The 54,396-nt window shown below is 60.7% G+C and carries 57 protein-coding genes, 1 tRNA gene and 2 pseudogenes; 26 read left to right on the top strand and 34 right to left on the bottom strand.

From position 1 onward, the window contains the following. Window positions 1-239 precede the first annotated feature (239 nt). Entirely contained in the window at window positions 240-881 is a 642-nt protein-coding gene (locus tag ACYASU_RS14985; RefSeq protein WP_463583248.1) for an HD domain-containing protein, read from the bottom strand. A 305-nt stretch (window positions 882-1,186) separates the two neighbouring features. On the opposite strand from ACYASU_RS14985, the gene rarD reads away from it, so the two are divergent. After that, complete coding sequence (rarD, locus tag ACYASU_RS14980) at window positions 1,187-2,071, top strand: EamA family transporter RarD (RefSeq protein WP_463583244.1); 885 nt, start codon at window positions 1,187-1,189, stop codon at window positions 2,069-2,071. A gap of 24 nt (window positions 2,072-2,095) precedes the next feature. Here the strand turns inward: rarD and zapE are convergent, their stop codons facing one another. Together zapE and ACYASU_RS14970 are read right to left on the bottom strand one after the other, a co-directional pair. Beyond that, entirely contained in the window at window positions 2,096-3,217 is a 1,122-nt protein-coding gene (gene zapE / locus ACYASU_RS14975; protein ID WP_463583243.1) for a cell division protein ZapE, read from the bottom strand. Between the two features lie 9 nt (window positions 3,218-3,226). Continuing rightward, on the bottom strand, window positions 3,227-4,435 hold the full coding sequence (locus ACYASU_RS14970) for an MFS transporter (RefSeq protein ID WP_463583242.1): 1,209 nt from the start codon (window positions 4,433-4,435) through the stop codon (window positions 3,227-3,229). Window positions 4,436-4,638: 203 nt separating this feature from the next. On the opposite strand from ACYASU_RS14970, the gene ACYASU_RS14965 reads away from it, so the two are divergent. From ACYASU_RS14965 to ACYASU_RS14955, 3 genes and pseudogenes are all read left to right on the top strand, one after another. Further along, window positions 4,639-6,084, top strand: coding sequence for a SulP family inorganic anion transporter (locus tag ACYASU_RS14965; protein WP_282373063.1), 1,446 nt, complete (start codon window positions 4,639-4,641; stop codon window positions 6,082-6,084). Between the two features lie 339 nt (window positions 6,085-6,423). Then, window positions 6,424-7,503: pseudogene (locus ACYASU_RS14960) on the top strand (HAMP domain-containing protein); the annotation flags it as partial. Between the two features lie 105 nt (window positions 7,504-7,608). Further along, the gene (locus ACYASU_RS14955) at window positions 7,609-8,361 is read left to right on the top strand and encodes a methyl-accepting chemotaxis protein (RefSeq protein ID WP_442969493.1); all 753 of its coding nucleotides are present in this window, start codon (window positions 7,609-7,611) and stop codon (window positions 8,359-8,361) included. A gap of 6 nt (window positions 8,362-8,367) precedes the next feature. Here ACYASU_RS14955 and ACYASU_RS14950 read toward each other — a convergent pair. Continuing rightward, window positions 8,368-8,879 (bottom strand): annotated as a pseudogene (locus tag ACYASU_RS14950) (cysteine hydrolase family protein). Here ACYASU_RS14950 and ACYASU_RS14945 point away from each other — a divergent pair. Next, a complete protein-coding gene (locus ACYASU_RS14945) occupies window positions 8,778-8,999 on the top strand; it encodes a hypothetical protein (RefSeq protein WP_463583249.1) in 222 nt (73 codons plus the stop codon). The pseudogene ACYASU_RS14950 and the gene ACYASU_RS14945 overlap by 102 nt on opposite strands. Before the next feature lie 178 nt (window positions 9,000-9,177). On the opposite strand, the gene ACYASU_RS14940 is transcribed toward ACYASU_RS14945, so the two are convergent. After that, on the bottom strand, window positions 9,178-10,101 hold the full coding sequence (locus ACYASU_RS14940; protein WP_463583247.1) for a LysR family transcriptional regulator: 924 nt from the start codon (window positions 10,099-10,101) through the stop codon (window positions 9,178-9,180). Window positions 10,102-10,220: 119 nt separating this feature from the next. On the opposite strand from ACYASU_RS14940, the gene ACYASU_RS14935 reads away from it, so the two are divergent. Further along, window positions 10,221-10,970 (top strand): 3-oxoacyl-ACP reductase family protein, encoded by a 750-nt coding sequence (locus tag ACYASU_RS14935; RefSeq protein WP_463583241.1) that lies wholly within the window; start codon window positions 10,221-10,223, stop codon window positions 10,968-10,970. 164 nt (window positions 10,971-11,134) lie between these two features. Further along, a tRNA-Ser gene (locus ACYASU_RS14930) sits at window positions 11,135-11,224 on the top strand. 142 nt (window positions 11,225-11,366) lie between these two features. Here the strand turns inward: ACYASU_RS14930 and ACYASU_RS14925 are convergent. Genes ACYASU_RS14925 through ACYASU_RS14915 form a run of 3 tightly spaced genes read right to left on the bottom strand, consistent with a single transcriptional unit; the run spans window position 11,367 to window position 12,722 of the window. Beyond that, window positions 11,367-11,819, bottom strand: coding sequence for a hypothetical protein (locus ACYASU_RS14925; protein ID WP_463583240.1), 453 nt, complete (start codon window positions 11,817-11,819; stop codon window positions 11,367-11,369). Continuing rightward, complete coding sequence (locus ACYASU_RS14920; protein WP_463583239.1) at window positions 11,797-12,192, bottom strand: polymorphic toxin type 44 domain-containing protein; 396 nt, start codon at window positions 12,190-12,192, stop codon at window positions 11,797-11,799. The genes ACYASU_RS14925 and ACYASU_RS14920 overlap by 23 nt, the downstream gene beginning before the upstream one ends. 29 nt (window positions 12,193-12,221) lie before the next feature. Beyond that, the gene (locus ACYASU_RS14915) at window positions 12,222-12,722 is read right to left on the bottom strand and encodes an Hcp family type VI secretion system effector (protein WP_463583238.1); all 501 of its coding nucleotides are present in this window, start codon (window positions 12,720-12,722) and stop codon (window positions 12,222-12,224) included. Window positions 12,723-13,465: 743 nt separating this feature from the next. Here ACYASU_RS14915 and ACYASU_RS14910 point away from each other — a divergent pair. From ACYASU_RS14910 to ACYASU_RS14875, 8 genes are all read left to right on the top strand, one after another. Then, window positions 13,466-13,960, top strand: coding sequence for a helix-turn-helix domain-containing protein (locus tag ACYASU_RS14910; protein WP_192175023.1), 495 nt, complete (start codon window positions 13,466-13,468; stop codon window positions 13,958-13,960). Window positions 13,961-14,027: 67 nt separating this feature from the next. Next, window positions 14,028-14,462, top strand: a complete 435-nt coding sequence (locus ACYASU_RS14905; protein WP_463583237.1) for a DUF4124 domain-containing protein — start codon at window positions 14,028-14,030, stop codon at window positions 14,460-14,462. A 163-nt stretch (window positions 14,463-14,625) separates the two neighbouring features. Continuing rightward, window positions 14,626-15,024, top strand: coding sequence for a YybH family protein (locus ACYASU_RS14900; RefSeq protein WP_463583236.1), 399 nt, complete (start codon window positions 14,626-14,628; stop codon window positions 15,022-15,024). Window positions 15,025-15,210: 186 nt separating this feature from the next. Continuing rightward, complete coding sequence (locus ACYASU_RS14895) at window positions 15,211-16,713, top strand: purine-cytosine permease family protein (protein ID WP_463583235.1); 1,503 nt, start codon at window positions 15,211-15,213, stop codon at window positions 16,711-16,713. 192 nt (window positions 16,714-16,905) lie between these two features. Continuing rightward, window positions 16,906-17,199, top strand: a complete 294-nt coding sequence (locus ACYASU_RS14890) for a DUF6388 family protein (protein ID WP_122537871.1) — start codon at window positions 16,906-16,908, stop codon at window positions 17,197-17,199. A 139-nt stretch (window positions 17,200-17,338) separates the two neighbouring features. Next, on the top strand, window positions 17,339-18,028 hold the full coding sequence (locus ACYASU_RS14885) for a crotonase/enoyl-CoA hydratase family protein (RefSeq protein WP_463583234.1): 690 nt from the start codon (window positions 17,339-17,341) through the stop codon (window positions 18,026-18,028). Window positions 18,029-18,180: 152 nt separating this feature from the next. Beyond that, complete coding sequence (locus ACYASU_RS14880; protein WP_346628297.1) at window positions 18,181-18,936, top strand: lysophospholipid acyltransferase family protein; 756 nt, start codon at window positions 18,181-18,183, stop codon at window positions 18,934-18,936. A gap of 92 nt (window positions 18,937-19,028) precedes the next feature. Beyond that, window positions 19,029-20,000, top strand: coding sequence for a magnesium and cobalt transport protein CorA (locus ACYASU_RS14875; protein ID WP_463583233.1), 972 nt, complete (start codon window positions 19,029-19,031; stop codon window positions 19,998-20,000). Window positions 20,001-20,234: 234 nt separating this feature from the next. Here the strand turns inward: ACYASU_RS14875 and ACYASU_RS14870 are convergent, their stop codons facing one another. The 15 genes from ACYASU_RS14870 to ACYASU_RS14800 all read right to left on the bottom strand — a co-directional run bounded on the left by ACYASU_RS14870 (window position 20,235) and on the right by ACYASU_RS14800 (window position 36,406). Further along, window positions 20,235-20,957: an amidotransferase gene (locus tag ACYASU_RS14870; RefSeq protein ID WP_463583232.1), complete on the bottom strand. Its 723-nt coding sequence runs from the start codon at window positions 20,955-20,957 to the stop codon at window positions 20,235-20,237. A gap of 149 nt (window positions 20,958-21,106) precedes the next feature. Continuing rightward, window positions 21,107-23,248: a 3-hydroxyacyl-CoA dehydrogenase NAD-binding domain-containing protein gene (locus tag ACYASU_RS14865; RefSeq protein WP_463583231.1), complete on the bottom strand. Its 2,142-nt coding sequence runs from the start codon at window positions 23,246-23,248 to the stop codon at window positions 21,107-21,109. 67 nt (window positions 23,249-23,315) lie between these two features. After that, on the bottom strand, window positions 23,316-24,521 hold the full coding sequence (locus ACYASU_RS14860) for an acetyl-CoA C-acetyltransferase (RefSeq protein ID WP_463583230.1): 1,206 nt from the start codon (window positions 24,519-24,521) through the stop codon (window positions 23,316-23,318). A gap of 805 nt (window positions 24,522-25,326) precedes the next feature. Further along, a complete protein-coding gene (locus ACYASU_RS14855; protein WP_463583229.1) occupies window positions 25,327-26,181 on the bottom strand; it encodes a transglutaminase family protein in 855 nt (284 codons plus the stop codon). Continuing rightward, window positions 26,178-27,137 (bottom strand): alpha-E domain-containing protein, encoded by a 960-nt coding sequence (locus ACYASU_RS14850; protein WP_065989404.1) that lies wholly within the window; start codon window positions 27,135-27,137, stop codon window positions 26,178-26,180. Before ACYASU_RS14850 ends, ACYASU_RS14855 begins: the two co-directional genes overlap by 4 nt. Window positions 27,138-27,149: 12 nt before the next feature. Then, window positions 27,150-28,559, bottom strand: coding sequence for a circularly permuted type 2 ATP-grasp protein (locus ACYASU_RS14845; RefSeq protein ID WP_074891898.1), 1,410 nt, complete (start codon window positions 28,557-28,559; stop codon window positions 27,150-27,152). Window positions 28,560-29,013: 454 nt separating this feature from the next. Continuing rightward, the gene (locus ACYASU_RS14840) at window positions 29,014-29,352 is read right to left on the bottom strand and encodes a ribonuclease E inhibitor RraB (protein WP_192175034.1); all 339 of its coding nucleotides are present in this window, start codon (window positions 29,350-29,352) and stop codon (window positions 29,014-29,016) included. A gap of 249 nt (window positions 29,353-29,601) precedes the next feature. Then, on the bottom strand, window positions 29,602-29,838 hold the full coding sequence (locus tag ACYASU_RS14835) for a hypothetical protein (protein ID WP_192175035.1): 237 nt from the start codon (window positions 29,836-29,838) through the stop codon (window positions 29,602-29,604). A 168-nt stretch (window positions 29,839-30,006) separates the two neighbouring features. Beyond that, window positions 30,007-32,079 (bottom strand): LTA synthase family protein, encoded by a 2,073-nt coding sequence (locus ACYASU_RS14830; RefSeq protein ID WP_463583228.1) that lies wholly within the window; start codon window positions 32,077-32,079, stop codon window positions 30,007-30,009. 270 nt (window positions 32,080-32,349) lie between these two features. Beyond that, window positions 32,350-33,552 carry a type II toxin-antitoxin system HipA family toxin gene (locus tag ACYASU_RS14825; protein WP_463583246.1) on the bottom strand — a complete coding sequence of 401 codons (1,203 nt, stop codon included), beginning with the start codon at window positions 33,550-33,552 and terminating at the stop codon, window positions 32,350-32,352. Between the two features lie 5 nt (window positions 33,553-33,557). Further along, a complete protein-coding gene (locus ACYASU_RS14820; protein ID WP_192175037.1) occupies window positions 33,558-33,809 on the bottom strand; it encodes a helix-turn-helix domain-containing protein in 252 nt (83 codons plus the stop codon). 125 nt (window positions 33,810-33,934) lie between these two features. Beyond that, entirely contained in the window at window positions 33,935-34,795 is an 861-nt protein-coding gene (speE, locus tag ACYASU_RS14815) for a polyamine aminopropyltransferase (RefSeq protein WP_282372663.1), read from the bottom strand. A 181-nt stretch (window positions 34,796-34,976) separates the two neighbouring features. Continuing rightward, window positions 34,977-35,168 (bottom strand): PLDc N-terminal domain-containing protein, encoded by a 192-nt coding sequence (locus ACYASU_RS14810; RefSeq protein WP_037009073.1) that lies wholly within the window; start codon window positions 35,166-35,168, stop codon window positions 34,977-34,979. Between the two features lie 109 nt (window positions 35,169-35,277). Further along, window positions 35,278-35,802 carry a hypothetical protein gene (locus tag ACYASU_RS14805; protein WP_346629595.1) on the bottom strand — a complete coding sequence of 175 codons (525 nt, stop codon included), beginning with the start codon at window positions 35,800-35,802 and terminating at the stop codon, window positions 35,278-35,280. A gap of 67 nt (window positions 35,803-35,869) precedes the next feature. Continuing rightward, window positions 35,870-36,406, bottom strand: a complete 537-nt coding sequence (locus ACYASU_RS14800; RefSeq protein ID WP_122624151.1) for an ankyrin repeat domain-containing protein — start codon at window positions 36,404-36,406, stop codon at window positions 35,870-35,872. 513 nt (window positions 36,407-36,919) lie between these two features. Here ACYASU_RS14800 and ACYASU_RS14795 point away from each other — a divergent pair. Further along, window positions 36,920-37,198, top strand: a complete 279-nt coding sequence (locus ACYASU_RS14795) for a DUF3509 domain-containing protein (RefSeq protein WP_074891912.1) — start codon at window positions 36,920-36,922, stop codon at window positions 37,196-37,198. A gap of 157 nt (window positions 37,199-37,355) precedes the next feature. Here ACYASU_RS14795 and ACYASU_RS14790 read toward each other — a convergent pair whose 3' ends face one another. The 6 genes from ACYASU_RS14790 to aroC all read right to left on the bottom strand — a co-directional run bounded on the left by ACYASU_RS14790 (window position 37,356) and on the right by aroC (window position 42,624). Then, complete coding sequence (locus ACYASU_RS14790; protein WP_282373315.1) at window positions 37,356-38,072, bottom strand: helix-turn-helix transcriptional regulator; 717 nt, start codon at window positions 38,070-38,072, stop codon at window positions 37,356-37,358. Window positions 38,073-38,394: 322 nt separating this feature from the next. After that, entirely contained in the window at window positions 38,395-39,078 is a 684-nt protein-coding gene (gene mtnC, locus ACYASU_RS14785) for an acireductone synthase (protein WP_463583227.1), read from the bottom strand. A 5-nt stretch (window positions 39,079-39,083) separates the two neighbouring features. Beyond that, window positions 39,084-39,629: a 1,2-dihydroxy-3-keto-5-methylthiopentene dioxygenase gene (locus ACYASU_RS14780; RefSeq protein ID WP_074891918.1), complete on the bottom strand. Its 546-nt coding sequence runs from the start codon at window positions 39,627-39,629 to the stop codon at window positions 39,084-39,086. 91 nt (window positions 39,630-39,720) lie between these two features. Continuing rightward, window positions 39,721-40,350, bottom strand: a complete 630-nt coding sequence (locus tag ACYASU_RS14775) for a methylthioribulose 1-phosphate dehydratase (protein WP_463583226.1) — start codon at window positions 40,348-40,350, stop codon at window positions 39,721-39,723. Then, a complete protein-coding gene (locus ACYASU_RS14770) occupies window positions 40,347-41,501 on the bottom strand; it encodes an MFS transporter (RefSeq protein ID WP_463583245.1) in 1,155 nt (384 codons plus the stop codon). Before ACYASU_RS14770 ends, ACYASU_RS14775 begins: the two co-directional genes overlap by 4 nt. 31 nt (window positions 41,502-41,532) lie before the next feature. After that, complete coding sequence (gene aroC, locus ACYASU_RS14765; protein ID WP_463583225.1) at window positions 41,533-42,624, bottom strand: chorismate synthase; 1,092 nt, start codon at window positions 42,622-42,624, stop codon at window positions 41,533-41,535. Between the two features lie 127 nt (window positions 42,625-42,751). Here aroC and ACYASU_RS14760 point away from each other — a divergent pair, with 127 nt between their 5' ends. Both ACYASU_RS14760 and ACYASU_RS14755 read left to right on the top strand, forming a co-directional pair. Beyond that, window positions 42,752-43,747, top strand: a complete 996-nt coding sequence (locus tag ACYASU_RS14760) for an alpha/beta hydrolase (protein WP_133776631.1) — start codon at window positions 42,752-42,754, stop codon at window positions 43,745-43,747. A gap of 134 nt (window positions 43,748-43,881) precedes the next feature. Next, entirely contained in the window at window positions 43,882-44,682 is an 801-nt protein-coding gene (locus ACYASU_RS14755; protein WP_463583224.1) for a hypothetical protein, read from the top strand. A gap of 29 nt (window positions 44,683-44,711) precedes the next feature. Here ACYASU_RS14755 and prmB read toward each other — a convergent pair whose 3' ends face one another. Continuing rightward, on the bottom strand, window positions 44,712-45,620 hold the full coding sequence (gene prmB, locus ACYASU_RS14750; RefSeq protein WP_463583223.1) for a 50S ribosomal protein L3 N(5)-glutamine methyltransferase: 909 nt from the start codon (window positions 45,618-45,620) through the stop codon (window positions 44,712-44,714). Window positions 45,621-45,874: 254 nt separating this feature from the next. Here prmB and ACYASU_RS14745 point away from each other — a divergent pair, with 254 nt between their 5' ends. The 3 genes from ACYASU_RS14745 to ACYASU_RS14735 all read left to right on the top strand — a co-directional run bounded on the left by ACYASU_RS14745 (window position 45,875) and on the right by ACYASU_RS14735 (window position 47,720). Beyond that, window positions 45,875-46,498: a cysteine hydrolase family protein gene (locus ACYASU_RS14745; RefSeq protein ID WP_192175047.1), complete on the top strand. Its 624-nt coding sequence runs from the start codon at window positions 45,875-45,877 to the stop codon at window positions 46,496-46,498. 234 nt (window positions 46,499-46,732) lie between these two features. After that, a complete protein-coding gene (locus ACYASU_RS14740) occupies window positions 46,733-47,053 on the top strand; it encodes a hypothetical protein (protein WP_192175048.1) in 321 nt (106 codons plus the stop codon). A gap of 106 nt (window positions 47,054-47,159) precedes the next feature. Beyond that, the gene (locus ACYASU_RS14735) at window positions 47,160-47,720 is read left to right on the top strand and encodes a Smr/MutS family protein (RefSeq protein WP_065989376.1); all 561 of its coding nucleotides are present in this window, start codon (window positions 47,160-47,162) and stop codon (window positions 47,718-47,720) included. Window positions 47,721-47,796: 76 nt separating this feature from the next. On the opposite strand, the gene ACYASU_RS14730 is transcribed toward ACYASU_RS14735, so the two are convergent. After that, complete coding sequence (locus tag ACYASU_RS14730) at window positions 47,797-47,985, bottom strand: hypothetical protein (RefSeq protein WP_205484118.1); 189 nt, start codon at window positions 47,983-47,985, stop codon at window positions 47,797-47,799. 624 nt (window positions 47,986-48,609) lie between these two features. Between ACYASU_RS14730 and folE the strand changes: the two genes are divergently transcribed. Together folE and ACYASU_RS14720 are read left to right on the top strand one after the other, a co-directional pair. Then, the gene (folE, locus tag ACYASU_RS14725) at window positions 48,610-49,155 is read left to right on the top strand and encodes a GTP cyclohydrolase I FolE (protein ID WP_065989346.1); all 546 of its coding nucleotides are present in this window, start codon (window positions 48,610-48,612) and stop codon (window positions 49,153-49,155) included. Between the two features lie 79 nt (window positions 49,156-49,234). Then, entirely contained in the window at window positions 49,235-49,600 is a 366-nt protein-coding gene (locus tag ACYASU_RS14720) for a glutathione S-transferase N-terminal domain-containing protein (protein ID WP_463583222.1), read from the top strand. 440 nt (window positions 49,601-50,040) lie between these two features. Here the strand turns inward: ACYASU_RS14720 and ACYASU_RS14715 are convergent, their stop codons facing one another. The 3 genes from ACYASU_RS14715 to ACYASU_RS14705 are packed head-to-tail and all read right to left on the bottom strand — an operon-like array spanning window position 50,041 to window position 52,290. Next, on the bottom strand, window positions 50,041-50,427 hold the full coding sequence (locus tag ACYASU_RS14715) for a lysozyme inhibitor LprI family protein (protein ID WP_463583221.1): 387 nt from the start codon (window positions 50,425-50,427) through the stop codon (window positions 50,041-50,043). 33 nt (window positions 50,428-50,460) lie between these two features. Next, complete coding sequence (locus ACYASU_RS14710; RefSeq protein ID WP_463583220.1) at window positions 50,461-51,063, bottom strand: glutathione S-transferase family protein; 603 nt, start codon at window positions 51,061-51,063, stop codon at window positions 50,461-50,463. A gap of 60 nt (window positions 51,064-51,123) precedes the next feature. Beyond that, window positions 51,124-52,290, bottom strand: coding sequence for an aminotransferase-like domain-containing protein (locus ACYASU_RS14705; protein WP_463583219.1), 1,167 nt, complete (start codon window positions 52,288-52,290; stop codon window positions 51,124-51,126). An 81-nt stretch (window positions 52,291-52,371) separates the two neighbouring features. On the opposite strand from ACYASU_RS14705, the gene ACYASU_RS14700 reads away from it, so the two are divergent. The 3 genes from ACYASU_RS14700 to ACYASU_RS14690 all read left to right on the top strand — a co-directional run. Beyond that, entirely contained in the window at window positions 52,372-52,815 is a 444-nt protein-coding gene (locus ACYASU_RS14700) for a MarR family transcriptional regulator (protein ID WP_192175054.1), read from the top strand. Between the two features lie 127 nt (window positions 52,816-52,942). After that, the gene (locus tag ACYASU_RS14695; RefSeq protein WP_463583218.1) at window positions 52,943-54,130 is read left to right on the top strand and encodes a benzoate/H(+) symporter BenE family transporter; all 1,188 of its coding nucleotides are present in this window, start codon (window positions 52,943-52,945) and stop codon (window positions 54,128-54,130) included. 36 nt (window positions 54,131-54,166) lie between these two features. Then, on the top strand, window positions 54,167-54,396 hold a 230-nt coding region (locus ACYASU_RS14690), incomplete at its 3' end, for a hypothetical protein (protein WP_463583217.1).

Below are 54,396 nucleotides of genomic sequence, written 5' to 3'. Positions count from 1 at the left end.
CCGTGGGCCGAGCGGCATGGATGCCGCGAGAGCCGCCCCCCGCCATGGATGGCGGATGGCGGCGGGCCCACGGAGCGAGACCGGAGTGGAGGAACCCTGACGAAGGAAGGGCCAAACCGAGAGCAAGCACCCTTGGTTACTTGGGGATGGTGCGACTTTCGACTTTTCCAAGTAACTCGCCGAAGGCGAAACGTCTGCCCCCAGGCAGACGCCCTCGATCTTAAAGACGTTGATCCAGATCACGCCTTCCAAGGCGAACGCCGAATAATCTCCACAAAATTCAGCGGCTTGAACGTCGGATCCTCATCCACCAACACATCCGCATTTACCGTCCCGAACGTCGTATCAGGCTTATGCCGAAACCCATCAGCAAACGCACACAAAATGCACCCCTTGAAATCCTCCCCGCGCGGGTGAGCATGGGTCACCACCTCCCGCTGCTCATCGCTGAACTCCCTGTAATTGATGCCCAACACATCCATCTCCACGCCCGCCGTCACCAGCGCCACGTTCGGCCGCAAATGCTCCGGCACGCCCGGCGTCGTGTGTAGCGCAATCGACAACCACACCTGCTCCACATCCCCCTCGGACAACCCAAACGGCTGCATGAACGCCCGCGCCGCATTGGCCGAATCCACCTCGAAACGCAGGTCCGCACTGCGATGCCGCTCCACCAGACCCACGTCATGAAACATCGCCCCGACGTAAAGCTGCTCGGCGTCATATTTCAGCCCCTTACGCTCCCCCGTCAGCGCCCCCCACAAAAACACCCGGCCCGAGTGATGGAACAGCAAATCGTCCTCCTGCTCGCGGATGTACTCGGTCGTAGCGCGGGCCAGCGCGCTGTCGGGGATCTTGATGCCAGCAATTGATTGAGTCATGGGAAGTCTCTCCAGCGGCCGCGCCGGTGTGGCGCGTTGAAGAGAAGTCTGGGCGACGGCGCATACCGGCTCAATCGGCACGCGGTCTCGATCTCTGCCAAACGTGCATCGTTTACTGCCAGCCCACCTGCGGTTTACCAGATTGCTGCGGACCGCCCGCCTGACCTCGGATAAACTCTGCGCCGTTGCAGTGCGCTGCGCCTCAAAAAGCGCTTTAAAAAGTGCCCTCAAAGCGCGCCATCAGAGCGCGCCGATCAAAGCATTCCTGCACCCCACACCTGATGTATCGACAACAAGGAGCCCCCGTGTACAAGGGCGTTGCGTTATCGGTCATGGCCTCCTGCCTGTTCGCGGTCATGTACTACTACACCTCACTCCTCACGCCATTGAGCGGTGAAGAAATCTTCGGTTGGCGCATGCTGCTGACCCTGCCCTGCGTGACCCTGTTCATGCTCTCCAGCGGCGACTGGAAACTCGCGCGCGCCCTCGGCGTCCGGGTGCGCCAGACGCCTGCATTGCTGGCGGGCATGGCGCTGTCGGCGACGTTGATGGGCGCGCAGCTGTTGCTGTTCATGTGGGCGCCGCTGCACGGCCGCAGTCTGGAGGTGTCGTTGGGGTATTTTCTGCTGCCGCTGACCATGATCCTCACCGGACGTGTGGTGTACGGCGAGCACCTGTCGCACCTGCAGAAAATCGCCGCCTGCTGCGCGCTGGTTGGTGTGGGCAACGAGCTGCTGCGCCTGGTCAGTTTTTCCTGGGAAACCCTGGTCGTCTGCCTGGGTTATCCGCTGTACTTCGTGCTGCGGCGCAAGCTCAAGACCGACAACCTCGGCGGTCTGTGGTGGGACATGCTGCTGATCCTGCCCGTCGCCTTGCTGTTCATCTGCCAGGGCAACCCGTCTGTGGTGGAACAATTCCCACGCTTCTATGTGCTGATTCCGGTGTTGGGGGCGATCAGTGCGTCGGCACTGGTCAGCTACATTCTCGCCAGCCGCCTGCTGGCGTTCAGCGTGTTCGGCCTGCTGAGCTACGTCGAGCCGGTGCTGCTGGTCGGTGTTGCCCTGCTGCTGGGCGAATCCATCGGCCGCGACGAATGGATGACCTACCTGCCCATCTGGCTGGCGGTCATGGTCCTGGTGGGGGAAGGCGCCAAGCATGTGTTGGCCCAGCGCCGACGCAACAGCGTGTGAATTGAAGTTTGCGCCTTAGCAGCGTTAACGACCGAACCGCGCCAGCTGCATCTCCTGCAAGCGGCTCAGCGTGCGTCGAAACGCGAACGCCAGATAGCCTTCGGTGTACAGCTCGGCCATCGGCATCGCGGCTTCGATGTACAGCGGCACCTTGCGGTCATAACACTCGTCCACCAGCGCAATGAAACGCCGCACGCCATCGTCATAGGGCGACAGCTGCGGCAGTTCGCGGTCCCCCGCGGTGACCTGTTCAACGCCATCCTCGGTACCACGGGCAATGCGCCCCTCGCGCTGGGGTGCGCTCAACGCCGGCACTTCACTCAACAATACCGCTTTGTAGCGATCGCACAGCTCGATGAAATCCATCGCCGCCAGCGGTTGCTCGCACAGGTCGGCATAGCGGCACCAGATCACCGTTCGACTGCTGCGCACCACCGGCACATGGCGACGACCCAGCGGCACCGGCTGAATCGACACCGACTCACCGCTGCTCAGCGCTTCGAATACCTCCACCAACGTGCTCGGCCCCTGCTCGGCCTTCACCCAGTAGCGCTGCTGCGCCTGACCGGGATGCAGCCGGTGGTCCTCGCCGCCGTCGACCGAGACCACCTCCATGAACTGGTTGATCGCCGTGATCGCGGGCACGAAACGCTCGCGGTTATGACCCGTGGCGTACAGCTGTTCGGGCAATTGATTGGAGGTGCACACCAGCACCACGCCCTCGTCGAACATTGCGCGCAGCAGGCCGCCGAGAATCACCGCGTCGCCGATGTCGTTGACGAACAACTCGTCGAAGCACAACACGCGCACGTCCTGGGCCAGCTCCCGGGCCAGCACCTGCAGCGGTTTGGCCACGCCGGTGAGCTGGAACAGGCGCTGATGCACCCAGCGCATGAAATGATGAAAATGCTGGCGGCGGGCCGGGACCTGCAGGCTGTCGTAAAAACGGTCCATGAGCCAGGTCTTGCCGCGCCCCACCGGACCCCACAGGTAAACGCCTTTGACCGCGGCGCCGCGCTTGCCGTCATTCAGCGCCTGCCAGCACGCCTGTAAGTGCAGCGCGGCATTGCGCTGCGCCTCGTCCGGCTGAAAACCCTGGGCATCAACGGCCTGCTGCCAGGCTTCAAGTGGAGACAGAACGGTCATCGAAACGCTTCATTCTGCAGTGGAAGATTGATCGTGGCGTCTGGAATACGAGGCGCCCAACAGATAGAAACAGCCGCCGGCAATGATGAAGGCCGCCAGCATGTAAAACATGAAATGCGCCGACTGGGTCGCCAGGGCAAAACCGCACAGTACCGGCCCCAGTGCGCCGCCGAGGTTGGAGAGGTTCTGCGCGCCGTAATACATGCCGCGCAAATGGGTCGGCGCGATGCGGTCGATGAACATGTACTCGGCCGGGAACACGATGATCTCGCCGAGGGTGAACACCGCCACCGCCAGCGACCAGTGCAGCACCGTTGTCGACAAGGCAAACCCGACCACGCCCATCAGGAACAGGCTGAAACCTGCGGTCAGCCACTGATTCAGGTACTGATGGCTGATGCGTTTGCCGACCAGGTACTGCAAGCAGATCACCACCGCCGCGTTCACCGCGACCACCGAGCTGATCACCTGATAGGTGAATTCCGGCGTGCTGGTGGTGACCAGGTATTGCGACAGGTACGCGGTGAATTGCCCGAACACCACCGCGCTGAGCACGCCGCCGACGGTGAAGCACACCAGCCGGTAGTCCTTGAGCAGGATGCGTCCGACGGCGATGAAGGAAACTGGCGCATTGGCCGGGTCCGCTGAACTCAGCTTGCGGTCCCCGTACATTGCGTAGACCAGCAAGAAGCCCAGGCCCAGCGCCGCCGACATCACAAATGGCAGCTTCATGTCCCAGTGGGCCAACCCGGCGCCAATGAACGGCCCGACCGCATAGCCGATGTTGATCAGCGTGTAGCGCACCGAGAACACTTTGCTCTGATCGCCCACCGGCAACAGCTTGCCGAACGCCGCCTTGACCACGATATCGATGACCGAATACGCGAAATTGAACGACACCAGAAACAGGAAAAACAGCCACAGCTTGCTGGTCACGCACATGCCGATGAAGCCGGCGACGAAGAACCCGGTGAAGCACAGAATCAACCGGTAGCTGGACAGTTTGTCGGTGAGGTAGCCGCCATAGAGGCTCAGCAACGAGCCGACAATCAGCGCCCCGCCGACGACCATGCCGATGTCGCTCATGCTCAAGACGAAATTCGAAGACAGGTAAATCACCAAGTACGGCAGGGTGATCGCCCTGCCCAGCGTCAGAAAAAGCGAGGACGAAAGCAGGAGATTGACTGAAGCCGGGTAGTGTCTGAGCGCAGCGAGCATCCGTGTTCTGTCCTTGATGACGTGCCGAGCCTTGATCACAGGACTCGGCGAGCTGTTTGAGTCAAACATCGTTACACAATCGGCCGCGACAGGACACCTGAAGAATGAGTGGACCTGGCAGGGTGCGGCATTTCCCCAACTGGCCGTCTGCGTTCACATTCCGTAACATCCCCTCCTTTTGCACGCCGCCCGCTAGGTACTCAATGAAACCCGCCCGTCTTCGCGCCGATGTCCTCGCCGGACTCACCACCTCTTTCGCCCTGGTGCCCGAGTGCATCGCCTTCGCGCTGGTCGCGCACCTCAATCCACTGATGGGCCTGTATGGGGCCTTTATCATCTGCACGCTGACCGCGCTGTTCGGCGGGCGTCCCGGCATGGTCTCGGGTGCGGCGGGTTCGATGGCCGTGGTCATCGTGGCGCTGGTGGTGCAGCACGGCGTGCAGTACCTGCTGGCGACGGTGTTGCTGGGCGGGTTGGTGATGATCGCGTTCGGGCTGCTGCGCCTGGGCAAACTGGTGCGGATGGTGCCGTATCCGGTCATGCTCGGGTTCGTCAACGGCCTCGCGATCGTCATCGCCATGGCGCAGCTGGAGCATTTCAAAAGCGGCGAAACCTGGCTCAGCGGCACGCCGCTCTACCTGATGATCGGCCTGGTGGCGATGACCATGGCGGTGGTGTATCTGCTGCCGCGCCTGACCCGATCGGTGCCGCCGGCGCTGGTCGCCATCCTCGGCGTCGGTCTGCTGGTGTATCTGTTCGACCTGCCGACGCGCACCCTCGGCGACATGGCGCACATCGCCGGCGGTCTGCCGGCCCTGTCGCTGCCGGACGTGCCGTGGAATCTGGACACCCTGCGCATCATCGCGCCCTACGCGATCCTGATGGCGCTGGTCGGCCTGCTGGAAACCCTGCTGACCCTGAACCTCACCGATGAAATCACCGAAAGCCGCGGCTACCCCGACCGCGAGTGCGTCGCCCTCGGCGTCGCCAACCTGGCGTCCGGCCTGTGCGGCGGCATGGGCGGCTGCGCAATGATCGGCCAGACGGTCATCAACCTCAGCTCCGGCGGCCGCGGTCGCCTGTCGGGCATCGTCGCCGGCGTGATGATCCTGATGTTCGTGCTGTTCCTGTCGCCCCTCATCGAGCGCATTCCGCTGGCGGCGCTGGTCGGCGTGATGTTCGTGGTGGCCCAGCAGACTTTCGCATGGGCCTCCCTGCGCGTGCTGCGCAAAGTGCCGCTGAACGATGTCTTCGCAATCATCGCCGTGACCATCGTGACTGTCCTCACCGACTTGGCCACGGCAGTGCTGTTCGGCATCCTCATCGCGGCGCTGAACTTCGCCTGGCAACAGGCCCGCGAGCTGTACGCCGACAGCCACATCGAGCCCAACGGCAGCAAGATGTATCACCTCCACGGCACGCTGTTCTTCGCCTCCACCACGCCATTCCTCGATCAGTTCGATCACCTCAACGATCCGCAGCAGGTCACGCTGGATTGCCGTCATCTGATCTTCGTGGACTATTCGGCGATCGCCGCGCTGAAAACCCTGCGCGAGCGGTATCAAAAGGCGGGCAAGCACCTGCGCGTGGTGCATCTGTCGGAGCGTTGCAAAAAACTGCTCAAGCGCGCGGGCGTGCAGCACGCTTGAGGCGAGTCACCCGCCGAAGGATGCGCGGCGCAGGGCGTGACGGCTCGGCACTGCGCGTCAGGTAACTGGCGCAGGGCTCATGCAGCGACGAGGGCTCGCCACTTTTCTGCGCACCGGCCAAGCATTTGTTCCAAAAAGACTCACTTTTTGTACACAACCCGCCCTGCGGTCTCTTCAGGATCATCCGCAACACCCCCACATTCAGTCCCCAAGTGGCGCAAGGCCAGCCGCCCGGGGCAACTTGACCACTTGATCAGCTCCGTGGCCCGGTAATTGCTCCGGGCAAGCCATCAGCACTGTTCCGTCCTGGTTGTGCGCTTTGGTTTTGCGGAGTTTTCTATGCCTGTCTGGCGAAAGAGTATTCAGTGGCAGCTGACACTGAGCATGGGGGCCGCGCTGGTGATCAGCAGCCTGATCGTGATCGCCATCTACGCCTTCGCGTTGAACAAACTGACCGACCGCTACCTGTTGCAGCAGGCGATGCCAGCCAGCGTCGACGCGATCCGCAACGATCTCGAACGGTTACTGGCCGCGCCCCTCACGGCGGCCAGCGACATCGGTGACAACACACTGGTTTCCGAATGGCTCGGCAACGGCGAGGACGCCGCCCAACAGCCTGCATTCATTCGTTATCTGGCGAAGGTGCAGCAACAGCACAACGCGCTGACGACTTTCATCGTCGCCAAGGAGACCGGCCACTACATCACCAACAAAGGCGCCGATCGCACCCTGCAGCGCGGCCCGGCGGAGAACGGCTGGTTCTACGGGTTTCTCGACAGCAACAAGCAGCGCTCGCTGGACATCGATATCGATGCCACGACCAAGGTGCCGACGCTGTTCATTAACCAGCGCATCGAGCACAACGGCACCGTGGTCGGCGTGGCCGGACTGGGTTTCAGCATGAGCGCGCTGTCGCAGATGGTCCGAGACTTCCACTTCGGCGAGCATGGCCAGGTCTATCTGGTCAGCCAGGATGGCCAGGTCAAGGTCCACCCGAACGCCGAGCTGAACGATCGCCAATCCCTCACCCAATTGGTGGGCGACGCTGCAGCGCGCAACCTGCTGGCAGGTAACGGAAACGGTCAGGCGCTGGAGTTCGAACGCAATGGCGAGGCCTACGTGGCGGTCGCCAAACCCGTCGCCTCGCTGGGGTGGACGCTGGTGAGCGAGGTGCCACTGGCCGAAGTCTATGGCCCGGCCAAGGATGCGTTGAGGACCATTTCGGCGATCAGTCTGGCGGTGGTGTTGTGCTTCCTCGGTTTCGTTGCCTGGATTGCCCGCGGCATTGTCCGTCCGATCCAGCAGGTGACGACGGCGCTGGTGGACATCGGCGGCGGTCAGGGCGACTTGACCCGACGTCTGGATGAGAGCCGTGCGAACGAGCTGGGCGATCTGGCCCGTGGCTTCAATCGATTCATCGAAAGCCTGCGTTTGCTGATCGGCGATGCGCTCAGGACCAGCGAGCAATTGCGCCACAGCGTGGTGGACGTCACCCGCGTGGTCGACAGCACGTCCACCCGTGCGATGCAGCAACAGCAGATGACTGACATGGTCGCCACCGCTGTTCATGAAATGGGCCTGACCGTGCAGGAAATCGCGCGAAATGCGGGCGCCGCTGCCGACGTCTCGCGTAGTACCCATCAGGAAGCGATGTCCGCGAAAAAGGTGGTGGGTGAATCCCTCGGGCATATTCAGAGCATGTCCGACGGCGTCGGCACGGCGGCTGGCGCGGTGGAAACCCTGGCGACGCAGATTTCCACCATCGATCAGGTGCTCAGTGTCATTCGCAGCATCTCCGAGCAGACCAACCTGCTGGCGCTGAACGCGGCCATCGAAGCGGCCCGTGCCGGCGAGATGGGCCGGGGCTTCGCCGTGGTCGCCGACGAAGTTCGCACCCTCGCCGGCCGTACCCAGAGCGCCACCTCGGAGATCCAGCAAATGATGGGCGAGCTCAAGAGCGGTGCCGATCAGGCCGTCACCTCGATGCGCGCCGGACAAGCCGCGACCGGTACCGGCGTCGAAGCCAGCCGTCGCACCGGTAATTCGCTGGATGCGATTGCCGGCCATGTCGAAGAACTCACCGATCGCAACCAGCAGGTCGCCGCCGCCACCGAGGAACAGAGCACCGTGACGGAAGAGATCAACCGCAACGTGCAAGGCATTGCCGACCTGGCCCAGTCAACGGTCAGCGATGTCAAAGCCTGTCGGGAAGATTGCCTGAAGCTGTCGGAACAGGCCGAACACCTTGGGGCGCAGATGGCGCGCTTCCGTCTCTGAACACGGTCACGGTGCGCAGGCGCGCAAAATAGCCTCGGTCGCCACCACCTGCGCGTACTCACCGTGCAGGTTGGCCAGCGACATGGCGTGGATGTCCTCGGCAGTGCGTGGCTGACCGAAGAAGTCCGCGCCGTCGAAGGTGAAGCAGGCGTCATGGGGCACGATGACCTCGAAACCGAGATTGCCGCCGGTGCGCGCGTCGACTCCACGGAGTTGTTGGTCACCACGCCGACAATCACCACCTGATTGATCCCGTCCGCACGCAACCAACCTTCCAGCGCCGAATGGCAGAACGCATCGGCCACCTGTTTGTGCAGCTCGCCTTCGTCGTCCCACGGCATAAACGCCGGTTGAAACTCGACACCTGATTGCTGCGGCCAGAACACCGACTCCGGTGAGCGGGAGAAATGCCGCACATGAATCACCGTTCGCCCGCTGTCGCGCCAGGCGCTCAGCAGTTCCAGCATCCGCTGCTCGGCGTCAGGGTTGTTGCGCCGCCCCAGCTTGGGATGGTTGATGCCCTGCTGCATGTCGATGAGGACCAGCGCGGCTTTCGGTTGGATGTCCACTGCTCTTCCTTTCATGACTGGAGGGGCGTACCCCGCCTTGCTGATTGTTTGACGCTGAATTCACTGTGACCGCGCTCTCTGTAGGAGTGAGCTTGCTCGCGATGCCATTTTTTCAGCGACATCAATGTCTGCTGAAAGAACCTCTTCGCGGGCAAGCGCGCACCTACAGATATTTTGTCGCTCACTGACCGCAATCGCGAGCAAGCTCACTCCTACGGGGCTGCGTCAGCAGCTATTGTTTGCCTAATTAAACGGCACTGAAATGCTGCGCCCATTGCTGTTCGGCGAACTGCTCGATGATGAAGTCGACGAACGCGCGGGTCTTGCCCGGCAGTAATTTGTGCCCACTGTAATAGATGGAAATGTTGCCGTCCTCGACATACCACTCCGGGAGCACCCGTTGCAGCGCACCGTTGCGCAGGTACGGCAGGGCAAACGGCATGCTCACCAGCGCGACGCCCAGACTTTGAGTCGCCGCGCGGCAGGCAGCCTCGGAATCGCTCAGGGTCATGCGCACCTTCATGCGCAATGGGCTTTGCTCATGACTGCGATGGCTCAACGGCCAGGACCGAATCCGCCCGGTTTGCGGCGAACGGATCAGAATGCCGTCACAGTCGTGCAAATCGTCCGGGTGCGTGATGCCTTCGTGGGCGTCCACCCATTCCGGCGACGCCACCAGCACGCGGTGAGCGGGCGCCAGTTTGCGCGCGACAACGCCCTGGGGCAGATCGAATCCACCGCCGATGGCGGCGTCGAAGCCCTGCCCGATCAGGTCAACCTGCCGGTTATCGAAATGCCAGTCGGGGGTGATGGCCGGATAGCGCTGCAGAAAATCGGCCAGCAGCGGCACCACATACAGGCAGCCGAACATGGTGCCGACGCTGACTTTCAACGTGCCGGCGGGACTGCCCTCGGCGCTGGCCAGGTTGGCGACAGCGTTCTGGATGGTGTTGAGGCTGGCGCTGACTTCGCCGAGAAACCGATGGCCCGCTTCGGTCAGCGTCAACTTGCGCGTGCTGCGCTGGAACAGTCTCACGCCCAGCTTCGCCTCAAGTTTGGCGACGCTCTTGCCGACGGCAGCGGGGGTCAGGCTCAGGCGCCGCGCCGCCTCGGCAAAGCTGCCGACCTCGGCACTGCGAACGAAACATTCGATGCTGTTGAAGTTCTCCATGGCACTCACTCACAACTTCCGGTTTACACAGACTATCTCGATTCCCGGCTACCGCGCGGGTAATCGTCGGCAGATACTCGTGCCCATCCACCCACTCCTCACATTCATCGGAGATCGACATGACGCATCCCACCAATTTGATCGGCAAAACAGCACTGGTCCAAGGCGGCTCACGCGGCATCGGCGCTGCGATCGTCAAACGGCTGGTCGAACAAGGCGCAGCAGTGGCCTTCACCTTCGTCAGCTCGGAAGCCAAGGCGCAAGAGTTGCAGGACAGCATCACCTCAGCCGGCGGCAAAGCCCTGGCCATCAAGGCCGACAGCGCCAACGCCGAAGACATCCGCAGCGCCGTCGCCAAGACCGTTGGAACGTTCGGCGGCCTCGACATCCTCGTCAACAACGCCGGTGTGCTGGCCATTGCGCCGCTCGACGAATTCACCCTCGAAGATTTCGACCGAACCCTGGCCATCAACGTACGCAGCGTGTTCATCGCCAGCCAGGAAGCGGCGCGGCACATGAAAGAAGGCGGTCGCATCATCAACATCGGCAGCACCAACGCCGACCGCATGCCCTTTGCCGGTGGCGGCGTCTACGCCATGAGCAAGTCGGCGCTGGTCGGCCTGACCAAAGGCCTGGCCCGCGACCTCGGCCCGCGCGGCATCACCATCAACAACGTCCAGCCCGGCCCGGTCGACACCGACATGAACCCGGCCGACAGCGACTTTGCCGAAACACTGATGGGCCTGATGGCCGTCCCGCGCTACGGTAAATCCGAAGAAATCGCCGCCATGGTCGCCTACCTCGCCGGCCCCGAAGCGGGCTACGTCACCGGCGCCAGCCTGACCATCGACGGCGGCTTCGGCGCCTGATCCCGGCGCTCTCGCCTTCAACGCAAAGCCCCGGACCTTTATGAGCACAAGGGGCTTCGCGCTTTTTGCTTAACCGCATGAAAATTCTGAAAAAAAGTTTTGCCTTCGCCAAAGCTTTCGACTACATTAGCGCGCCTCGACAGACTGAACGTCTGAAGAGATACGGTGAAGTGTCCGAGTGGCTTAAGGAGCACGCCTGGAAAGTGTGTATACAAGAAATTGTATCGAGAGTTCGAATCTCTCCTTCACCGCCACATTAAAAAGATCCCCGCAGCGCTTATGGCGTGCGGGGATTTTTGTTTGTGTCGCATTCCTGATTAGCCGGATTGTCGAGGCGGCGCGAGCCAGCGAGCTTGGCTGCGTTTCTCAACCATTGACCTGTCCGCCCCCCATCTCTCAGCCGCGCTCATCCTGCTGGCTCAAGCTCACCCGATAAGACTGAAGCCCGTCAGTCTGCGTGTATTGCTTGCTGAAGTAGCGATAGACCGCGCCCTTCACAGTGATTCCGACGCCGTTAGCCGTATCACGGAGCACCACGTCCTCAAGGGAACTGTCGGTGATCATGAATGACTTCCGCTTGTTCAGTTCCTTGAGTATCTCCTTGTCAGAGCCGGGAATCGGGCTGCTGAGATAAAACCGCAAGGTGTCCAGATCGGTAGCGGGTGCGCCGTAGTAAGTGACGTACACCCATGCTCCGCGCTTGAGCTGATGTTTGAGCACCAGGTCATCTGCATCAGCAACCCCGCCCGACAGGTGTTCGAGCAGATAGTAGATAAGCAGCACGCTCAGCAACGCCCAGAAAAGGAGCTTATAGGGGATGCTGGATTTAGTATCCTTTAGATTTTGCATACTCAATACCTTGCATTATCCAATATTGATCCTTGGGATCATCCCCGTAGGGAGCTCGCCAATACCATACGCCCCAATCCTCCTCAGCGCTTTGGGTGCCCGCATTTTGCTGAGCGAACCCTGCTGCCCGTAACAGAATTTGATCAGACAACTGCCCACCTCTGCCGACGGCGCCATAATGGAAATTACCAAAATCCTCCCACTCTGGGTGTTTCTGTTTGAAATCCCATGGCCCGCGATTACGGACTTGATGGTAAAACCAACTCATGAATGCGCCGACAGCCGGGTCCTTTCTCCACTGTTCATTTGCCAGCTTTATATTTAGGTCGATATTGACTTGAGATGGCATTGCTTTTGGCAGCTCAAAATTCATACTTTTGCCCTGATCAGCCGCGAATTCAGTCAGCAATAAATTTTGTTGCCAATCGCATCCCAACCCCCTGCGATCTGGCCCGCACTCTGTCCACTGGCCCGACTCTGCTTAGAATAAATAAGCTTGATACGTCCGTAATTCAAAGCTATCAACTCACCTGGAAATGCATCACGTCTCCCCCCATTGCCGGTAAGGGTGAATGCGCTAATAATGACTTCCTCGAGCACCACCTCCAGATATTTCACTTTCGGATCACCGGCACGAAATACATGCACTGATACCTGTTTGAAATGCTTACCACTGCAGCAGGCTTCATGAAGTTTTGCGGTGGCATTGTCTACAGCCTTACGCACCATAAAATCTCCCATATAAGCGCGACCCGAAGTGGCGCCTCCCGCTGAAGTGGCTGTTGCAGAAGCTGTCTGATTGGCAGATACGTCGAAGTCCTGCAACTCAATCCAATTTTCGTACCCTTCGGAAAGCGTTTCACCACTAATACCTTCGATTTGCAGATAGGCCTCAAATGACACTTCCAACTCCTTATTCACACCTTATTAATAGGCCGAGGAAAACACAAATATCGGGACCCGTGAAGTGAGCCAGTGCATTTTCAGAAAAAGTACGGATGCATGCCAGTCGTTGCTTATGAGCGCCCAGAATAATTAAACAGCTCATAAACAGTACGTTTATGAAAATGCCTTCAATATGAACATCTCGTTCAACAACTCTACTTAGCGTGGTTAAGGTTGGCTTATATTTTTTGTGCTCTGCACCAGCTTATGATGTTCTGCTCAATGATGTGATCTAGCTCGCCGCTGCCCCGTCAGAGAACTCGACGTAAAACCCCGTACTGTTTTTCGGATCAGGTTGATTCAGCACAAAGCTCTATCCACTGTCGTAGCCCAAGCTATCGGCGTCTGGTTTAGCAAAAGCGGAGGTGCTGATAACCTCGGAATCTTCCCTGAGACAGACGGAGGCCCGCCATGGGTTGCCCCCGCTTGCGCCCTATTCCATCCGCCCTCCCACCCTGCAAACGACCACGTGACCCCACCCACCGGACTAACTAGAATCGTCCCGCGTTGATTTTTCCACGCAAAGCGTCGGAAAAATCGCCATTTGGGTGTCTTAGCAGCTAAGGTCTACCCGTCGTACTGTGAATGACTTCAATTCCCGTACACGACTAGCGCTACACACAAAAAAACAGTCCGTATTCCGGCCCCCATTGCGCACCCGCGAGAGACACACGCAGGGTGCGAATTCGCAGGAGAAGGTGATGAATGGCATCGGCAAACGTTTGCGCCAAGAAAGAAAACGTCTGAAATTGACACAAAGCGCACTGGGCGCCATTGGTGGCGTGGAAGCCAACGCTCAGGGGCATTACGAAAGCGGGCAGCGACTGCCCAGGGCGGATTATCTGTTCAAGATCGCCGCCGCCGGCGTGGACATTACCCGCGTCGTCACGGGAGTAGAGGCCTCGGCGCGCGTTGAATTGCCCTCGTTTTCGACGATGCAGACCCATGAGGAGTCGGAGAGTGAAGCCGATCTCGACAGCTCGGAAAGCATGGTGAAAATCATCAGCCAATTGCGCCAGAGCCTGTGGATCACGGCGAATGCGTTGTGCGAAGTGACCCGACTGGTTGACTCCGAAGCGCCGCGCTCGAGCGCCGATCATGTCGAAGATCACCTGAAGGTGTTGCAGGGTGACGCTGATATGTTCGCGGCCCTGGCGTTGGCGAAAGTCCAGAAAGCCGCCCACGAAACCCACTGATCCCGATCAGGGTCACTGACAATTGCACCTCCCGGATGGTAGCCTTGCGCCATCCAGGGAGGTTTCGATGATCCGATTTCCAGCATTGTCCGCAGCGATCATGACGTTGCTCTTGTGCGGCGTGGCAAATGCCGACGTATTCAAGTGCGTCGCCGCCAATGGCGCGATCAGTTTCGCCCAAAGCCCTTGCCCGACCTACGTGGGCGAATCCACAGCTCTGCGCCCGCCTCCGTCTCGACTTTCCAGCGAATGGGAAGAGACCGACTTCCCCTATCGCCTGAACAAGAACGCTACCGAGATTTTGCAAGTCAGCCGGCGCAGAAAGCTGATCATCACCAACGAGCGTGAAATCGCCGATCGCCTGCAGAGCATTCGCCCGCCGCCCCCTGGCCTGCCCTCGACGTGCGTCGCCCCTCGCTATGAAAGCGCCTGCTTCGATCCTTCCGGCGGCCGTATTCGTCAGCCCGTCAAAAGCGGCCTGATGAAATCCTCGGGAAACTGACTGCGCACCGCTGCTCACCACTTGCAGCTTGTCGCTTAAGGCTTGCCGCTCACCATTACTTCTCAATTTTCTGAACTAAGTTTTTACCGGCGCCGATGTGACGCCCCGTGAGAGCTGCTTACAGTCGGGTCCCATCGCCAGAATCACAAAAAACGAGCCGGCCATGACCTCCACCGACACCCGCCACGACGCCGTTCAACACGCCGCACAAGCGCTGATCGACGCGTTCGCCCGCAACGACACCGAGACCTACTTCGCCGCACTCGCCGAAGACGCCACCTTCCTCTTTCACTCCCTCCCTGCACCCCTGCTGTCACGCGCCGCTTACCGCGATGTGTGGGCGGGCTGGCAGGCAGACGGCTTTGCGGTGCTCGGTTGCCAATCGCGCAACGTGCACATCAGCGTCCAGGGTGATGTGGCGATTTTCATGCACGACGTCGACACCCACGTCCGCTTCGGCGATGAAGAAAGCCATTTCAGCGAGCGCGAAACCATTGTTTTTCGGCACTATGGCGCGCGCTGGCTGGCCTGCCACGAACACCTGTCGGTGGAAACGGGCTAGCCCGGACGTGCCATCAAATGTCGAGTGGCCCTGAGAGGCTGCCGCCCGCACAACCCACTGCTTGACCTGATTCATGGTCGCAATGCCGACCACTGCCAATGCCACGATCGGGTTCACCGGTCGAGATAACGGGCCAGCGCTTGTGCGCCGGCCTTATAACAACACGACAGTGCGCAGGAACATCCCATGGCTCACCCCACCACCACGATCGAAACCTTCGGGGTCGAACAGATCCCTGACCATCAGCGCGACGCTGCGCCCCTCGACCTGTTTCGTCTGACCTTCGGCGGCGCCAACACTTTCGCCACGGCAGTGTTGGGCAGCTTTCCGGTGCTGTTCGGCCTGTCGTTCCAGGCCGGCGTCTGGTCAATCCTGCTGGGGGTCGTGCTCGGGTCGATCATCCTTGCACCGATGGGTCTGTTCGGCGCCCTCAACGGCACCAACAATGCGGTTTCTTCCGGCGCGCACTTTGGCGTTCACGGGCGCATTGTCGGCTCGTTTCTGTCACTGCTAACGGCGGTGGCGTTCTTCTCGCTGTCGGTCTGGAGCTCGGGCGATGCGTTGATCGGCGGCGCCAAACGCATGGTCGGCCTGCCGGAAAACGACATCACCCTGGCGCTGGCCTACGGCGTTTTCGCCGTGCTGGTGCTGGTGGTGTGCATCTACGGTTTCCGCTTCATGCTGTGGGTCAACAAGATCGCGGTGTTCGCTTCAAGCCTGTTGTTCCTGCTCGGCCTCTTTGCGTTTGGTGGCAGCTTCGATGCGGGCTTCGCCGGCACGGTCAATCGGGGCAGCGAGGGCTTCTGGGCGGCGTTCATCGGGGCGGCGCTTCTGGCGATGAGCAATCCGGTGTCGTTCGGCGCATTTCTCGGTGACTGGTCGCGCTACATCCCACACCAGACATCGAAAAAACGCATCATGGCGTCAGTGTTTCTGGCACAGATCTGCACGCTGATTCCGTTTCTGTTCGGCCTGTGCACCGCGACCATCGTGGCCACCCAGGCGCCGCAGTACATCACCGACAACAACTACGTCGGCGGCCTGCTGGCAGTCTCGCCCAGCTGGTTCTTTCTGCCGGTGTGTCTGATCGCGATCATCGGCGGGATGTCGACCGGCACGACGTCGCTCTATGGCACCGGGCTGGACATGTCGAGCATGTTTCCGCGCCTGCTCAATCGTGCTCAGGCAACGATTCTGATCGGCATCGCGGCCATCGCTTTCATCTTCATCGGCCGTTTCGCGTTCAATCTAGTGCAAAGCGTCTCGACCTTCGCGGTACTGATCGTCACCTGCACCTCGCCGTGGATCGTCATCATGGTGCTCGGCCTGATCGTTCGCCGTGGCTTCTATCACCCGGCGGACCTGCAAGTGTTTACGCGGGGTCAGAGCGGTGGCCATTACTGGTTCGAACACGGCTGGAACTGGCGCGGCCTGGGCGCGTGGCTTCCGAGTGCGGCGGTGGGCCTGTGCTTCGTCAACTTGCCGGGGCAGTTTGTCGGTCCGCTGGGCAATCTGGCGGGCGGCATCGACATCAGCCTGCCGATCACCCTTGGCCTGGCGGCGCTGCTGTACATCACTTTGCTGCGCACCTTTCCGGAACCGATTGGCGTGTATGGCCCCCACGGCCCTCACCCGCTGCTGGGTGATAACGCACACCGCAATGTGAAGAAGCCGATGGCGATCGGTTGATATTCCGACGCCGTTGACCGAGGGCTCGCTGCAAAGCGGGCCCTTTTTGTTCGGCGGCCTGCGCACGGGGCTACCCCGACCGACGGGGCGTGTACCGCTGGCGCCAGTGATTTACATCACGCACAATCGCCCCTCACCTCAGCATCCACCCACAGCAACACGTCAGCTCGACCCATAGGAGATCACCCCCGCATGAACGCAAACGACTGGACCGAAGCTGCCTTGGCGAAGTACATCGTGACCAATCCGATGTTGCAGGCTGAGATCCAGGATTTGAGCCCGAAAGAGCAGCAACAGCAGACCCTCTGGGCCTTCGAAGACGAAGCCGAAAATCTGGGCATCCCGACCTGGGAGCTGGCGCTGACTTTCATTGCCGAAACCCCCGAGCAGTTGAAGGAGTTGCGCCTTGCTGCACACAAGGAAGCGGCCGAGGCACTGGACATGGACTGGGAAGAGTACTGCGAACTGAACGAAGTCGAGGTTTAACCGCGCCCTCTCCGCCCGATCTCAGGGTCGCCAGGCCTGGCGACCCGCCCCCTGACTTGCCAGTCATCCTTTGCGCTTTACCTTGCCCTGCCGGGTGGGTAACGTCTGCGCCACTTCAAAACAAAAAAGGACTCGCTACATGAGTGATTTGGTCGCCTATCAACTGGATGACGGCGTTGCGACGCTGACCCTGGCCAACGGCAAGGTCAACGCTATCAGCAACGAGGTGGTCGCCGCGTTCAATGCCGCACTCGACCGCGCCGAGCAGGACCGCGCCGTGGTGATCATCACCGGCCAGCCGGGGATTCTCTCGGGCGGGTACGATCTAAAAATCATGACCTCGTCGCCGGAAGCCGCCATGGCCCTGGTCGCCGAAGGCTCCACGCTGGCGCGGCGCATGCTGTCGTTTCCGTTCCCCGTGGTGGTCGCGTGCGGCGGCCATGCTGTCGCGAAAGGCGCCTTCCTGCTGCTGTCGGCGGATTACCGCATCGGCGTCGAGGGTCCGTTCAGCATTGGTCTGAACGAGGTGCAAATCGGCATGACCATGCACCACGCCGGCATCGAACTGGCCCGTGACCGCCTGCGCAAAAGTGCCTTCGGCCGCTCGGTGATCTGCGGCGAGATGTTCGACCCCAAGGGCGCGCTGCAAGCCGGCTTCTTCGACAAAGTGGTCGCCCCGGAAGAACTCACCGAAGCCGCGCGCACCGTCGCGCTGCAGCTGAAGAAGATCAACATGCGCGCCCACAAGCAGACCAAGTTGAAAGTGCGCAAGGAATTCCTCGAGACCCTCGACCGGGCCATCGAGCTGGATCGTCAGATCCCGCTCTGAGGCATCACCGACAACGCGCTGCATTCCCCTGCAGCGCATTCCCCCGAAACATCCCGTTAAATTCCTGACCCTCCGCCCGGCCCGTGGCCGATTGCCGATTCCAGTGCACATCCGTACACTGCGCGGCTTTTCGCCTACCGGGTGGTTTTTGCATGCTGTTCGTATTGCGTATGTTGTTGATGGGCCTGCACTTTCTTGTCGCTGGCGCGCTGGGTCTTTTGCTTGGCTTGTGCCGCCCCTTCAACCCTGACAACAGCCGCCTGTGTGCTCGCCTCTACGCCCTCCCCGCCATGGGGATTCTCGGGCTGCGCCTGAATGCGCAGCTCAGCCCGCAGTTCGAGCACGCCAGGCCTTGCGTGATCATCTGTAATCACCAGTCCAATTACGATCTGTTTGTCCTCGGCAACATCGTGCCGCCGCGCACGGTCTGCATCGGCAAGAAGAGCCTCAAGTGGGTGCCGTTCTTTGGCCAGCTGTTCTGGCTGGCGGGCAACGTGCTGATCGATCGCGGCAACCCGCAGCGGGCACGCCGCGCCATTCTCCAGACCACCGAAACCCTGCAGCACAAAGACACTTCAATCTGGGTGTTCCCCGAAGGCACACGCAACGAAGGCGCGGAGTTATTGCCGTTCAAACGCGGCGCATTTCAAATGGCGATCGAGGCCGGCGTGCCCATCGTGCCCGTGTGCGTAAGCACGTACGTGCGCAGCATGGATTTGAATCGATGGAACAGTGGCGAGGTGATCATCCGCACGCTGCCCGCGATCCCGACAGCGGGCCTGACCAGCGAAGACATTCCGCAGCTCATCGGGCTCTGTCACGGTCAGATGCAGACCTGCATCGCCAGCATGGACGCGCAGGTCCGCGGGTCCGCTGCTGCCATCCGAACAGACGCTGAACAGCACTGAAAAAACCTGCGAACTCGTTTAAATCCGCCGACTCTGATCAGGGAGCGCGCTAAGCTGCGCGTCAGTTTTTCCTAAAAGAAGAAGCAGACATTATGGGTCGAGTGGTTGCCGCTGCCGTTTACAGTGCCGGAAAGAAAGTCACCAACATCTCCCTCGACGAAGGCGCGGCCTGGGCGGCGAAACCCGGGCATTTCGTCTGGATCGGCCTTGAGCAGCCAGACCTCGAACAACTGACCACGCTGCAGCGGCAGTTCAATCTGCACGAACTGGCCATCGAAGACGCGCTGGAAGTCCACAGCCGGCCGAAACTGGAGACCTTCGGCGACGCGCTGTTCATCGTGACCTACGCGCCGATCCGCGAGAACGGCAAGCTGATCTTCATCGAAACCCACATCTTCGCGGGCAAGGGCTACGTCATCACCTCGCGCAACGGCGATTCGAAGTCCTACGGGGTGGTGCGTCAGCGCTGCGAGGCTCGGCCATTGCTGCTGGAGCACGGGGAAGACTTCGTCCTGTATGCGCTGCTGGATTTCGTCACCGAGAACTATCAGCCGGTCACCGAATCGATTCACTGCGAGCTGGAAGAGCTTGAGCACAACGTGCTGCGCAAGGACCTCAACGAAGCCGACATCCACCGCATCCACGCCCTGCGTCGTGACCTGCTGCGCCTGCGCCGTTACGTGGCGCCGATGGTGGAGATTGGCGAGGAGTTGCAGAAGCTGAGCTTTCCCTTCATCGACAAGAACATGCGGCCGTACTTCCGCGACGTGGAGATCCACGTCAAACGGCAGATGGAAGACCTCTCCAACCTGCGCGACATCGCCAGCCAGACCATCGAAATCAGCCTGCTGCTGGAGTCTTCGCGGCAGAGCCTGACCCAGCGCAAATTTGCCGCCTGGGCCGCGATTCTGGCTTTCCCTACCGCCATCGCCGGGATCTACGGGATGAATTTCCAGAACATGCCGGAGCTGAGCTGGCATTACGGGTATTACATGGTGTTGGGCGTGATCGTCGGCGGGTGCGGGATTTTGTTCGCGAGCTTCAAGCGGTCGGGTTGGCTTTGACGGGTTGGCGCGCCATGGTATTGAATCTTCAATGACTCACCGGGTGCTCCCACGGGGCTCGGCGTAGGGACTGACGAACTCTTAATCTGTGGGAGCGAGCTTGCTCGCGAAGACGGCGTTTCAGCCGCCGGAGATGTAGCGGATGCTCCAGCCTCTTCGCGAGCAAGCTCGCTCCCACAATTGATCGTTCGGCAGATGCACCTGCGTGGCTGCAAAATGAGCGCAACCACGCTGTCAGATTACCGGACGCTTGTTTGCCACAAACCGCATCATCCATTCCGCCACCGCCGTGCCGTGGTGGTCTTCTTCCAGGCTGGCGATGCCCTTCCCGTAGACCTGCTCACCCAGCGCGTCCTGACGGATGTCGAGCAAGGTGCGCGAGTAGTCGTGGATGAACTCCGGATGACCCTGGAAGCACAGCACCTGATCGTTGATGTGATACGCGGCGAATGGGCAGAACTCACTGGTGGCAATGACCGTGGCGCCTTCGGGCAACGCCGTGACCTGATCCTGGTGGCTGATTAGCAGCGTGAGTTTGTCCAGCGCCGGCGTCATCCACGGTTGGGTGGGTGCAAGGTTGTAATGATGAATGCCGACGCCCCAGCCTTGGGATGCGCGCTCGGTCTTGCCGCCCAGCAGCAGCGCCAGCAATTGATGGCCGAAACATACGCCCAGCAATTTGTCGCCGCGCTTGTAGCGTTCGAGCAGATACGTCTTGAGGGTTTCGATCCATGGATCGGTGCCGAAGGAATCGGCCTTGGAGCCCGTGATCAGATAGGCGTCGAATTGCTCGTCATCCGGCGGGTAATCGCCGTGCATGACGTTGTAGACGACGAACTCCGCAGGCACCGGCTGTTGAGCAAAGAGTTTTTCGAACATCCGCCCGTAACCCTGGTATTGATCGACCAGCTCCGGGCGAAGTACGTCGGTTTCCAGAATGCAGATGCGTAACGACATAAAAATTCCTGAAGCGACAAAGCGAAAATGCGTGGGCTCAAGCCTGCCTTGAAGGCCGGGGCAAGGCAAGGCCCAGTTGTGGCCGCCCGCTGTCGTCAACTGGACCCTCGCTGTCCCAACCCTTGATATGGCACAGCGAAGAGTCTTCGCTAGAACAGCGTCCCCTCTTCGGCTTTCTCCAATAGCAACGCAGGCGGCTGAAAACGTTCGCCATAGCGCTCGGCCAAGGCCCGGGCACGGGTGATAAACGGCTTCAGCCCGTATTGATTGACGAATTGCAACGCCCCGCCAGTCCAGGCCGGAAAGCCGATGCCAAGCATCGAACCCACGTTGGCGTCCGCCGTCGATCGCAGCACACCCTCCTCCATGCAACGAACGGTTTCAAGGGCCTGAATGAACAGCAGGCGGTCGCGAATATCCTGGCCGCTGATCTGTGCGTCGGGCTTCTCAAACCGGGTTTTCAACTCCGGCCACAAGTGCTTGGGTCCGCCGTCGGGGTAGTCGTAAAAACCGCCGCCGGAGGTTTTCCCTGCGCGATCGAATTCATGCAACAGCTGCTCGATGACCGCGTCGGCCGGATGCCCGGCCAGCTCAACGCCCTGCTCGGCCAGGTCCTTGCGCGTCTGCTGGCGAATCTGGCTCATCAGCCGCAACGATACTTCATCGGACACCGCGAGCGGCCCCACCGGCATCCCGGCCTTGCGCGCCTCGGTCTCGATCATCGGCGCACTGACGCCCTCGCCGAGCATGGCAATGCCTTCGTCGGCGTAGGTGGCGAACACCCGCGAGGTGAAGAAGCCGCGCGTGTCATTGACCAGAATCGCGGTCTTGCCGATCTGGCGAACGAAGTCGAAGGCCCGCGCCAGGGTCATGTCGTTGGTGCGCGCGCCCTTGATGATTTCCACCAGGCGCATCTTCTCCACCGGGCTGAAGAAATGCAGACCAATGAAGCGCTCCTGCCGGCTGATGGCGCTGGCAAGGCCTGTGATTGGCAGCGTCGAGGTATTGGACGCAATCACCGCATTGGGCACGACCACTTGCTCGGCGGCGGCGCTGACCTGAGCTTTCAACTCGCGGTTCTCGAACACCGCCTCGATGATCAGGTCGCAGCCTTCAAGGTCGCTGTCGCGGCCTGTCGGCTTGATACGGCCCAGCACGGCATCGCGCTGAGCCTCGGTGATGCGGCCTCTGGCAAGCTGCTTGTTCAGCAGTCGCGCCGAGTAATCCTTGCCCTTCTGTGCCGCGGCCAGATTGATGTCCTTGAGGACCACGCTGACGCCCGCCACCGCCGTGACATAGGCAATGCCGCTGCCCATCAGCCCGGCCCCGAGGATGCCGACCTTGCGCATGTTGAACACCGGCGGCGCCTTGGGCCGCGCCTCTGCGGCCTTGACCCGGTTGAGCTGAAACCAGCTGCCGATCATGTTCTTGGCGACAGGTCCCGTGGCGAGCTCGGTGAAGTAACGCGCCTCGATTTTCTCCGCTGTATGGAAATCCACCTGGGCGCCTTCCACGGCTGCGGCCAGGATCTTCTCCGGCGCCGGATAGCAGCCCCAGGTTTTGCTGCGCAACATCGACGGCGCGATGGCCAGCATCTGCGCCACTTTCGGGTGCGCCGGCGTGCCGCCGGGCAATTCAAACCCTGGTTGATCCCACGCTTTGATCGGCGCCGGATTGGCCAGAATCCATTCACGCGCCTTGGCCATCAGGTCATCGGCATCGCTGGCCAGTTGATCGATCACACCTGTTTTCAAGGCGTGCTCGACGCCCATTGTCCGGCCTTCCATCAGCAACGGCAGCGCTTTCTCCAGCCCCAACATGCGTACCAGCCGCACGGTGCCGCCCCCGCCCGGAAGCAAACCGAGGGTGACTTCCGGCAAGCCCAATCTGACCTGGCCGCCATTGATTGCGATGCGATGGTGACAGGCCAGGCACAGCTCCAGCCCGCCGCCCAATGCAGAACCCTCGATGGCGGCCACCACCGGTTTGCCGAATGTTTCCAGCGCGCGAAGCTGGGCCTTGAGGTCCATGGTCATCTGGTAGAAGGCGGCGGCGCGGGTGGCGTCGACCTGACTCAGCTCGTTGAGGTCGCCGCCGGCAAAGAAGGTCTTCTTCGCCGAGCGGATGATCACACCGGCGATGGCCTCTCTGTCCGCCTGCAGGCGCTCGAGGGTTTCGGCCATGGCCTGGCGATACGCCGCGTTCATGGTATTGGCTTGCTGGCCGGGCATGTCGAGGGTCAGCGTAACGATCTGATCCGTGCCGGTTTCGTAGCGGATGGCATCGCTCATGCGGTCGTTCTTCCTGAAACGGTTATCGGGTAAAGGCGGTCGGCGTAGCGGTTATCGTGCTCCACGTTCATAACCGCTCGATGATCGTCGCGATGCCCATCCCGCCGCCGACGCACAGCGTCGCCAGGCCGTAACGCAACTGCCGGGCTTCCAGCTCGTCGAGCAGCGTGCCGAGAATGATGCAGCCCGTGGCGCCCAGCGGGTGGCCGAGGGCAATCGAGCCGCCGTTGACGTTGACCTTGTCGGGGTCGACACCCATGTCCTTGATGAACTTGAGCACCACCGAGGCGAAGGCTTCGTTGACCTCGAACAGGTCGATGTCATCAATGGTCAGCCCCGCCCGCGCCAGGGCTTTGCGCGTGGCGGGGGCAGGTCCTGTGAGCATGATGGTCGGATCGGTGCTGGTCACCGCCGTGACCACGATGCGCGCCCGCGGTCGCAGTCCCAGGGCCTGACCTTTTTGCGCGGTGCCGAGCAGCATCAACGCGGCGCCATCAACGATGCCGGAGCTGTTACCCGGCGTGTGCACATGCTCGATGCGTTCGACATGGCTGTAGACGCGCAGCGCCGTGGCGTCATAGCCCATTTTGCCGATGGCCTCGAAACTCGGGCGCAGGTTGCCCAGCGCCTCCAGTGTGGTGTCGGGGCGGATGAACTCGTCATGGTCGAGCAAAAGCAGGCCGTTCCGGTCCCTGACCGGCACCAGCGAACGGCGAAACGCACCCCGCTCCCGGGCCAGCGCCGCCTTGTGCTGGGATTGCACGGCGAACAGATCCACGTCATCGCGGCTGAAGCCTTCGAGGGTGGCGATCAGATCGGCGCCGATCCCCTGAGGCGTGAAGTGGGTGTGCAGGTTGGTGTGCGGATCAAGTACCCAGGCGCCGCCGTCGCTGCCCATCGGCACGCGCGACATCGACTCGACGCCGCCGACCACCACCAGATCCTCGAACCCGGAACGGAGCTTCATCGCTCCCAGATTCACCGCTTCAAGCCCCGACGCGCAGAACCGGTTGATCTGAACCCCGGCCACGCTGACGGCCCAATCGGCGACCAGCGCTGCGGTTTTGGCGATGTCGGCCCCCTGATCGCCGATGGGCGTAACGCAGCCCAGCACAATGTCATCGACGTGGTGGGTGTCGAGGTGATTGCGCACTTGCAGTTCTTTCAACAGCCCTGCCACCAGATCCACCGGTTTGACGCTGTACAACGCGCCATCCGGCTTGCCCCTGCCCCGCGGCGTGCGCAAGGCATCGTAAATAAACGCTTCGGTCATGCTGTCCTCGCTAAACCGATGATCTGTCTTCTTATATGTCCGGCCGATAGTCGAACTGTCATAAGAGCACTATCTATCACAAGCGATATCACAGAGCGCGCTCTTCCGCCGGATCGATTGACAGGGTAGCTGGTTGTGAGAAGTTTCGGACTCGGACGAACGGTAGCGGGCTACTGAACATCGCCGCCGGTGGATGCAGGTGTCTAGAAAGGGAATCTTTGAGTGATAGCTACTCGCCAATCTTGCGAGTGTTATAACCGTGCGGTTTGATAAGCCTCAACGATATAAGCCGCAGGGCACGCGGGCTCTAAGGTTAAGTCAGTAGCAGTGGCGCCATAACAAAATCGATTCACCCAGCGCCCGCCGTCCACGATCTGCTGATCGGGGCACCTGCTCTTTTGCCTCACCTTTGCCAACCCCCCGCCTTGGTCTCGACCAAAGCCCATGGGTTTCTGTCGCTCAGGAATAACAAGAAAAGGCATTTACCATGTTCAAGTTCAAGTTCAAGCGCTCGAAAATACGTCAGGCCGGGCTTATCGTTTTCGCCACTACGCTGCTGCTGATCTTGCCGAACATGACACGGTTGTTTGGCTGAGCAGCCTGCGCTCGGCACGTGCAGTATCCTGCGACGGCGTCGCCTGATTTCCTGTCTCCTACAGGGCGAACGCCGGCGGCATCGGTATCACGTCGCTATGTCGGGGAGTCTCTTCTTTTCTGTGGCGGGGGAAGTGGCTGCCTGGCGCACTGAATAGCGCGCACGTGGTGGGAAGGCGGCCGAGCTGAACGCCCGACCGCTAGGGACTGATCAACCCTGGCGTTGCACCTGAATCATCGGCGCCGGGACGGGCTTTTTCTTCGCAGCGGCCGGGACAGCAATCGGCGCTGATGGCGATACGACCACCTTGGCGTGCATCTGCTCGCAGCCACCGCCACGGCGCATGCCGCGCACCGGGCAGGCGTCCAGGTAATCCAGGCCAACCGCCAGCTTCAGATGCCGTTCCGGGATCGCCAACTGATTGGTCACGTCAAAGCTGTACCACGCGTCGTCAATCCACGCTTCTGCCCACGCATGGCTGGACAGGTGTTCGCTGCTGTCACTGTAGAGATAACCCGACACATAGCGCGCCGGCACCCCGAGACTGCGGGCGCAGGCCAGAAACGCGTGGGTGTGATCCTGACAGACGCCAACACGGCTGGCGAACGCTTGGGCGGCGCTGGTATCGACGGCGGTCGAGCCCGGCGTATAGGTGATGTGCTCGTTGAGCGCGTGCATCATATCGATCAGCGCGGTGCGGTCGGTGCGCTTTTGGGTCTGCCCGATGGCAAAGGCGCGAATCGCTTCGTCAGCCTCGGTCAGGCGGGTGAAGCGCAGAAACGGCAGCGACGACTGAGTCTCGTGTTCCGCCTCACGCTTCTCGTCGATCTCGACCTGGCCGCGCGCACCGATGACGATGGCTTCGTGGGGTTCGTCCAGGGTCAGCACGTGGAGAATATTGCCGAACGGATCGATCTGCGCACGCACCGGGCGCGGCAATGCCAACTGCCAGCTCAACACCTGCTGGCGCTCGCTGTCGTGGGGGGTCAGACGCAAATACTGGATGCTGGCGCGGACCTGATCGTCGTAGTGATAGGTGGTCTCGTGGCTAATTGAGAGTCTCATGCAGCCTCCAGGTAAGAAGTGTGAATGACGCTACCCAGTTGGGCCAGAAGTGGAATGAATTCGTTCAACCACTCATGCAGGCCTTCATCGAGGATCTCGTCGATGCCGGTGTAGCGCAGGCGAGCGTCCAGCTCGGCGGCCAGACGCTGGGCGGGACGGCCATTGGCCCCGGGCAGACTGGCGAGAATGATGTCCAGCTCCTCCAGACACGCACGCAATGAGCGCGGAATGTCCGCACGCAACAGCAGCAATTCGGCGACCTGACGGGCACCCGGTGCATCGCGATAAACCTCCGTGTACGCCTCGAATGACGACAACGCGCGCAACAGCGCACTCCATTGATAGTAGCCAGCGGCGGAACTGTCTGCCGCCGCGTTGGCGGACGGGCCGCGCAGTTCGAGCATTTCATAACGCGCATCGAGCATGCGCAGGGTGTTGTCGGCGCGCTCGATGAACGTCCCCAGACGAATAAAACGGAACGCGTCGTTGCGCATGATGGTGCCGTAAGTCGCGCCGCGGAACAGGTGCGAACGCTCCTTGACCCACTCACAGAAACGGCTCATGCCGTAGCGGCTCAAACCCTGCTCGGCGATGCCGCGAATTTCCAGGTACGTGGCGTTGATGTTTTCCCACATGTCCGCAGTAATGCGCCCACGCACCGCATGGGCACTGGCCCGCGCCGCACCCAGGCAACTGAAAATGCTTGCCGGGTTTTCGGCGTCCAGCGCGAAAAAGTGCAGCAAGCGCTCGGCGTGCAGGTCGCCGTGGCGCTCCAGGTAATCGTCCAGGGTTCCGGTGATCAGCAGGGGCATGGCGATTTCATTCAGGCCATCCCCGCGTCCGTCCTGGGGCATAAGCGACAGCGAATAACTGACGTCGAGCATCCGCGCGAGGTTCTCGGCGCGCTCCAGGTACCGCGACATCCAATATAAATCCGAGGCAGTTCTACTTAGCATTGGCAGGCATCCTTAATCCTCGACCACCCAGGTGTCCTTGGTTCCGCCACCCTGCGACGAGTTCACCACCAGCGAGCCTTCGCGCAAGGCAACACGCGTGAGACCACCGGGCACTACACGGGTTTCGCGGCCAGCCAAGACGAACGGGCGAAGGTCGATGTGGCGCGGGGCGATGCCGTTCTCGACGAAGGTCGGACAGGTCGACAGGCACAAGGTCGGTTGCGCGATATACGCGTGGGGCTTGGCTTTGAGCCGCGCCCGGAACGACTCGATTTCGGCAGCGGTGGCAGCGGGGCCCACGAGCATGCCGTAACCGCCGGAGCCCTGGGTTTCCTTGACCACCAGATCGCCCAGATTGGCGAGCACGTGGGACAGCTCTTCGGGCTTGCGGCACTGCCAGGTCGGCACGTTCTTGAGGATCGGTTCTTCGTCGAGGTAGAAACGGATCATGTCGGTGACGAAGGGGTAGACCGACTTGTCGTCAGCCACGCCGGTGCCGATGGCATTGGCCAGCACCACATTGCCCGACCGGTACGCCGCCAGCAGGCCCGGCACGCCGAGCATCGAATCCGGATTGAACGCCAGCGGATCGAGAAACGCGTCGTCGAGCCGGCGGTAAATCACGTCGACCGCTTTCGGGCCGTCGGTGGTGCGCATGAACACGCGGTCATCGCGCACGAACAGGTCAGCGCCTTCTACCAGTTCGACGCCCATTTCCCGGGCCAGAAACGCGTGCTCGAAAAACGCGCTGTTGAAGCGCCCGGGGGTCAGCACGACGACGCTGGGGTTATCCAGCGGGCTCGAGCTTTTCAGGGTGTCCAGCAACAGGTTCGGGTAGTGATCGATCGGCGCGATGCGTTGCGCGGCAAACAGTTCGGGGAACAGCCGCATCATCATCTTGCGGTCTTCGAGCATATAGCTCACGCCGCTTGGCGTGCGCAGGTTGTCTTCGAGCACGTAATACGTGCCGTCGCCGTCACGCACCAGATCGACGCCGGAGATGTGCGAATACAGGTCGCGATGCAGATTCAGGCCCTGCATCGCCAACTGGTATTGCTCGTTGGCAAGGACCTGTTCGGCAGGAATGATCCCGGCCTTGATGATGCGCTGATCGTGATAGAGGTCAGCGAGAAACATGTTCAGCGCCTTGACGCGCTGAATGCAGCCGCGCTCCACCACCCGCCATTCGCTGGCCGGAATGCTCCGCGGAATGGTGTCGAAGGGGATCAGCCGCTCGGTGCCCTGCTCGTCGCCGTACAGCGTGAATGTGATCCCGGCGCGATGAAACAATAAATCGGCCTCACGCCGACGCTGAGCGAGCAACTCAGGCGGCGCTTCCCCCAACCAGCGGGCGAATTCCCGATAATGCGGACGAACTATGCCGCCCGCATCGTACATCTCGTCATAAAAGGTGCGGATCATGCCGTACTCCTTGTCACCATGGACACCAGAGCCTTCGCAAGGCCCGTGCCATCGGCATAAACGCTTTAATATCAATGGGTTGAATTAAACAGCCGGAGCGTCCGCACCATTCCTGTGCACGATGCGCCCTAACCCGTTCCCCGACGCTTCATGGCGAAGCGTCGTTCACTTTGAAAATCTATCGCTGGCATAGCGACAGTTCATTTCCGTCCGGTTCAGGGGCTGAGCATAATCGCCCCATACCGCAGACCAACCCGCCAGGTCACACAAGGCGATTGGCTCGAAACCTTATTGGCAACGCCACCCGATATTCCCTTTCCGCCGCTCCCAAGAGAGCGGCTTTTTTTTGCCTGTGATTCAGCTCGGTGCATCTCCCGCTCCACACTTGGTCATGGAGGCGGGAGACAATTTCCAACGATCGGCGCCTCGCTTCGGCGCATGACGGTTGATCAGCTCAATGAAGGCGCTTGAGCTCCTGTTTGACGCCCCAGCCTTCAACCTCCCCGTCCAGACCGAAAATTGCCGTCTGGAAATCCTGCTCGAAGTCGCCTATCCCGTCGTACGTTGCGTACATCAACTTGCTCAGTTCCAGGTGCCAGGCACCGTCTTCCAGTGCATTGAGCTGGACATTCACTGACTCGCCACGAAATTTTTCCGCAGCCTGACGCGCCCGGTCCTCATCCGGAAAGGTGGCATAGAACTCGATGGGGTGAATGCGTGCGAAGTCGAAACCGCCTTCTTTCATGCAGCGCAGAACATGGCTGCTGATGTCTTCTTGATAGGCTGTGCTCATGAAACGTCCTCCTATGCAACGATAGATAGAGTTTCAACTATCCCGAAACACCCCTCGATGGCGAGGCGTGTAACGGCAGGTCATCTGCCGCCCGGGACTCAAGCATGTCGCTGACAAGGCCGGTGCGTTTTACAAAACGGGCATACGTACGCGAGCGGACTCGGGTAGATGCATCACCGACCTCGATCGCAGAGTACGCCCATTGCCAGTGCGTTGCCAATTGGCAGGATGGCGGGCAATGCAGGCTTCTTACGAAGCCTCGATGATGGAGATGATCTGTACCGCGTTCTGCTCTTTGAGTGTCTTCACGGTGGGCTCCGCAGTGCGACCGTCGAGGTCGTTCAGATCAAGATCACTGGCGACCGGAAACAGGATCGGGCGGAGTTGCTGCGCAGCCTCTTCTTCACTGGGACGGTGATCGGATTCAAGATCGAGGGTTTGCTGCACACCGTCTTTGTCCAGAAACGAAATAGTCCACACTTTCATCAATGTCTCCTCAGTAAAGGCCTGACAACGGCCTGATGATCTTGACCCTTGCAGCGCAACGACGTTCAACCCGAATCGTCAGCGCACAGCTGACGTTGGCAGCCTGAAGCCGAGGATTCGCAGGCAAAAAAAACGCCCCGGTCTCGGGGCGTTTTCATCAGGCTGCGGTCATTGTGGCTTGGCGTCTTTGACCCCTGCCGTGTTGTCCAGCAGGCTCTTGGTCGCGGTCTGCAGGAAGCTGTCGAGCTTCTTGCGCAACTCAGCGACGTCCGGCGCATTCGGCATCAGCTCGGCATGGGGCTTGGTGCCCAACTCGTAGCTGTAGACCTTCGGCTCCATTTCCTTGGGTTCGATCAGGATCCGGTTGCCGGTGACCAGCGCCACGGTCTGCTCGCTGCCCGATGGCTTGATTACGCCAAAGCCCTCGTCTCCCGCCGGCAGATTGAGCAGATCGCGGCCCCAGCACTGGTGCACGGTGTCGCCACCCAGGCGGCCCATGATGGTCGGCACGATGTCGATCTGCGTACCGACGATGCTGCTGCGCTTGCCGAACTTGTCCTGCAGGCCCGGGGCGATCATCAGCATCGGCACGTTGAAACGGCCAAGGTCCATCTCGGTGATCTGCTCGTTGTTGCCGAAGCCGTGGTCACCGACGACCACAAACAGCGTGTCCTTGTAGTACGGCTCTTTCTTGGCCTTCTCGAAGAACTGACCCAGCGCCCAGTCCGAATAACGCATGGCGGTGAGGTGTTCATCCAGCGTGCCATGCCCGGTGACGCGCTCGACCGGCAGATTGGCCGGCAGTGCGTACGGCGTGTGGTTTGACAGGGTTTGCAGCAAGGCATAGAACGGCTTGCCTTTGGCCTCGCGGGCTTTCAGCTCCTCGGCGCCACGGTCGAACATGTCCTGATCGGACACGCCCCAGGTCGGGTCCGAGAACACCGGGTTCACGAAGTCGTTGCGGCCAATGAAGTTGGTCATGCCCTGGTTGCTGAAGAAGCCTGACTGGTTGTCCCAGGCGAAGTCACCGTTGTAGACGTAAACGTCGTCGTACTTGCGCGCGCTGAGCAGCTGCGGCAGACCGGACAGCTTGTGGCTGCCTTCCGGTGTCTGCATCAGGTATTCAAAGCCCGGCAGGTTAGGGAAGCACGCCATAGTGGCGAACATGCCCTGATGGGTGTGCGTACCGTTGGAGAAGAAGCGATCAAACAGCAGACCTTCCTGGGACAGTTTGTCGAAGTAAGGCGTGATGTTCGATTCGTCACCCAGCGCACCCACCGAATGGCCGGCGAAGCTTTCCATCAGGATCACGACGACGTTCTTGATCGGCAGCGTATTGGCCGGCGGCGGCGTGAAATCACGACGCACAGCGGCTTTCTCAGGATCGATCAGCTTGTCGTTGGCGGTCAGCAGCATGTCGCGGACCGTCTGCTGGGCTTCAGCCACAGGCAGGGTCGCTTTCCAGATGTTGTCGCGGTCCTCGGACATGCGGCTCTTCGCCGCCGCGATCAGCGTCAGCGTGCCGTTCAGGCCAAGGGTGTTGGCGAAGTTGGAGTCAGTGGTGTAGGCATCGCCCCAACGCAGCGGCGGGCCCTGGCGCAAGGTGCCGCGAGCGGCGATGACGGCCACCACCAGACACAGCAGGAAGACCACGGCGCGTTTGTACAATGGCGCGACCACACGGTTGTCGGCGCTGGCGACGTTGAACCCGCCACGGGGACGGGTCACGCGATCGACGCCTTTGAAGACCAGGCTCAGCAGCCAGGTCACCAGTGCCCACGCAAACAGATAACGAACCACCGGGTAGCCGTACCAGATCATGCTCAGAACGGTTTTCGGGTCTTCTTTGACGTATTGGAAAACCAGGCCGTTCAGGCGCTGGTGGAATTCACGGTAGAAGTCCATCTCCATCAGGCCGAAGAACGCGGTCAGGCTCGCAACCAGCGTCAGCCAGAAGCGAAACACCCCACGGGCCGCCATCAGGCGCGCGCTGAACAGGGACAGCAGAAGGGGAATCAGGATGTACACGACCAGACGCAGATCGAATCGCAGGCCATTGCCGAACGCCTCGACAAACGTCGAAGCCGGCGTCGCGCCGATGCCTTCGCGGTTATAGACCAGCAGCGCAACGCGCAAAAGGGTGTACAGGACCATCAGCACCAGGCCGCTCAGGAGCGTATAGGCCAGGTGCGATTTGACGGTAGGTTGCGGCGCGCGCGCCGGGGCGTCCGTTTTGGCCATGTGTTGTGGGATCCGTTGGATTCAGGTTTAGGTTCAAAAAGCGGTGCGCCCGACCACATCGAAATGCCGGTCCGGGCTGCGGGGGCCAAATATTACGTGAACCCTCGCGGTTTACCACCGATCCCGCGCATTCTTCATGACGGATCGGCTCAAACATTTATCTCAATCAGTGGGTAGCCTTGGAACGGCGCGAATCTTCCCGAAGAAACGGTGAAAATTCCGTTCATTAACGACGCCTCTCATATTTTCTTACAAAGCCTTGAATAGCGCTCACACCTTGAACGTCTGGGCATACCGCTCGACGGCGTGTTCGATGGCGTCGAAAACAGGGGGTGCGTGGGCGTTGAGCGAGGCGTTTTCCTGCAGCGACGCCTGCACCGCTGCGATCAGCCGTTCGATGCGAACATTCGGTTTGCGGATGTCGCAGGTCGACGCCAACGTCAGAATGCCGAGCCGCGAGCCGAACAGGCTTTTCGAGCCATCCAGACGCAGGGCGAGCGCGTCGTCCTTTATGTACGCGGTGGTGTTGACGATGTCGTAGGCTGGCGCCAATTGAGCGTCCGCCCCCAGCGGGTCGCGATACAGCACCCCGAAGTTCTTCAAATGAGCATCGCCGTTGCCGACCATGCAACTGAGCGCGACGATATCGAAGAACTGATCCAGCGAATCACGCACATGCTCCGGCGCGCAGAACAAGCGAATGGCCTTGGCGATGTTTTCGTAGCTGGAGTCGTATTTCTGCTCAGTGCCCAGGCCCATCAGCACGGCCATGTCCTCGAAGCCGATGGCACGCTGGTCAGCGTCCCGATCAAAGCGACGCATGACGAACAGCTGGCGGTTATCCGACAGATAAAATTCCGGTACCGGCATGCCGGCTCTGCGCGCAGCATCCATGCACACGTACTCGTTGACGGCAAGCCCGGGGAAGTCCGCCCTCCCCGACTTGACGATCAATTCGGGCATCAACAGTGTGGCTTTAGGGTCCGTAACGAAGTCCGAATCGGGCACGATGACTTTGGGCTGAACGCCTGAAATCCCGGTGCGCAAAATGTACTGATCGACCAGTTCGGCAAACAGATCCTGCGTCCCGTCCCAACTGAGTATCTGCCCCAGGCTTTTGCCTACCACGGGGCCCGCCCCACCCAGCAAGTCGTCGATCATCGGCGATGCCACTGCAACGCGGCCGACGGGCGAACCGCTACCGGTCAATGCCATGAGCAGCATGGGGTTGACGGGCGTGGTTTTGGCGAGGCGATTGCGCAACTGTTCCAGCACGAAGCCTTCGGGCAGGTTCATCTGGAAGACGGGATGCAGGCTGCGCGAGACGTAAGCCGCATCGCGAACGCCCATGGTCAGGCTGATCTGCGACGCCGGGCTGGCGTCCAGGCCATAGCGAAACAGGTAGTCGCCGGACTCAGACGCCGACAGCTCACCGCTCTCACCTTCCGGGGTAAAAATGCGTACACGATCCAGCGGTTTCACTGGAACACCTCGCGCAGCTCTTCAAACGTCGGGCGTCGGGCGGAAACGACTTTTATCTCGGCATTCAACGCGGCCAGCACCTTGGCGTAGAAATTCACCGCCACAGTCGGGCTGCCTTTTTCGACTTCGGCGAGCTTTTGCCGTGTCATGCCCGACTGGTAGGCCAGCTGCACCTGAGTAAGGCCGCGGGATTTGCGCATCTCTTCGATCTGGCTGCCCAAGCGCTCGAGCAATAACGTCGCGTCCATTTGTCACGCCTGCATAACATTAAACAATCAATGGAATGTATACGTGACATGACTGGCGAGCAAGGAGAAGTTACGCAAACCTGACATCGCCTGGCTAATGTCATGCTTGCGTAACATATCAGCCGTCAGAAGTTGCTGGGCTTGCTGATCGCCTGAAGCACGTACTGCGGCAATGCGAAGGCGCCGATGTGAACCTCAGGGTTGTAATAACGGGTAACGATACCGCTGCCGGCGAATCGCTGACGCAGGGTATCCAGCGAAACTTTGCGGTGCTCGGAATCCGTCGAGCCCCAGGCAAACGTCATCGCGCCACCAATATAGGTGGGCACCGCTGCCTGATAGAAATGCCAGTCGGCGAACAGGCCATTCATGCGCCCTGCCGTGGTCTGCACTTCGCTCAGCTGCATGAACGGCGTGCCGTTCTGCGTGACCAGAATCCCGCCTTCGTTAAGGCAGCGATGGCAGGCCTGATAGAAGTTTTCCGAAAACAGCACTTCGCCCGGCCCGATCGGGTCCGTCGAATCGGAAATGATGACGTCAAATTTTTCCTGAGTGGTGGCAACGAAGCGCATGCCGTCGTCGATGACCAGGTTCAGACGCGCATCATCGAAAGCGCCTTTGGAGTGGTTCGGCAGGTACTCCTTGCACATCTCGACCACAGTGCCGTCGATCTCGACCATGGTGATGTGCTCGACCGTCGCGTGCTTGGCGACTTCGCGCAGCATGCCGCCATCGCCACCGCCGATGATCAGCACACGTTTGGCGCGGCCGTGGGCCAGGATCGGCACGTGGGTGAGCATCTCGTGATAGATGAACTCGTCGGCTTCGGTCGTCTGAATCACGCCGTCCAGCGCCATGACCCGGCCCATGCGCGGGTTTTGAAAGATCACCAGATGCTGATGCTCGGTGCGCACTTCATGCAGCATCTTTTCCATGCGAAAGCGCTGGCCGTAGCCTTCGTACAACGTTTCTTGATAATCGCTCATGGATGGAGTCCCCGATAACTACTGATGACAGGACGGCAGGCCGCCCACAAGAAGGCGCGCATTCTACGTCGCGGAGCATGACAGGTCGAATGTCGTGGTGGCGCGGGTGATCTGGCAAAACAAAAACGCCCGACTGGCCAGGCCAGTCGGGCGTCATGTGTTCTGAAGCCTTGCTGCGATACTAGATGCGCACGTTGCCACGCGGGCCAGCGATTGCCCAGATGATCAGGCCCAGTACCGGCAGGATGACGATCAGCAAAATCCAGAGAATTTTCTTCCCGGTTTCCGCGCCGCTTTTCAGCACGTTGATGATGGCCCAGATATCCAGCGCCAGAATGATCAGGCCAATCAGACCGTTGAAGGTAGAACCCATGGTGTTGCTCCTAATTGAAGGCTTGCTCACTTGAGAGTGGCGGGCTGCAATGAGGGTTCCGTTGGTCGGCAGGGATATTTCTCGGCGCAGCAAAACGCGGTGACGGAGATCAAACCTGCGCCTTGAGCGCCTCCAGCGCGGGCTCTATCAATATGCCGAGCTCGACGCCGAGTGCCATGACCCGCTCAACGTCAGCGCCGTAGACCAGCACCGTTTGCAACACGTGGTCCAGCGGCTCGCTGATGTCCATCAGCACATACCCGCCCATGTCCTTGTTCATGCTGGAAAGCTGAATCTGAATACGGTTAAGCGCGGCCAGGGGTTCAGCTTTGGTCAGCTGTTTGGGCTTGATGTTGAACGCCACGTTGGGGCCGAAAGACGCCATGATCTCGGTGAGCAGATCAGGGTAGGTATCAGCCTGAAGCAAGACGGTATCAGGCAGGCTGCCGATGACGACCCACTCGCCCAGCGGGATCGGGAAGGTGTCGTCGAAATTGATGTCGGGGTTGGCGGTCAGAAATGCATCGGGGTCGGCGTAAGCCTGGGCGGCTTCGTCGGCGATTTTTTCGATTTCTTCATCGCTCATGCAGCCGGAGCTGATCTTGCTGATGAATTCGATGAGTGAAGCTTTCATGGCAGATCGTCCGGGGGCTGAAAAACAGGCGCGCAGGATAGCTGGAAATGCTGCGCGCCTCTATCGCTTACGCCCCCAGACGTGTGAGCTGTTCGGCGGTCTCGGTCGCGCCCATGGTCTGCGCGGCCATCAGCGGGGTGACGCCCTTGGCATCCTGGATGTGAGGGTTGGCACCCTTGGAGATCAGGTAGTCGACGATCGCGGTACGGTTGAACATCGCCGCCATCATCAATGCGGTACGGCCGTCGGCTGATGCGCCTTCGACGTCTGCGCCGCCTTCCACAAGGATCTTCACGGTTTCCAGATCGCCCTTGAACGCAGCGCCGGCGATCGGGCTCTGGCCATTGTCGTTGCGCAGTTCCGGGTCAGCCTTGTGCTTGAGCAGCACCCGCACGGCATCTTGATGACCATGGTAGCTGGCCAGCATCAACAACGTGTCGCCTTTATGGTTGCGAAGATTGGGGGTCAAGCCGTTTTCCAGCAGCCGGTCGAGCATCGGGGCGTCACCGGCACGAGCCCGGTCGAACACCTGCTCGGCAAATTCCAGTGCCTCTTCGTCTGTCATGCGCGTGGCAGAACCGGGCGTGGTGGGGGCTTCTGACATTTCTTAACTCCAGTAGCGCAAGGCATTGCGCGGAACAAAATCAAAGGATGCGGCGATTCATGGGCCAGGCAATCTATGAGCCGTGGACAAAGCCTGTAGTTCCACTGATGACGCCATCACTCATGGCGCACCGTCGATAGCGCCGCCGCAGATGACACCAACGATGCCAGCTTCATCAACCGGCGCCAAACGATCAGTTTCAATGAGCCCGACAGCGCAAGCTGACACCCCGGCGAGAAAATTTCGCAACAAAACGAAATAAATCCCGGATACCGCTGTCTCAGTTATGTCCGCAAAGCGCGACTCCCGCCCCGCAGCACTCCTTCACCACCCCCCCACTCCGGTAAATTGCAGGATGCACGAGAGGCATTCATGCAAATTGCACGAAGCAGAATTTTTGTAAAACATGTAAACCCTTGATTTTATTGATATTTATTTAGCGTCAAAAGCTGGCACAGTCACTGCACTAGTCATTCCAAGCTTGTTATCCCATGAGCAATGGAGCCTCTAGACATGACTTTCATCCAAGAAAAATTCGCATCCGTATTTTCCGATTTCGAAGTCACCACCCAGCCGCGTCCGGACGGTGGCGTTCTGTTGACTCTGCGCAATGAAGAAGGCACCAACATCCGCCGCTGCGTGTCTTACGCTCAACTGCACACCCCAGTACAACTGGAATGGGTGATCAGCGCGATTCGTCGCGACCTGGCCGCACAAGCCAGCGAGCTGCCCGCTATCTCGATGTTGCAGAGCCAGCACCGTTTTGATCTGCCTACTTATCACACCCGATAAGTACGAAGCCGGAACCTGGCGTTCCGGTAGCAGCACGTTTCACTCTCATCGAAGCATCCCTTGTAGATTCCCGCGATAGTCGATGCTATCGCGGTTTTTTTTTGGGCTTTTTTTCGCTGAGGGCGACGTTAGACGCTGGCGCGCATTGGGCCTCCGTCTACTGGATGATTCCCCGACACAATGCCTCGCCCACGGCCTGAGCGCGGTTGGTGACCCCGAGCTTGGCGTAGATGCTCTTGAAGTGATGCTTCACGGTCGCCTCCGAAACTTCTTTTATCAGCCCGATCTCCCACGCCGTCTTGCCTTCTCGCGCCCATTTGAGGATCTCCAGTTCTTTCGGAGACAGCGCCCGCGTCTGCAGTTGTCGGCCCTTCCCCGCCACGTGAAGCATCGGCACCAGACTGGTGAGCAGGTAGCGATCGTTGTGGCTCAGCGGTCGCTCCATGCCGTTGAGCGTGCAGATGGTGACGACGCCCTGATTGGCGCGCGTCTGGCTGCTGTAGCCATAGGAAAACGCCGGAAGCAGGTCGCAATCCTCCACCGCAGCCATGTAGGCCGCAGACGGCGGGTAGGTCTTGAAGGCCTCTTCCCAATTCAGAAAACCCATGGTGTGGCGGTAGCAACGGATAACCGGGTCTTCGATCATCAGGCGTCCCTGGCAATAAAGATCCTTCCAGTAGCTGTCGACGTTCGACGTGATGCAACTGAGCAGCACGCCGTTGCGATACTGATAAAGCATGGCCCGTTCGCTGCGGCATTCAGCCCGTAGCCAGTCAAGTGCGTTGGCAATGGCCGCATCGCCGTCCTGTTCAGTGATGCTGGTGACCATTTGTTGTATCAACGGACTCAGCGTCCCTGTCTGTGCGTTTTTCATGTTCCCCTCCCGTTTAAAACCATCAAATTCGCAGCCCTGATGCCCCTTGGATTTTTTATGCATGGCAGCTGAAAACGGCGTCAGGTGCTGTCGTCAACACGACCGCACGAGGCGCATTCAAAAGCTGTCAGGGTGCGACAGGCGAAGGGTTACACAGTCGAGGAGGGTTAAACACAGCGTCGAAAACAAACAGGCATGCCTGACCGTGAAACAAGCAACTTCCCACAAACGAACAAAAACCAACTTACATTTTTCCGCATTTGGATACAAAAACGGCCAATGTCAGAGACATCGGCCGTCGGTTTTCAGCACACCAGATTCATCAGAAAGCGCTGGGCTCTATCGCCGTAAAACTGCTCACGTTGATGTGCCCGTTCAGTTCTCCGCCATCGCGCACCAGTGCGCAGGTGGCCATGCCGGCCTGTTGCGCGGCATCGAGCTCTTCGACGATGTCGGACAGGAACAGAATCGCTTCCGCCGGCTGGCCGATGCTTGACGCAATTGATCGATAGGACGCCTCGGCACGTTTGGGCCCGGAGGTGGTGTCGAAGTAGCCGCTGAACAGCCCGGACAGATCGCCTGCCTCGGAGCAGCCAAAGATCAGCTTCTGCGCCTGGATCGAACCCGAGGAGTAGACGTACAACGCGTACCCCGCCTGATGCCAGCGTTTCAGCGCCTCGACGGCATCCGGGTAAACGTGTCCCTTGAGCTGCCCGGCCTGGTAACCCTGCTGCCAGACCATGCCCTGCAACGCCTTGAGCGGCGTGGCTTTACGGTCTTCAGCGATCCATTGCAACAGGATCTCGATGACCCGGTCGACACTCGCGTCAGGTTCAGCACTGTCGTTGCGCACGGCCTGCAACTGCGCGGCCACGTCGGGTTCGCCGGCATGCTGCCGAACGAACCCGGGCAGATGCTGCTTGGCGTACGGAAAGAGCACGTCGAAGACGAAGCTCACCGCGCTGGTGGTGCCTTCGATGTCAGTCAGGATCGCTTTGATGGTCATGGTGATCAGTCTTCCAGACGCGGGAACTGGCTGGCGATGCTTTCGCCGGTGAACTTGGCCACCCAGCCTTCCGGGTTGTTGAACAGGCGAATGGCAACGAAATGCGGATGCTCGCCCATGTCGAACCAGTGACGGGTGCCGGCCGGAACCGAGATCAGGTCGTTTTTCTCGCACAGCACGGCGTAGACGAAGTCGTCGATGTGCAGGGTAAACAGCCCGCGGCCGGCAACGAAGAAACGCACTTCATCTTCGCCATGCTGATGCTCCTCGAGGAACTTGGCGCGCAGTTCGGCCTTCTGCGGGTGGTCACTGTTGAGGCTGATCACATCGACAGTCACGTAACCGCGCTCGGTCATCAGCCTGTCGATCTGGGTGCGGTAGGCCGCGATGACCTCCTCCTGACTGGCGCCGGGGGTGATCGGCGTTGCCGCCTGCCAGCGGTCAAACGCCACGCCGTGCTCGGCCAGGGTCGAAGCAATGTCTTCCAGGTGGGTCAGGACCTTGTTGGGCAGTTCGGGGGATGACACGTGGTAAACGGACAGACTGCTCATTGCGGGGCTTCCTCGGTTCGGTCCGCGTCTGTCGGCTCTGGGGCCGATCAGATGCGTTTGATTCAGGCAGTGGGGACGCTGCGTGCAACCATCAACGCTGGAGCGATGAGCGGTTGAGCACGGACAGGGTCTTGAGCTCGCATTCGAACAGGAATTCGAAGGCTTCGATCTGGCGCAAGGCATCGCTCATCTTCGCGCCCCAGGTGTACAAACCATGACCGCGAATCAGGTAACCGGCGCAGTCAGGGTGTTGATCCAGCCAGGGCTGAACCTTGCCTGCCAGCCGGGAAATGTCCTGATCGTTGGCGAAAATCGGCACCACCACTTTTGATTCATGGGTGGAAACGCCGCTGAAGGCTTTTTGCAGCTCGTAGTCCTCGAACACCAGATGATCGCCGGCAGTGAGCCGGGACAGCACGGTGGCGTTGACCGAGTGAGTGTGCAGCACGGCGCCTACCGCGGGCTTGGAGCTATAAAGCTGTGTGTGCAGCAGGGTTTCGGCCGACGGCTTTTTGCCGGGTTCCAGGCTGTTGCCGGCCAGGTCGGTGGCCAGCACGTCGTCGATGCCCAACTGGCCCTTGTGCTTGCCGGAGACGGTCAGCAGCGCTTCGGTCGGCGACAGGCGCACGGAATAATTGCTGCTGGTGGCGGGCGACCATCCCCGGGCGTACAGAAACTGCCCCGCTTCGATGATTTCCCGAGCCAGTGCTTCGCGACTCATACGCGCTCCTCTTTCATACATGTGACGGTCAGGACGGCAGCGGCCACGGCCGCCAGACTCGCAATGGCAAAGGTCCAGCTGGCGCCCAGCGCGTTCCAGCTGTAACCGGAATACAAAGCGCCCATCGCCCCGCCGGTGCCGGAAAGGGCGGCGTACAACGCTTGACCCTGACCTTGCTGGCGTGGGCCAAAACTGCGTTGCACGTAATGCACGGCCGACGCATGAAAGCTGCCGAAGGTGGCTGCGTGCATCAGTTGGGCGACGATCAGAATCGCCAGATGATCGGCCAGATTACCCAGCAAAAGCCAGCGCAATGCGGCGATCACGAAGCTGGTGATCAGCACCTGACGGACACTGAAGCGCTGCAGCACACGGCTCATCGCCATGAACATCAACACTTCAGCGATCACCCCCAGCGCCCACAGCAGGCCAATCATCCCGCGGCTGTAGCCGAGGTGTTCCAGGTGCAGCGTTAGAAAGGTGTTATACGGCCCGTGGCTCAGTTGTATCAATGCGACGCTGACATAAAACGCCAGCACGCCCGGCCTGATCAGCTGCCTGAGAAAGCCCTCCCCCGCGACCCGCACGCCCGAGACCACCGGTTGAGCATTCGGCACCCACCAACTGCTGGCGATAATGCCGAGCAGGATCAACAGCAGCAGTTGCGGGTAGTAATCCAGGCTGAACCACTCCAGCATCCGGCCCAGCACGACCACCGAAAGAATGAAGCCGATGGATCCCCACAGCCGGATCTGGCTGTAGCGGGAAGTCTGGCCCTGCAAATGCGTCAGCGTGATGACTTCGAATTGCGGCAGCACCGCGTGCCAGAAAAACGCATAGAGGGCCATGACCATCGCCAGCCAGGCGTAGGACGTGTCGACGAGAATCAGGCTGAAACAGGCCAGCCCGCAAATGGCGCCGAAGCGCACGATGGTCAGGCGTCGGCCGGTGTAATCGCCGAGCCAGCCCCAGACGTTGGGCGCAACGCAGCGCATCAGCATCGGGATAGCCACCAGTTCGCCGATGCGCGCGGCGGAAAATCCCAGATGGCTGAAATACAGCGCCATGTAGGGCGCCGTGGCCCCAAGCAGGGCGAAATAGAAGAGGTAGAAGCTGGCGAGCCGCCAGTAAGGAAGCGCCGCCACGCTCAGATGACCGCAGCGGCAACGCGCGGCTCAGGCATTACAGCTGACCCAGAATCGGCGTCGTGACGCGCACGTCAGCGTTTTGCCCGCGATGGCGCAGCAGATGGTCAACCAGCACGATAGCCATCATCGCTTCGGCAATGGGCGTGGCGCGGATGCCGACGCACGGGTCGTGGCGGCCTTTGGTGATGACCTCGACGGAATTGCCATCGACGTCGATCGAGTGCCCCGGCGTGGTGATGCTGGAGGTCGCTTTCAGGGCCAGATGCGCAACGATCGGCTGGCCGGACGAAATCCCGCCGAGGATGCCGCCGGCGTTGTTCGACAGAAAACCTTCCGGGCTCATTTCGTCACGATGCTCGGTGCCACGCTGGGCAACGCAGGCAAAGCCGGCGCCGATCTCGACGCCCTTGACCGCGTTGATGCTCATCAGCGCGTGGGCCAGCTCGGCATCGAGACGGTCGAAAATCGGCTCGCCCAGCCCCGGCATCACCCCTTCGGCCACGACCGTGATCTTCGCGCCCACCGAGTCCTGATCGCGACGCAGCTGGTCCATGTAGGCTTCCAGCTCCGGCACCTTGCTCGGGTCAGGGCTGAAGAAGGCGTTGTCTTCCACCGAATCCCAGGTCTTGAACGGGATTTCGATCGGGCCGAGCTGGCTCATGTAGCCGCGAACGGTGATGCCCTGGGTGGCGAGAAAATTCTTGGCGATGGCCCCGGCGGCGACGCGCATGGCCGTTTCCCGCGCAGAGCTGCGACCGCCGCCACGGTAGTCGCGGATACCGTATTTGTGGTGGTAGGTGTAATCGGCGTGGGCGGGCCGGAACAGGTCCTTGATCGCCGAGTAGTCCTTGGACTTCTGATCGGTGTTGCGAATCAGCAGGCCGATGGACGCGCCGGTGGTCTTGCCTTCGAAGACGCCGGACAGGATCTCGACCTCGTCGGGCTCCTGACGCTGGGTGGTGTGGCGGCTGGTCCCCGGCTTGCGGCGGTCGAGGTCACGCTGCAGGTCTTCCAGCGACAGCTCGATGCCCGGCGGGCAGCCGTCAACGATGGCAACCAGTGCCGGACCGTGGCTTTCGCCGGCAGTGGTGACAGTGAACAGCTTGCCGTAGGTATTGCCGGACATGCGGGAGGCTCCGAGGACGTTCAAAAACTCAAGCGCGCCAGTATACGCAGGCTTATGGCGCAGTTCATCCTCGAACCTTATTCATTTGCCCGCGTCCAATTGACACTTTATTGATGACGGTCCTGCAATGCTAAGCGCCTTACCCCTGATTCGCGGCTTCTGGCCGCTGCGAGCGATCATCTTGAGCCTGACCCTGCTGTCATCCATCGCCCATGCCGGAACGCCCGTCGTGCTGCAGCGTCCCATCAGCCTGGACACCGGCACCGGCGAGCTGTTCGGCACGCTGCTGCTGCCTAAATCGGCGAAACCGGTGCCCGTGGTGTTGATCATCGCTGGCTCAGGGCCGACCGACCGTGATGGCAACAACTCCGACGGCGGACGCAACGACAGCATGAAGCGTCTCGCCCTGATCCTCGCCAAGCACAACATTGCCAGCGTGCGTTACGACAAGCGCGGCGTTGCGGCCAGTCGCCCCGCCACCCCGGACGAGCGCGATCTGAGCATCGAGAAGTACGTCGACGACGCGGTCGCCTGGGCCGCCAAACTCAAGACCGACTCGCGCCTGGGCCCTCTGATTCTGATGGGCCACAGTGAAGGCGCACTGGTCGCCACCCTAGCGGCAGAACGTGCGGGCGCCGTCGCGTTGATTTCCGTAGCCGGCACCGGTCGCCCGGTGGATCAAGTGGTCCGCGAGCAACTGCAGGATCGCCTCCCTCCTCCGCTGCTGGCGCGCAGTGAGCAACTGATCGAAGAGATCAAGGCCGGCAAGACCGACAACGACGTGCCCGAACCCCTTCAGGTGGTGTTCCGCCCGAGCGTGCAGCCTTACCTGATTTCACTGTTTCGGCAGAACCCGACGGCAGCGTTCGGGCAACTGAAAATCCCGACGTTGATCATTCAGGGCCGCAACGACATGCAAGTGGGCGTGGGCGACGCCGAGCTGCTGCACAAGGCCAAACCCGACTCGCAACTGGCGATCATCGACGGCATGAACCACGTGCTGCGCATCGTGCCGATGGACATCAAGCGGCAGTTGGCGTCCTACAAGGATCCGCAGTTGCCGTTGGCCAGCGAAGTGACCGACCGCATCCTGAAATTTCTCGACTCGGTACCGGCCGCCTGAGGCCGGTGCTCTTCTCGTTGACGCGGAAGTCGACACACGATCCCTTTAGCTTCGTCAGAAACGGCCGATAGCTGTCTGCTGGCATCGTGTGCCGGTGCCATGTGCCGGGCAATGTCGATAACAGGATCGCCGTGATGACAGAAGCAACCATGCAAACCGACGCGGTCGAGCCGACCGAAGCCAAAGAAGGCGAAGTCGCCGCGCCTGTCTTGTGGGAAGAGGTGCATGCGGAGCACTTCTCGATGCTGCGTCTGGCGCCCCTGCCTACCGACCGTGCGACCGGCGCCCGCCCGCTGCGCTTCGTCGAGTTCGGCAAGGCCGAGCGCCACAACAAGGAATTCAGCCTGCTGCGCATGACCTATCAGTTGCCGGGGCAGAAGACCCGCAAAGAACAGGATTGTCTGGATATCTGGGTGGATCATGCCAATCGCAGCGTTCGCGTGGGCCCGGCGTCCGGCTTGCAGATCGATCCGTGGAACCGTGGGCTAGGCCGTTTCATGCTGGCCCAGGGCATCGCCTGGGCGCAGAAACGATGCGCCGCGTACAAGATTGAAGGCGTCGCACTGGCGAATAAGGATGCGCTCAACGAGGACACGCGCCTGCGTCGCGATCACTTCCTCAAGACCCAGGGTTTCGAAGTCGTCTACGCCGATGCGCAGCACCTGAAAGGCACCATCAAGGACGCCAAGGTCGGCAACCTCAATAACACCTGGAACGCCGACAAAATCCAGATCGTGCAGATCCTCGACGCCGCGCAGATGTTGCAACAGGCCGAACAGAGGATTCAGGAACAGGACGTCACGATCAAGAAGTCCGAAGACAAGGTCAGCAAATACCGCCGGGACGACGCCGGCTTGCGCTTCACCATCGCCTGCCTGGTCACCTTCGCCGTGTTTCAGGCCGGCCTGCTGATCTGGATTGCGACGCATCGGTGACCCGGCGTCGCACATCGCCAACTGCCTGACTAGATCCGCGCTGCAAACAGATCCTGATGAGTGCGGCACTGCTCGGCTGTCAGCATGAACACGCCGTGGCCGCCACGCTCGAATTCCAGCCAGCCGAAGTCCACTTCCGGGTACAGCGCTTCGACGTGAACCTGGCTGTTGCCGACTTCCACGATCAACAAGCCCTTCTCGTTCAGATGATTGGCGGCCTGGGCCAGCATGCGCCGCACCAGATTCAAGCCGTCGTCACCGCAGGCCAGCGCCAGCTCGGGTTCGTGCTGGTATTCGTCAGGCATGTCGGCGAAATCTTCGGCATCGACGTACGGCGGGTTGGACACGATCAGGTCAAAACGCTGGCCCGGCAGGCCGTCGAAACCATCGCCCTGCACGGTGTACACGCGCTGGTCCACGCCATGGCGCTCGATGTTCTGATTCGCCACTTCCAGCGCCTCGAACGACAAGTCGGCCAACACGACCTCAGCGTCGGGGAACACGTCGGCGCAGGCGATGCCAATGCAGCCGGAGCCGGTGCAGAGGTCGAGGATGCGGGCCGGATCGCTGGCCAGCCAGGGTGCAAACCGCTGCTCGATCAGTTCACCGATGGGCGAGCGCGGAATCAGCACGCGCTCGTCAACGATGAATGACATCCCGCAGAACCACGCTTCACCCAGCAGATACGCCGTGGGCACGCGCTCTTCGATGCGTCGCTTGATCAGGTGTTGCACCGCCACCAGCTCTTCGTCTTCAAGGTTGCAGTCCAGGTAACTGTCGGCAATTTCCCACGGCAGGTGCAGGGCGCCGAGCACAAGTTGGCGGGCTTCGTCCCACGCGTTGTCGGTGCCATGGCCGAAAAACAGGTCTTCCCCGTGGAAACGGCTGACAGCCCAACGGATATGATCGCGCAGGGTGCGCAGGCGGGAAGTGATCACGGCAGACTCCTTGAAAAAACGACGGGCGATTCTATCAGCCATCCACGCAACAAACGATCCCGCACCGGGCGCAGCGGCCTCGCGCAAAAACTTTCCACAGTCTTTACCTCGTTTTGCAGGCACTATGACAGCAACCGCGACCTGCTCGACGGCTTGAAGCCCGGCAAAAAAGCGAGGTCTGTGAGCATGGCGATTCACAGAATCGCTCTGCCAGTGGACAATGTGGCAAAAGCCCCACTCGAAGGAGCCCCCCGATGTCTGTTTCAAACACTGGTCCCAAGACCATGTTTCAACTCAGTGGCCGTGAATACGCAGCGGCCACATTAAGTAATGCCACCCTGATCATCATCGATGCGCAGAAGGAATACCTCAGCGGCCCTCTCGCCCTGACCGGCGTTCAGGACGCCATCAACAACATCGTCAAACTGGTCGCCGCCGCGCGTGCAGCGAAGTCGCCGATCATTCACGTGCGTCATCTGGGCACCGTGGGCGGAATGTTTGATCCCCAGGGCGAGCGCGGGCAATTCGTGCCTGAACTGCAGCCGCAGGGTGACGAAATCATCATCGAAAAACGCCTGCCGAACGCGCTGAACGGGACCGTCTCCACCGACGACCGCACCACGCTGCACAGCCTGCTGGAGAGCCGTGGCCGGCTGGACCTGGTGGTGTGCGGTTTCATGAGCCACTCCAGCGTCAGCACTACCGTGCGCGCGGCCAAGGACTACGGGTTTCGCTGCACGCTCGTGGAAGACGCCTGCGCCACCCGCGATCTGCCGACCCCGAGCGGCGTCATCAAGGCCGAGCTGGTGCAGCAGGCGGAGATGGCAATCATGAACGACAACTTCGCCAAACTGGCGCTGACCAAAGACCTGATCTGAATCCTCCCTCAACAGGAGCTGTTGCAACGAGCTGACTGCGCATGCCCCTCGCGCGGATCATTTTCCGGCAGTTCCTGAAGAAAAGGCGTACAAATGCAGTCGTCAGGCGGGGTTAACCCTGTTCACCTGACCGCCTATCCGTAATCGATTCGTAATGCCCCTGAAACCTGGCCAGGCGGGAACCACCCCCACGCTGTGCGGGTCAGAGCGCCGATACCCATAGAGGAAATCGGAATGAAAATATCCGATGGTTTTGATGCCCGTCGCCTGCGCCCCAAGGGCCAGGGCAGCTGGCGGATGCGCATTATTGCAGCGATGTCGGCCGTTCTGGCCACCGCTGGCGTGCTGCTGGCAATGGCCGGTGTCGCCAGCCTGATCGGCAACCCCGTCGCACTGGGCGAACTCAACGCCAGTCCAGCGGGCGCTGCGGTCACAGTCATCGTCGGTTTGTTGATGCTGTATGTCGGCATCTGGTTCTGGCGCCGCAGTCGCCGCCGCCGCCGTCGTGCCGGCGAACTGAACATGTCTCCCCACCTGATGAAGAAGCACGACTGACCTTCGCGTCATCCGCTGCCGTTTAATCATCGAAAGCCCTGATCATCGATAGTCGCGCCGATTCTGGCGTGACGCGGTTAAACTGGCCCCCTTCGCGGAGACCACCATGCAAGACGACGATTTTTCCCTGTTCAGAAGTGAAATTCGCGGCGTAAAGCCCATCAAGACTGAACATGCGGACGTAGGAAAACCCAAAACCGACCGTAAGAACCTGGCCAAGCTGCGTCAGGCGGCCACCGTGCGCTCCGATGCGACGATTACCGTTGATGGTCTGTCAGACCAGTTCGTGATCGATGTCGGCCCTGAAGACACGCTGTACTGGGCCCGTGACGGGGTGCAGGAAGGCCAGATGCGCAAGCTCAAGCTGGGGCAGATCAGCTTTGAAGGCAGCCTGGACCTGCATGGCATGAGCGTCGAAATGGCGCGCGAGACAATGTGGGAATTTCTCGCCGAGGCGGCCAAGCTGGAAGTGCGCTGCGTGCGGATTACCCACGGCAAGGCGGTGCGGCTGGACGGCAAGCGGCCGATGATCAAGAGCCACGTCAACACGTGGTTGCGTCAGCATCAGCAGGTATTGGGATTTGCTTCGTGCATCGCCAAGCATGGCGGCGCAGGCGCGGTGTACGTGATCCTCAAGAGGACCATGATGGAAGGGCGTGACGAGTAAGGCAGGCGTCTGCCGACCAGTCCTTGTGGGAGCGACACCCCCGGTCGCTCCCACCGCTCATTAAGCGCTCATCCGATCAACGCGGGCCAGGACCGCCGCCACCGCCACCGCCGCCACCCGGGCCACCGCCTTCATAGTGACCGCCGCCACCACCGCCTCCGTGACCGCCGTGGCCTCCCCCGCCCGGGCCCCAGAATGGCCAGCATCCGGACATGGCCGACATCACCGCGATGACCATCGCGACTTTCGCTATACGACTCAACATTTCGATTTCTCTCTTAAAGCGGGCTTGATCACAGGTATTCATCACCTGTTGCTTCTGACAGCACAAGCCTGCGAATCCGCGTCGTGGTTTGGTACCGATCAGGTATCGAGCCTGATACGAAACCCAACAAAAAGGCCGCGAGGGATCGGTTCCCTTCGCGGCCTGTGCTTCATGCGTCAAATGATCAGTAAAAATCAGCGGCGGTAGTAACCCGGTCCAGGTCCAGGGCCGTAACCGCCCCGTCCGCCATCGTATGGGCCACCGTCGTAATAGCGGTGTTCATGCCAGCCACCGCCGTGGCGGCCCCAACCCGGTCCGAAAAAACACCCCGAAACCGACGACGCCAGGGCAATCACCAGTGCGATTTTCGCGATTCGGCTAAACATCATAAGCACTCTCTTCATCCGGGCATCTATCACCCGTAACTTCAGACATCAGCCCGACACATTCCGACATATCCCCTCGGTAAAGGTTGGGTAAAGGTCGGCTGACACAGTCACGGCGGCGCCATGCCGCAGGCGTCTCGGCCGCCTGCCGTACCCCTGCGCGTCCAGCTACGCTACTATGTGCGCCTTTGCAGGCCCGCAACCCTGCGTTTTTTGAACCCACACGGAACACACCCCTGTGACTCTGGAACAGAACTACACCGCCATCCTCGGTCAACTCGGCGAAGACGTCTCCCGCGAAGGCCTGCGCGACACCCCGAAACGCGCAGCCAAAGCTATGCAGTACCTTTGCCGCGGCTATGAGCAAACCCTCGAAGAAGTCACCAACGGTGCGCTGTTCAGCTCCGACAACAGCGAAATGGTGGTGGTCAAGGACATCGAGTTGTATTCGCTCTGCGAACACCATTTGCTGCCCTTCATCGGCAAGGCCCACGTCGCCTATATCCCGAGCGGCAAAGTGCTGGGCCTGTCGAAGGTCGCGCGCATCGTCGACATGTACGCCCGTCGCCTGCAGATCCAGGAAAACCTCAGCCGCCAGATCGCCGAAGCCATTCAGCAGGTCACCGGCGCGCTGGGTGTGGCAGTGGTCATCGAAGCCAAGCACATGTGCATGATGATGCGCGGCGTCGAGAAGCAGAATTCGTCGATGATCACTTCGGTGATGCTGGGTGAATTCCGCGAAAACGCCGCGACCCGCACCGAGTTTCTCAGCCTGATCAAGTGATCCCGGCGTCCTGAAGGCCGCAGCATCAGGCTGCGGCTGTCTGGCGGTTCGTGCCGCCGAGTGAGGTTTTAGCGTGTTGATGAAAGCAGTGAGAGTCGGTCTCGGCCAGCTCGTAATCGCGGGCGATTTCCTGACCCGGCCGAGCAAAAAGAAGCGTTCTCCCGAAGCCCAGGCTGCCGTCGATGCGTCGGCGAAAGCGCTGACGCTGTATCAGTTCCACGCCTGCCCGTTCTGCGTGAAAACCCGCCGGGCGCTGCGCCGTTTGAATCTGCCTGTGGCCCTTCGTGACGCGAAGAACAACGAGCCCGATCGTCAGGCGCTGCTCAGCGGCGGCGGCCGGATCAAGGTGCCGTGCCTGCGGATCGAGGAAGAAGGCCAGACGGTGTGGATGTATGAATCGAAGGTGATCGTTGATTACCTGGAGAAGCGATTCTCGGCGGTTTGATGCAGTCCACTCCCACGGGATCGGGGGTCAACTCATCCTCTCAGCCATTCCGCAAAACCTGTGGGAGTGAGCTTGCTCGCGAAGGCGGCGTGCCTGCCGATGGAAATTCAGTGCGTTGACTGGCCAATTCGCGAGCAAGCTCGCTCCCACGGGATCGGGGGTCGGCTCAGCTCTCAGCCATCCCGCAAAACCTGTGGGATCCGGGGTCGGCTCACCCTCTCAGCCATTCCGCAAAACCTGTGGGATCCGGGGTCAACTCACCCTCTCAGCCATTCCTCAAAACCTGTGGAAGTGAGCTTGCTCGCGAAGGCGGCGTGCCTGCCGATGGAAATTCAGTGCGTTGAATGGCCAATTCGCGAGCAAGCTCGCTCCTACAGGAGTTGCGTCATCGGCGGGCCAACGTGGTGTCAAAGCCACAAAGCCAGCCTAAAATTGAGCAGTTACTTCGGGCAGCCTTCCTGGCGACACGCCGTATACACCTTCAATTGCTCAACCCGCACTTTGGTCTGCGCTGACAGGCATTGCGCCTGCACCAGCGGCCACATGCTCCCGCCCTCCTCCCGCTTGCCGGCCTGATACCGGCAATCGGCGTCGCGAAACGCGATCCACTTCTTCTGCGCATCCTGCAGGGCTTTCTTGCGCGCCGGGGTCTTCAGGTAGCCCATCTGCGCGTTGTATTGGGTGTTCAATTCGGCGTCCAGCGCTTTGTATTCCTGGCTCGCGCACTGGTTCATCGACGCCTGATTGGCGTCGCAGTCCTGCGCCTGGGCCGAGCAGCCGATGCCCAGCGCCATGAGCATCCCGACTGCGATCATCCTGTACTGCATGTCTCATCTCCTTATAAGTGAACAACGCTGAAGTCAGTCCAGCATGCCGACGTAACCCGGTTGCTGCTTGACCCGCGCTAGCCAGGCTTGAATCGCCGGGAACTGCGTCAGGTCGAAGCCGCCCTGATCGGCGACGTGGGTGTAGGCGTACAGCGCGATGTCGGCGATGGAGAAGTTGTCGCCCACCAGAAACGGCGTGCGCAGCAGCTGTTGCTCCATGACTTTCAGCGCCTTGTTACCGCGCCGGTGCAACGAGTGGTATTCCTCCATCCGATCCTCTGGCATCCCCAGATAAAACTGAATGAAGCGCGCCACCGCCAGGGTCGGCTCATGGCTGTACTGCTCGAAGAACTGCCATTGCAGCATTTGCGTGCGCAGGCGCGGCTCGGTCAGCAGGTAAGGCGTGCCTTCGGCGAGGAAGTTGAGAATCGCGTTGGACTCCCACAGGCAGGTGCCGTCTTCGAGCTCAAGGACCGGAATCTTGCCGTTCGGGTTCTTCGCCAGAAACGCTTCGGTTTCGGTCTCGCCCTTGAGGATGTCCACCGGCACCCACTCGTATTCCGCGCCGAGCAGGTTGAGCATCAGCTTGATCTTGTAGCAGTTGCCCGAGTTGTAATCGCCGTAAACCTTGTACATCAGCCCTCTCCCCTCAATCGTGTGCCGTCAGTCGTGCCGGTCGTGCGTGTGCGTAATGTATCAGGCCGCCTGTGAAAGCTGTGTGTGCCGAATGACGGCGGCCAGTCGTTTCAAGCCTTCGTCCAGGCGCTCGGGGTCGATGTGACTGAAATTGAGCCGCAGATACCCCGGGTTCGCGTCCGGATCGGCAAAGAACGGTTCGCCCGGCATGAACGCGACATTCTGCGCCAGGGCGCTGTCGAGCAACGTGCGGGTGTCGATTTTGTGCTTGAGCGTCAGCCAGAAAAACAAGCCGCCCTGGGGACTGTTCCATTCCGCCAGATCAGCGAAATGCCGCTGCAGCGCGGCTTCGAACGCATCGCGACGGGTGCGGTAGAAGCTGCGCAACTCCAGCAGATGCTGCTCGTACTGCTCGCTGCCGATCCACTGCAACGCCTGCCATTGGCCCACGCGATTGGTGTGCAGATCCGCCGATTGCTTGAGCTTGAGCAGGCGCGGGAACAGGTCGGGCGTGGCGATCAGGTAGCCGACGCGCAACCCCGGCATCAGGGTTTTCGACACGGTACCGGTGTAGATCCAGCTGGCTTTTTTCAGGCGGCTGACGATGGGCCGGGCGCTGCCGCCATCAAACGTCAGCTCGCGGTAGGGCTCGTCTTCGATCAGGGTGACGCCAAACTCGTCGAGCAACGCCGCCACCGCATCCCGCGCAGCTTCGCTGTAACGCACCGCCGACGGGTTCTGGAATGTGGGAATCAGGTAGGCGAACGACGGCGAGTGCTGCTCCAGTCGCTGACGCAGCGCTTCAAGATCAGGGCCTTCGGCGAGCAGCGGCACGGTCAGGCAGTCGGCGCCGAACAGCTGGAAGATCTGCAGCGCGGCCAGATAGGTCGGCGCTTCGAGGAGGATCTCGGTGCCCTTGTCGATGTACAGCTTGGCGGCCAGGTCCAGCGTCTGCTGGGAACCGCTGACGATCATCACCTGACTCGCGTCGCAGTCGATGCCCAGCGCCCGCGCCTGAGCGGCCAACGCCTCACGCAACTGCGGCTCGCCTTCGCTCATGCCGTACTGGCCGATACTGCTCGGCATGTCAGACCATTCACTCTTCGGCAACATGGCCTCGGCCGGCAATCCGCCTGCGAACGACATCATCTCCGGACGCTGGGCGGCGGCGAGGATTTCGCGAATCAGTGAACTCTTCAAACGGGTAACGCGTTCGGAAAATGGCATGGGATCACCGCTGGCGGAAAGAAAGGGGAATACGTCAAACTGGTTGACCGAAATTACGATGCCGCGCACGGATACGTCAATATGCTTGACCTTAAAAATTCATCCACCCAGCAAATTGCCATGGAAGCGTTTTTCTTCGGCTACCAGGCGTTCACCGCCAAGGCCGATGAAATGCTCGACCGTCGTGGCCTGAGTCGGGTGCACCAGCGCATCGTGTTTTTCATCGCTCGCTACCCTGGCCTGAGCGTGAAGGAATTGCTCGGCAAGCTCGGGGTGAGCAAGCAGGCGCTGAACACGCCGCTGCGGCAGTTGATTGAGATGGAGCTGGTGCTCAGCGTTGCGCCCGAGGACGACAAACGTAAGCGCCTGCTGGAGCTGACCGCCGAGGGACGCAAATTTGAAGAGTCGTTGCGCCGCGAGCAGGTCAAGCTGCTGCAACGGGTGTTCGCCGAAGCCGGGCAAGACGCGGTGGATGGCTGGATGGCGGTGAATCAGGCGTTGGGCAACACGATGACCCGCGGCTGACCCGCCGTTTGCAGACCGCGGCCGAAACTGTGCCGACCATTGCGCCGATGGCTGTATTGCAACGGGGCATGACCACTGCGTATAGGCTGGCAGCTCTGTTCAACCGCTGCGCCAAGGATAGACCCGCATGACTGACGTGCCCCTCGCGCCATTGCGACCGCTGACCGACTCCTCGCCCTCCGCCATCGCCGCCGGCTTCATCGCCATGATGACCGGGGTCACCAGTTCGCTGGTGCTGATGTTTCAAGCCGGTCAGGCCGCCGGGCTGACCTCGGCGCAGATTTCCTCGTGGATCTGGGCGCTGTTCATGGGCATGGCGGTGTGCAGCATCGGCCTGTCGTTGCGCTATCGCTCGCCGATCACCGTGGCGTGGTCGACGCCGGGTGCGGCGCTGCTGATCACCAGCCTGGGCGGCGTCGCCTACCCCGAAGCCATCGGCGCGTTCATCACCTGCGCGGTATTGGTGATCATTTGCGGCGTGACCGGGAGCTTCGAACGGCTGGTCAAGCGCCTGCCGACATCACTGGCAGCGGCCCTGCTGGCGGGGATTCTGTTCAAGATCGGCAGCGAAATCTTCGTCGCCGCGCAACACCGCACCGGCCTGGTGCTGGGCATGTTTTTCACCTACCTGATCGTCAAACGCTATTCGCCGCGCTACGCCGTGCTGGTCACCTTGCTGGTCGGCGTCGCGCTGTCGGGCATGCTCGGCCTGCTGAACTTCAGCGGCTTCGCCCTGGAAGTGGCGATGCCGGTGTGGACCACGCCGTCGTTCTCCATCGCTGCGACCATCAGCATCGGCATTCCGCTGTTCGTCGTCGCCATGACCTCGCAGAACATGCCGGGCGTTGCGGTGCTGCGCGCCGACGGTTATCAGGTTCCCGCCTCGCCTCTGATCACCGCCACCGGGATCATCTCGCTGATCACCGCGCCCTTTGGCGCCCACGGCATCAACCTCGCAGCCATCAGCGCCGCCATCTGCACCGGCCCCCACGCCCACGAAGACCGCGACAAGCGCTACACGGCGGCGATCTGGTGCGGGATTTTCTACGCCATCGCGGGGGTGTTCGGTGCAACGCTGGCGGCACTGTTCGCGGCGTTTCCCAGAGAACTGGTGCTGTCGATTGCCGCCCTGGCGCTGTTCGGTTCCATCATCAACGGCCTGACCGTGGCCATGAACGAGCCGAAAGAGCGCGAAGCCGCGCTGATCACCTTCATGGTCACAGCGTCGGGGCTGACGCTGTTCTCCATCGGTTCGGCGTTCTGGGGGATCGTCGCGGGGGTGTTGACGCTGGTGATTCTCAACTATCGCAAATGAGCGCTCGCGGCATGCCACTCTTATGCAGGAGCGCGCTTGCCCGCGATTCGCGGTAAGTCAGCCGACATCAATGGCAGCAGGCAGATTGCATTCACGGGCAAGCGCGCGCTCGTCAAACATACCAACTCCGCCGATGTATCTGGCGACCTACGGATTGTGGGAGATTCTATGGTTGTCATCAAGCCAAAATCCCCCCTTTCGGTTGATATTCGCTCTGATTTTTCATCAGGGAGAACGCGATCCGAGCGAGTTTGCGGCCAAGCATG

The sequence above is a fragment of the Pseudomonas sp. HP_12 genome (assembly GCF_055283955.1).
This window is presented reverse-complemented; position numbering and strand designations above follow the sequence as displayed.

Coding starts and splice junctions, on each gene's coding strand:
- ACYASU_RS14985 (WP_463583248.1), bottom strand. CDS start 881: ATGACTCAATCAATTGCTGGCATCAAGATCCCCGACAGCGCGCTGGCC.
- zapE (WP_463583243.1), bottom strand. CDS start 3,217: ATGACCGTTCTGTCTCCACTTGAAGCCTGGCAGCAGGCCGTTGATGCC.
- ACYASU_RS14970 (WP_463583242.1), bottom strand. CDS start 4,435: ATGCTCGCTGCGCTCAGACACTACCCGGCTTCAGTCAATCTCCTGCTT.
- ACYASU_RS14965 (WP_282373063.1), top strand. CDS start 4,639: ATGAAACCCGCCCGTCTTCGCGCCGATGTCCTCGCCGGACTCACCACC.
- ACYASU_RS14955 (WP_442969493.1), top strand. CDS start 7,609: ATGCAGCAACAGCAGATGACTGACATGGTCGCCACCGCTGTTCATGAA.
- ACYASU_RS14945 (WP_463583249.1), top strand. CDS start 8,778: ATGAATCACCGTTCGCCCGCTGTCGCGCCAGGCGCTCAGCAGTTCCAG.
- ACYASU_RS14940 (WP_463583247.1), bottom strand. CDS start 10,101: ATGGAGAACTTCAACAGCATCGAATGTTTCGTTCGCAGTGCCGAGGTC.
- ACYASU_RS14935 (WP_463583241.1), top strand. CDS start 10,221: ATGACGCATCCCACCAATTTGATCGGCAAAACAGCACTGGTCCAAGGC.
- ACYASU_RS14925 (WP_463583240.1), bottom strand. CDS start 11,819: ATGCAAAATCTAAAGGATACTAAATCCAGCATCCCCTATAAGCTCCTT.
- ACYASU_RS14920 (WP_463583239.1), bottom strand. CDS start 12,192: ATGAATTTTGAGCTGCCAAAAGCAATGCCATCTCAAGTCAATATCGAC.
- ACYASU_RS14910 (WP_192175023.1), top strand. CDS start 13,466: ATGAATGGCATCGGCAAACGTTTGCGCCAAGAAAGAAAACGTCTGAAA.
- ACYASU_RS14905 (WP_463583237.1), top strand. CDS start 14,028: ATGATCCGATTTCCAGCATTGTCCGCAGCGATCATGACGTTGCTCTTG.
- ACYASU_RS14900 (WP_463583236.1), top strand. CDS start 14,626: ATGACCTCCACCGACACCCGCCACGACGCCGTTCAACACGCCGCACAA.
- ACYASU_RS14895 (WP_463583235.1), top strand. CDS start 15,211: ATGGCTCACCCCACCACCACGATCGAAACCTTCGGGGTCGAACAGATC.
- ACYASU_RS14890 (WP_122537871.1), top strand. CDS start 16,906: ATGAACGCAAACGACTGGACCGAAGCTGCCTTGGCGAAGTACATCGTG.
- ACYASU_RS14885 (WP_463583234.1), top strand. CDS start 17,339: ATGAGTGATTTGGTCGCCTATCAACTGGATGACGGCGTTGCGACGCTG.
- ACYASU_RS14880 (WP_346628297.1), top strand. CDS start 18,181: ATGCTGTTCGTATTGCGTATGTTGTTGATGGGCCTGCACTTTCTTGTC.
- ACYASU_RS14875 (WP_463583233.1), top strand. CDS start 19,029: ATGGGTCGAGTGGTTGCCGCTGCCGTTTACAGTGCCGGAAAGAAAGTC.
- ACYASU_RS14870 (WP_463583232.1), bottom strand. CDS start 20,957: ATGTCGTTACGCATCTGCATTCTGGAAACCGACGTACTTCGCCCGGAG.
- ACYASU_RS14865 (WP_463583231.1), bottom strand. CDS start 23,248: ATGAGCGATGCCATCCGCTACGAAACCGGCACGGATCAGATCGTTACG.
- ACYASU_RS14860 (WP_463583230.1), bottom strand. CDS start 24,521: ATGACCGAAGCGTTTATTTACGATGCCTTGCGCACGCCGCGGGGCAGG.
- ACYASU_RS14855 (WP_463583229.1), bottom strand. CDS start 26,181: ATGAGACTCTCAATTAGCCACGAGACCACCTATCACTACGACGATCAG.
- ACYASU_RS14850 (WP_065989404.1), bottom strand. CDS start 27,137: ATGCTAAGTAGAACTGCCTCGGATTTATATTGGATGTCGCGGTACCTG.
- ACYASU_RS14845 (WP_074891898.1), bottom strand. CDS start 28,559: ATGATCCGCACCTTTTATGACGAGATGTACGATGCGGGCGGCATAGTT.
- ACYASU_RS14840 (WP_192175034.1), bottom strand. CDS start 29,352: ATGAGCACAGCCTATCAAGAAGACATCAGCAGCCATGTTCTGCGCTGC.
- ACYASU_RS14835 (WP_192175035.1), bottom strand. CDS start 29,838: ATGAAAGTGTGGACTATTTCGTTTCTGGACAAAGACGGTGTGCAGCAA.
- ACYASU_RS14830 (WP_463583228.1), bottom strand. CDS start 32,079: ATGGCCAAAACGGACGCCCCGGCGCGCGCGCCGCAACCTACCGTCAAA.
- ACYASU_RS14820 (WP_192175037.1), bottom strand. CDS start 33,809: ATGGACGCGACGTTATTGCTCGAGCGCTTGGGCAGCCAGATCGAAGAG.
- speE (WP_282372663.1), bottom strand. CDS start 34,795: ATGAGCGATTATCAAGAAACGTTGTACGAAGGCTACGGCCAGCGCTTT.
- ACYASU_RS14810 (WP_037009073.1), bottom strand. CDS start 35,168: ATGGGTTCTACCTTCAACGGTCTGATTGGCCTGATCATTCTGGCGCTG.
- ACYASU_RS14805 (WP_346629595.1), bottom strand. CDS start 35,802: ATGAAAGCTTCACTCATCGAATTCATCAGCAAGATCAGCTCCGGCTGC.
- ACYASU_RS14800 (WP_122624151.1), bottom strand. CDS start 36,406: ATGTCAGAAGCCCCCACCACGCCCGGTTCTGCCACGCGCATGACAGAC.
- ACYASU_RS14795 (WP_074891912.1), top strand. CDS start 36,920: ATGACTTTCATCCAAGAAAAATTCGCATCCGTATTTTCCGATTTCGAA.
- ACYASU_RS14790 (WP_282373315.1), bottom strand. CDS start 38,072: ATGAAAAACGCACAGACAGGGACGCTGAGTCCGTTGATACAACAAATG.
- mtnC (WP_463583227.1), bottom strand. CDS start 39,078: ATGACCATCAAAGCGATCCTGACTGACATCGAAGGCACCACCAGCGCG.
- ACYASU_RS14780 (WP_074891918.1), bottom strand. CDS start 39,629: ATGAGCAGTCTGTCCGTTTACCACGTGTCATCCCCCGAACTGCCCAAC.
- ACYASU_RS14775 (WP_463583226.1), bottom strand. CDS start 40,350: ATGAGTCGCGAAGCACTGGCTCGGGAAATCATCGAAGCGGGGCAGTTT.
- aroC (WP_463583225.1), bottom strand. CDS start 42,624: ATGTCCGGCAATACCTACGGCAAGCTGTTCACTGTCACCACTGCCGGC.
- ACYASU_RS14760 (WP_133776631.1), top strand. CDS start 42,752: ATGCTAAGCGCCTTACCCCTGATTCGCGGCTTCTGGCCGCTGCGAGCG.
- ACYASU_RS14755 (WP_463583224.1), top strand. CDS start 43,882: ATGACAGAAGCAACCATGCAAACCGACGCGGTCGAGCCGACCGAAGCC.
- ACYASU_RS14745 (WP_192175047.1), top strand. CDS start 45,875: ATGTCTGTTTCAAACACTGGTCCCAAGACCATGTTTCAACTCAGTGGC.
- ACYASU_RS14740 (WP_192175048.1), top strand. CDS start 46,733: ATGAAAATATCCGATGGTTTTGATGCCCGTCGCCTGCGCCCCAAGGGC.
- ACYASU_RS14735 (WP_065989376.1), top strand. CDS start 47,160: ATGCAAGACGACGATTTTTCCCTGTTCAGAAGTGAAATTCGCGGCGTA.
- ACYASU_RS14730 (WP_205484118.1), bottom strand. CDS start 47,985: ATGTTGAGTCGTATAGCGAAAGTCGCGATGGTCATCGCGGTGATGTCG.
- ACYASU_RS14720 (WP_463583222.1), top strand. CDS start 49,235: ATGAAAGCAGTGAGAGTCGGTCTCGGCCAGCTCGTAATCGCGGGCGAT.
- ACYASU_RS14715 (WP_463583221.1), bottom strand. CDS start 50,427: ATGCAGTACAGGATGATCGCAGTCGGGATGCTCATGGCGCTGGGCATC.
- ACYASU_RS14710 (WP_463583220.1), bottom strand. CDS start 51,063: ATGTACAAGGTTTACGGCGATTACAACTCGGGCAACTGCTACAAGATC.
- ACYASU_RS14705 (WP_463583219.1), bottom strand. CDS start 52,290: ATGCCATTTTCCGAACGCGTTACCCGTTTGAAGAGTTCACTGATTCGC.
- ACYASU_RS14700 (WP_192175054.1), top strand. CDS start 52,372: ATGCTTGACCTTAAAAATTCATCCACCCAGCAAATTGCCATGGAAGCG.
- ACYASU_RS14695 (WP_463583218.1), top strand. CDS start 52,943: ATGACTGACGTGCCCCTCGCGCCATTGCGACCGCTGACCGACTCCTCG.